The sequence below is a fragment of the Rhodovulum tesquicola genome (genome assembly GCF_024128855.1).
Taxonomy (GTDB): domain Bacteria; phylum Pseudomonadota; class Alphaproteobacteria; order Rhodobacterales; family Rhodobacteraceae; genus Rhodovulum; species Rhodovulum tesquicola.
Map to the genome: position 1 here is coordinate 56451 of NZ_JAMYDV010000009.1, position 55613 is coordinate 112063.

General features: G+C 68.0%; 55 protein-coding genes (2 of these 55 cut by a window edge). 25 read left to right on the top strand and 30 right to left on the bottom strand.

Features of this window, described 5'->3' with window-relative positions; all coding sequences use genetic code 11:
* The 6 genes from acsA to NHN26_RS09715 all read right to left on the bottom strand — a co-directional run.
* On the bottom strand, nt 1-1244 hold the 5' portion of the coding sequence (acsA, locus tag NHN26_RS09690; RefSeq protein ID WP_253089279.1) for an acetate--CoA ligase. The gene continues 496 nt to the left of window position 1, outside the view; the window shows 1244 of its 1740 coding nt (coding positions 1-1244); it begins with the start codon at nt 1242-1244; its stop codon lies beyond the left edge, outside the window.
* 27 nt (nt 1245-1271) lie between these two features.
* Nucleotides 1272-3644, bottom strand: a complete 2373-nt coding sequence (gene ppsA, locus NHN26_RS09695) for a phosphoenolpyruvate synthase (RefSeq protein ID WP_253089280.1) — start codon at nt 3642-3644, stop codon at nt 1272-1274.
* Between the two features lie 114 nt (nt 3645-3758).
* Nucleotides 3759-4949: an acetate/propionate family kinase gene (locus NHN26_RS09700; RefSeq protein WP_253089281.1), complete on the bottom strand. Its 1191-nt coding sequence runs from the start codon at nt 4947-4949 to the stop codon at nt 3759-3761.
* A 3-nt stretch (nt 4950-4952) separates the two neighbouring features.
* Nucleotides 4953-6377 carry a bifunctional enoyl-CoA hydratase/phosphate acetyltransferase gene (locus tag NHN26_RS09705; protein ID WP_253089282.1) on the bottom strand — a complete coding sequence of 475 codons (1425 nt, stop codon included), beginning with the start codon at nt 6375-6377 and terminating at the stop codon, nt 4953-4955.
* Nucleotides 6378-6384: 7 nt separating this feature from the next.
* Nucleotides 6385-8256: a DUF3141 domain-containing protein gene (locus NHN26_RS09710; RefSeq protein ID WP_253089283.1), complete on the bottom strand. Its 1872-nt coding sequence runs from the start codon at nt 8254-8256 to the stop codon at nt 6385-6387.
* Nucleotides 8257-8447: 191 nt separating this feature from the next.
* Nucleotides 8448-8927, bottom strand: a complete 480-nt coding sequence (locus NHN26_RS09715) for an autoinducer binding domain-containing protein (RefSeq protein ID WP_253089284.1) — start codon at nt 8925-8927, stop codon at nt 8448-8450.
* A 115-nt stretch (nt 8928-9042) separates the two neighbouring features.
* On the opposite strand from NHN26_RS09715, the gene NHN26_RS09720 reads away from it, so the two are divergent.
* The 7 genes from NHN26_RS09720 (at nt 9043) to NHN26_RS09750 (ending at nt 16254) form a co-directional block, all read left to right on the top strand.
* The gene (locus NHN26_RS09720; protein ID WP_253089285.1) at nt 9043-9654 is read left to right on the top strand and encodes a helix-turn-helix transcriptional regulator; all 612 of its coding nucleotides are present in this window, start codon (nt 9043-9045) and stop codon (nt 9652-9654) included.
* Nucleotides 9655-9809: 155 nt separating this feature from the next.
* Entirely contained in the window at nt 9810-11306 is a 1497-nt protein-coding gene (locus NHN26_RS09725) for a phosphomannomutase/phosphoglucomutase (RefSeq protein WP_253089286.1), read from the top strand.
* Nucleotides 11307-11531: 225 nt separating this feature from the next.
* Nucleotides 11532-11843 (top strand): H-NS histone family protein, encoded by a 312-nt coding sequence (locus tag NHN26_RS09730; protein ID WP_253089287.1) that lies wholly within the window; start codon nt 11532-11534, stop codon nt 11841-11843.
* A 246-nt stretch (nt 11844-12089) separates the two neighbouring features.
* Nucleotides 12090-13826, top strand: a complete 1737-nt coding sequence (locus tag NHN26_RS09735) for a hypothetical protein (protein WP_253089288.1) — start codon at nt 12090-12092, stop codon at nt 13824-13826.
* A complete protein-coding gene (locus NHN26_RS09740) occupies nt 13823-14842 on the top strand; it encodes a hypothetical protein (protein WP_253089289.1) in 1020 nt (339 codons plus the stop codon). The genes NHN26_RS09735 and NHN26_RS09740 overlap by 4 nt, the downstream gene beginning before the upstream one ends.
* A 348-nt stretch (nt 14843-15190) precedes the next feature.
* A complete protein-coding gene (gene trhA, locus NHN26_RS09745) occupies nt 15191-15838 on the top strand; it encodes a PAQR family membrane homeostasis protein TrhA (protein WP_253089290.1) in 648 nt (215 codons plus the stop codon).
* Between the two features lie 119 nt (nt 15839-15957).
* Nucleotides 15958-16254, top strand: a complete 297-nt coding sequence (locus tag NHN26_RS09750; protein WP_132694896.1) for a hypothetical protein — start codon at nt 15958-15960, stop codon at nt 16252-16254.
* A 104-nt stretch (nt 16255-16358) separates the two neighbouring features.
* Here the strand turns inward: NHN26_RS09750 and NHN26_RS09755 are convergent, their stop codons facing one another.
* Entirely contained in the window at nt 16359-16814 is a 456-nt protein-coding gene (locus tag NHN26_RS09755) for a low molecular weight protein-tyrosine-phosphatase (RefSeq protein ID WP_253089291.1), read from the bottom strand.
* 41 nt (nt 16815-16855) lie between these two features.
* Between NHN26_RS09755 and NHN26_RS09760 the strand changes: the two genes are divergently transcribed.
* Nucleotides 16856-17557 carry an NAD-dependent deacylase gene (locus NHN26_RS09760; protein WP_253089292.1) on the top strand — a complete coding sequence of 234 codons (702 nt, stop codon included), beginning with the start codon at nt 16856-16858 and terminating at the stop codon, nt 17555-17557.
* Here the strand turns inward: NHN26_RS09760 and NHN26_RS09765 are convergent.
* Together NHN26_RS09765 and NHN26_RS09770 are read right to left on the bottom strand one after the other, a co-directional pair.
* The gene (locus NHN26_RS09765) at nt 17551-18075 is read right to left on the bottom strand and encodes a CIA30 family protein (RefSeq protein WP_243642032.1); all 525 of its coding nucleotides are present in this window, start codon (nt 18073-18075) and stop codon (nt 17551-17553) included. The genes NHN26_RS09760 and NHN26_RS09765 overlap by 7 nt on opposite strands.
* Nucleotides 18072-18629, bottom strand: coding sequence for a TlpA family protein disulfide reductase (locus NHN26_RS09770; RefSeq protein WP_253089293.1), 558 nt, complete (start codon nt 18627-18629; stop codon nt 18072-18074). Before NHN26_RS09770 ends, NHN26_RS09765 begins: the two co-directional genes overlap by 4 nt.
* Before the next feature lie 24 nt (nt 18630-18653).
* Here NHN26_RS09770 and argH point away from each other — a divergent pair, with 24 nt between their 5' ends.
* The 5 genes from argH to NHN26_RS09795 all read left to right on the top strand — a co-directional run bounded on the left by argH (nt 18654) and on the right by NHN26_RS09795 (nt 24652).
* Nucleotides 18654-20045 (top strand): argininosuccinate lyase, encoded by a 1392-nt coding sequence (gene argH, locus NHN26_RS09775; protein WP_253089294.1) that lies wholly within the window; start codon nt 18654-18656, stop codon nt 20043-20045.
* Nucleotides 20042-20314 (top strand): hypothetical protein, encoded by a 273-nt coding sequence (locus NHN26_RS09780; protein ID WP_253089295.1) that lies wholly within the window; start codon nt 20042-20044, stop codon nt 20312-20314. The genes argH and NHN26_RS09780 overlap by 4 nt, the downstream gene beginning before the upstream one ends.
* 123 nt (nt 20315-20437) lie before the next feature.
* A complete protein-coding gene (locus tag NHN26_RS09785; protein ID WP_253089296.1) occupies nt 20438-20764 on the top strand; it encodes a DUF2834 domain-containing protein in 327 nt (108 codons plus the stop codon).
* A 7-nt stretch (nt 20765-20771) separates the two neighbouring features.
* A complete protein-coding gene (gene lysA / locus NHN26_RS09790) occupies nt 20772-22037 on the top strand; it encodes a diaminopimelate decarboxylase (RefSeq protein ID WP_253089297.1) in 1266 nt (421 codons plus the stop codon).
* 35 nt (nt 22038-22072) lie between these two features.
* A complete protein-coding gene (locus NHN26_RS09795) occupies nt 22073-24652 on the top strand; it encodes a TIGR02302 family protein (protein WP_253089298.1) in 2580 nt (859 codons plus the stop codon).
* 18 nt (nt 24653-24670) lie between these two features.
* On the opposite strand, the gene NHN26_RS09800 is transcribed toward NHN26_RS09795, so the two are convergent.
* Nucleotides 24671-25405 carry a zinc-ribbon domain-containing protein gene (locus NHN26_RS09800; RefSeq protein ID WP_253089299.1) on the bottom strand — a complete coding sequence of 245 codons (735 nt, stop codon included), beginning with the start codon at nt 25403-25405 and terminating at the stop codon, nt 24671-24673.
* 163 nt (nt 25406-25568) lie between these two features.
* Here NHN26_RS09800 and NHN26_RS09805 point away from each other — a divergent pair, with 163 nt between their 5' ends.
* The 3 genes from NHN26_RS09805 to NHN26_RS09815 are packed head-to-tail and all read left to right on the top strand — an operon-like array spanning nt 25569 to nt 27881.
* Nucleotides 25569-26246: a cell division ATP-binding protein FtsE gene (locus NHN26_RS09805; protein WP_253089300.1), complete on the top strand. Its 678-nt coding sequence runs from the start codon at nt 25569-25571 to the stop codon at nt 26244-26246.
* Between the two features lie 5 nt (nt 26247-26251).
* Nucleotides 26252-27145 carry a cell division protein FtsX gene (locus NHN26_RS09810; RefSeq protein ID WP_253089358.1) on the top strand — a complete coding sequence of 298 codons (894 nt, stop codon included), beginning with the start codon at nt 26252-26254 and terminating at the stop codon, nt 27143-27145.
* Nucleotide 27146: 1 nt separating this feature from the next.
* Entirely contained in the window at nt 27147-27881 is a 735-nt protein-coding gene (locus tag NHN26_RS09815) for a lysophospholipid acyltransferase family protein (RefSeq protein WP_253089301.1), read from the top strand.
* Nucleotides 27882-27887: 6 nt separating this feature from the next.
* Here the strand turns inward: NHN26_RS09815 and NHN26_RS09820 are convergent, their stop codons facing one another.
* The 4 genes from NHN26_RS09820 to NHN26_RS09835 all read right to left on the bottom strand — a co-directional run bounded on the left by NHN26_RS09820 (nt 27888) and on the right by NHN26_RS09835 (nt 31868).
* Complete coding sequence (locus NHN26_RS09820) at nt 27888-28286, bottom strand: hypothetical protein (protein WP_253089302.1); 399 nt, start codon at nt 28284-28286, stop codon at nt 27888-27890.
* A 138-nt stretch (nt 28287-28424) separates the two neighbouring features.
* Nucleotides 28425-29384 (bottom strand): acetyl-CoA carboxylase carboxyltransferase subunit alpha, encoded by a 960-nt coding sequence (locus tag NHN26_RS09825; RefSeq protein ID WP_253089303.1) that lies wholly within the window; start codon nt 29382-29384, stop codon nt 28425-28427.
* A 237-nt stretch (nt 29385-29621) separates the two neighbouring features.
* Nucleotides 29622-30704 carry a cysteine synthase A gene (gene cysK, locus NHN26_RS09830; protein WP_253089304.1) on the bottom strand — a complete coding sequence of 361 codons (1083 nt, stop codon included), beginning with the start codon at nt 30702-30704 and terminating at the stop codon, nt 29622-29624.
* 204 nt (nt 30705-30908) lie between these two features.
* Complete coding sequence (locus NHN26_RS09835; RefSeq protein ID WP_253089305.1) at nt 30909-31868, bottom strand: L-malyl-CoA/beta-methylmalyl-CoA lyase; 960 nt, start codon at nt 31866-31868, stop codon at nt 30909-30911.
* 294 nt (nt 31869-32162) lie between these two features.
* Between NHN26_RS09835 and dgcN the strand changes: the two genes are divergently transcribed.
* The 3 genes from dgcN to NHN26_RS09850 are packed head-to-tail and all read left to right on the top strand — an operon-like array spanning nt 32163 to nt 35032.
* Nucleotides 32163-33164 (top strand): N-acetyltransferase DgcN, encoded by a 1002-nt coding sequence (gene dgcN, locus NHN26_RS09840; protein ID WP_253089306.1) that lies wholly within the window; start codon nt 32163-32165, stop codon nt 33162-33164.
* A 9-nt stretch (nt 33165-33173) separates the two neighbouring features.
* Entirely contained in the window at nt 33174-34139 is a 966-nt protein-coding gene (gene dgcA / locus NHN26_RS09845; protein ID WP_253089307.1) for an N-acetyl-D-Glu racemase DgcA, read from the top strand.
* 32 nt (nt 34140-34171) lie between these two features.
* On the top strand, nt 34172-35032 hold the full coding sequence (locus tag NHN26_RS09850; RefSeq protein ID WP_253089308.1) for a D-amino-acid transaminase: 861 nt from the start codon (nt 34172-34174) through the stop codon (nt 35030-35032).
* 91 nt (nt 35033-35123) lie between these two features.
* On the opposite strand, the gene NHN26_RS09855 is transcribed toward NHN26_RS09850, so the two are convergent.
* The 5 genes from NHN26_RS09855 to NHN26_RS09875 all read right to left on the bottom strand — a co-directional run bounded on the left by NHN26_RS09855 (nt 35124) and on the right by NHN26_RS09875 (nt 39066).
* Entirely contained in the window at nt 35124-36770 is a 1647-nt protein-coding gene (locus NHN26_RS09855; protein WP_253089309.1) for a SulP family inorganic anion transporter, read from the bottom strand.
* A 138-nt stretch (nt 36771-36908) separates the two neighbouring features.
* The gene (locus NHN26_RS09860) at nt 36909-37298 is read right to left on the bottom strand and encodes a hypothetical protein (protein WP_253089310.1); all 390 of its coding nucleotides are present in this window, start codon (nt 37296-37298) and stop codon (nt 36909-36911) included.
* The gene (locus NHN26_RS09865) at nt 37288-37923 is read right to left on the bottom strand and encodes a DUF5671 domain-containing protein (protein WP_253089311.1); all 636 of its coding nucleotides are present in this window, start codon (nt 37921-37923) and stop codon (nt 37288-37290) included. The genes NHN26_RS09860 and NHN26_RS09865 overlap by 11 nt, the downstream gene beginning before the upstream one ends.
* 73 nt (nt 37924-37996) lie before the next feature.
* The gene (locus NHN26_RS09870) at nt 37997-38311 is read right to left on the bottom strand and encodes a DUF1244 domain-containing protein (RefSeq protein WP_253089312.1); all 315 of its coding nucleotides are present in this window, start codon (nt 38309-38311) and stop codon (nt 37997-37999) included.
* Nucleotides 38312-38328: 17 nt separating this feature from the next.
* Entirely contained in the window at nt 38329-39066 is a 738-nt protein-coding gene (locus NHN26_RS09875; RefSeq protein ID WP_253089313.1) for an N-formylglutamate amidohydrolase, read from the bottom strand.
* Between the two features lie 142 nt (nt 39067-39208).
* Between NHN26_RS09875 and pyk the strand changes: the two genes are divergently transcribed.
* Nucleotides 39209-40654 carry a pyruvate kinase gene (pyk, locus tag NHN26_RS09880; RefSeq protein WP_253089314.1) on the top strand — a complete coding sequence of 482 codons (1446 nt, stop codon included), beginning with the start codon at nt 39209-39211 and terminating at the stop codon, nt 40652-40654.
* Nucleotides 40655-40686: 32 nt separating this feature from the next.
* Nucleotides 40687-40911: a hypothetical protein gene (locus NHN26_RS09885; RefSeq protein ID WP_253089315.1), complete on the top strand. Its 225-nt coding sequence runs from the start codon at nt 40687-40689 to the stop codon at nt 40909-40911.
* Between the two features lie 100 nt (nt 40912-41011).
* On the opposite strand, the gene NHN26_RS09890 is transcribed toward NHN26_RS09885, so the two are convergent.
* Complete coding sequence (locus NHN26_RS09890) at nt 41012-41974, bottom strand: NADPH:quinone oxidoreductase family protein (RefSeq protein WP_253089359.1); 963 nt, start codon at nt 41972-41974, stop codon at nt 41012-41014.
* 331 nt (nt 41975-42305) lie between these two features.
* Here NHN26_RS09890 and NHN26_RS09895 point away from each other — a divergent pair, with 331 nt between their 5' ends.
* Together NHN26_RS09895 and NHN26_RS09900 are read left to right on the top strand one after the other, a co-directional pair.
* Nucleotides 42306-42674 carry a helix-turn-helix domain-containing protein gene (locus tag NHN26_RS09895; protein WP_253089316.1) on the top strand — a complete coding sequence of 123 codons (369 nt, stop codon included), beginning with the start codon at nt 42306-42308 and terminating at the stop codon, nt 42672-42674.
* Between the two features lie 89 nt (nt 42675-42763).
* Nucleotides 42764-43564 (top strand): inositol monophosphatase family protein, encoded by an 801-nt coding sequence (locus NHN26_RS09900; RefSeq protein WP_253089317.1) that lies wholly within the window; start codon nt 42764-42766, stop codon nt 43562-43564.
* A gap of 260 nt (nt 43565-43824) precedes the next feature.
* Here NHN26_RS09900 and NHN26_RS09905 read toward each other — a convergent pair whose 3' ends face one another.
* On the bottom strand, nt 43825-44364 hold the full coding sequence (locus tag NHN26_RS09905; RefSeq protein ID WP_253089318.1) for a hypothetical protein: 540 nt from the start codon (nt 44362-44364) through the stop codon (nt 43825-43827).
* A gap of 247 nt (nt 44365-44611) precedes the next feature.
* On the opposite strand from NHN26_RS09905, the gene infC reads away from it, so the two are divergent.
* Together infC and NHN26_RS09915 are read left to right on the top strand one after the other, a co-directional pair.
* On the top strand, nt 44612-45103 hold the full coding sequence (infC, locus tag NHN26_RS09910; protein ID WP_253089319.1) for a translation initiation factor IF-3: 492 nt from the start codon (nt 44612-44614) through the stop codon (nt 45101-45103).
* Nucleotides 45104-45209: 106 nt separating this feature from the next.
* Nucleotides 45210-46634 (top strand): protoglobin domain-containing protein, encoded by a 1425-nt coding sequence (locus NHN26_RS09915; protein ID WP_253089320.1) that lies wholly within the window; start codon nt 45210-45212, stop codon nt 46632-46634.
* Nucleotides 46635-46779: 145 nt separating this feature from the next.
* On the opposite strand, the gene NHN26_RS09920 is transcribed toward NHN26_RS09915, so the two are convergent.
* The 9 genes from NHN26_RS09920 to NHN26_RS09960 all read right to left on the bottom strand — a co-directional run.
* Complete coding sequence (locus NHN26_RS09920; protein WP_253089321.1) at nt 46780-47571, bottom strand: FAD binding domain-containing protein; 792 nt, start codon at nt 47569-47571, stop codon at nt 46780-46782.
* Between the two features lie 12 nt (nt 47572-47583).
* Nucleotides 47584-49950, bottom strand: coding sequence for a xanthine dehydrogenase family protein molybdopterin-binding subunit (locus NHN26_RS09925; protein WP_253089322.1), 2367 nt, complete (start codon nt 49948-49950; stop codon nt 47584-47586).
* A 47-nt stretch (nt 49951-49997) separates the two neighbouring features.
* Nucleotides 49998-50501, bottom strand: coding sequence for a (2Fe-2S)-binding protein (locus tag NHN26_RS09930; RefSeq protein ID WP_253089323.1), 504 nt, complete (start codon nt 50499-50501; stop codon nt 49998-50000).
* Nucleotides 50502-50627: 126 nt separating this feature from the next.
* Nucleotides 50628-51626, bottom strand: coding sequence for a molybdopterin-binding protein (locus tag NHN26_RS09935; RefSeq protein ID WP_253089324.1), 999 nt, complete (start codon nt 51624-51626; stop codon nt 50628-50630).
* Nucleotides 51626-52612, bottom strand: a complete 987-nt coding sequence (locus tag NHN26_RS09940) for an XdhC family protein (RefSeq protein ID WP_253089325.1) — start codon at nt 52610-52612, stop codon at nt 51626-51628. Before NHN26_RS09940 ends, NHN26_RS09935 begins: the two co-directional genes overlap by 1 nt.
* A 126-nt stretch (nt 52613-52738) precedes the next feature.
* Entirely contained in the window at nt 52739-53341 is a 603-nt protein-coding gene (locus NHN26_RS09945) for a DUF6691 family protein (RefSeq protein ID WP_253089326.1), read from the bottom strand.
* A gap of 1 nt (nt 53342) precedes the next feature.
* Nucleotides 53343-53885, bottom strand: coding sequence for a YeeE/YedE thiosulfate transporter family protein (locus NHN26_RS09950; RefSeq protein ID WP_253089327.1), 543 nt, complete (start codon nt 53883-53885; stop codon nt 53343-53345).
* A 301-nt stretch (nt 53886-54186) separates the two neighbouring features.
* Entirely contained in the window at nt 54187-55443 is a 1257-nt protein-coding gene (locus tag NHN26_RS09955; RefSeq protein ID WP_253089328.1) for a vWA domain-containing protein, read from the bottom strand.
* Between the two features lie 97 nt (nt 55444-55540).
* Nucleotides 55541-55613 carry the 3' end of an AAA family ATPase gene (locus NHN26_RS09960; RefSeq protein ID WP_253089329.1) on the bottom strand. It continues 854 nt past the right edge of the window, so only the last 73 of its 927 coding nucleotides appear in the window; its start codon lies beyond the right edge, outside the window; the stop codon is at nt 55541-55543.

Consider the following 55613-nt stretch of genomic DNA (forward strand, 5'->3'; position numbering starts at 1 on the left):
GGGCGCAGCGCCAGTTCGCCGATCTCGCCCTCGCCGAATTCGCGCACGCCGTCGCCGTCCCGTTCGACGATCCCCGCCACCTGCCCCGGCAGCGGCTTGCCCATCGAGCCGGGCTTGATGTCCATCGCTTGCGTGTTGGCGATGACGATGCCGCCCGTCTCGGTCTGCCACCAGTTGTCGTGGAACGGACGGCCGAACACGCGGTTGCCCCAGACCACCGCCTCGGGGTTCAGCGGTTCGCCGACGCTGGCGAGGAAGCGGAGCGCGGAGAAGTCGTAGGGTTTCGCCGCCGCGTCGCCCGCCCGCATCATCATCCGGATCGCGGTGGGCGCGGTGTACCAGACCTCGATCCGCTCGTCCTGAAGGGTCGAATACCACCGGTCGAGGTCGAATTCGCCTTCGTCCATCAGCATGTGCACCCGGTTCACGAGGGGCGCGATGATCCCGTAGGAGGTCCCCGTCACCCAGCCCGGATCGGCGGTGCACCAGTAGCGCGTGCCGGCCCGCATCTCGAGGGCGTAGCGCCCCGTCATCGCGTGCCAGGCGACCGCACCGTGGACATGGACGGCCCCCTTGGGCTGTCCCGTCGTGCCGGAGGTGAAATGGATCAGCGCCGTGTCCTCGGGGTCCATCGGCACGGGGGCGAACGTGTCGGAGGCCGCCGCCATCGCGGGGCCAAGGGCCACGCAGCCCTCGGGGGCGTCGTCGCCGACGATCAGGATCAGCCTGAGGGACGGCAAGTCCCGCCACCATTCCGCAATCTTGCGCTTGTAGATCGCCGCAGTGGTGACCAGCGCGTTCGCCGCGCCGATCTCCATCCGGGTGCGGATCGGTTCCGGCCCGAAGGCCGAGAAAAGCGGCGAGAACACCATCCCCGCCTTCAGCGTGCCCAATGCGGCGACGAAAAGCTCCACCTCGCGGCCCATCAGGCCGAAGACCCGGTCGCCGACACCCAGCCCGTGGGCGCGCAGCACATGGGCAAAGCGCGCGGTCTGGCCCGCGAGATCGGCATAGGTGAACGCGCGCCGCGCCCCGTCCTTGCCGAGCCAGGTCATCGCCGGGTCGGCCCCGTGGCCCGCCGCGACATGGGCGTCCAGCGCCTCGTGCGCGATGTTGAGCTTGCCGCCGGGCAGCCCGGCCAGCATCGCGCGGGCATCGTCCCAGGTGAAGCGCGCACGGATGTCCTCGGTCAGCGCGGCACTTGCGCGGACGTCCTCGGGTTTCGTGATCGTCTCGAACGCCATGTCTCCTCCTCCCATGGCCTTCGTCGCTCAGCCCATGCGCTCGGCCTCGGCCACGTTGCGCTTCACGGCGAGAAAACTGTCGGGCGTGACCGAGATCGTGTCGATGCCGTAGCCCACCAGAAGCCGGGCGAACCCCGGGTCGTTCGAGGGCGCCTGCCCGCAGAAGCCGACCTTGCAGCCCACCGCATGCGCCCGCTCGATCACCGAGCGGATCATCCACTGCACGGCGGCGTTCCTTTCGTCGAAAAGCGCCGCCAGCGCCTCGGAGTCGCGGTCCACCCCCAGCGTCAACTGCGTGAGGTCGTTCGACCCGATTGAAAAGCCGTCGAAGCGGCGCGCGAAGTCCTCGGCCAGAATGACGTTCGACGGCACCTCGCACATCACGTAGACCTGCAACCCCTTTTCCCCGCGTTTCAAGCCATTTGCAGCCATGACTTCAAGAACGCGGTCGGCCTCCTCGGGGGTGCGGCAGAAGGGGATCATGACGATGACGTTGTCGAACCCCATTTCCTCGCGCAGCCGCCTGATCGCCTGACATTCCAGCGCGAAGCCCGGCGCGTAAGCCTCTGAATAGTAGCGTGATGCGCCGCGGAAGCCGATCATCGGGTTCTCTTCCTTCGGCTCGAAGCCCGCGCCGCCCAGCAGTTCGGCATATACATTGGTCTTGAAGTCGCTCATCCGCACGATGACCGGTTCGGGATAGACCGGGGCCGCGTTCCGCGACAGACCCATGGAGAGTTTCTCGATGAAGAACTGACGGTTGTCCTGAAATCCTGACACAAGGTCCGCGACCTTCGCGCGGGTCTCCTCGTCCAGCCGCTCGGGATGGATCAGCGCCATGGGATGCGCCTTGATCGCGTTGTTGACGACGAATTCCATCCGGGCAAGGCCCACCCCCCCGGCGGGCAGCCGCCACCAGCGGATCGCGGCCGAGGGGTTGGCCGTGTTCAGCATCACCCGCGTGCGCGTCTGGGCCACGTCCGAAAGCGCGATGTCCTCGACCGAATAGCGCGCGAGGCCCTCGTAGACATAGCCCGTCTCGCCCTCGGCGCAGGAGACCGTCACCTCCTGCTCGTCGTGCAGCATGTGGGTGGCATTGCCGGTGCCGACGATGGCGGGCAGGCCCAGCTCGCGGCTGACGATGGCGGCGTGGCTGGTGCGGCCCCCGTGGTCGGTCACGATGGCCGCCGCGCGCTTCATGATCGGCACCCAGTCGGGGTCGGTGATCGAGGTGACAAGGATCGCGCCGTCCACGAACCGGTCGATGTCCTTGGCGCAGTCGATCACGCAGACGGGGCCGGTGGCGACGGCAGCCCCCACGGACAACCCGGTCAGCAGCGTCTTGCCCTTGTCGTGCACACTGTAGCTGCGGAAGCCCGCCGCATCGGCGCGGGACTGCACGGTTTCGGGGCGGGCCTGCACGATGAAGAGCTCGCCCGTCTCGCCGTCGCGCGCCCATTCCATGTCCATCGGCATGCCGTAATGCCGCTCGATCGTTACGGCCATGCGCGCGAGGTCGAGGATCTCGGCATCCGACAGAACGAAGCGGCCCCGCTCCGCCTTCGAGGTCGGCACGTTCCGGGTAGTCTGCCCGCCCGTGCCATAGATCATCTTCTTTTCCTTGGCCCCCAGTCCCTTTTCGAGGATTGGCACCACTCCGGGCCGGTCGAGGAAGGGCTTGTAGACCTGGTATTCGTCGGGCGTCACCGCGCCCTGGACCACATTCTCGCCCAGCCCCCAGGCGGCGTTGATCAGCACGAGGTCGGGATAGCCCGTTTCGGTGTCCAGCGAGAACATCACCCCCGCGCCGCCCGTATCGGCGCGCACCATCCGTTGCACGCCGACCGACAGCGCCACCTGCCCATGATCGAATCCTTTCAGCCGACGGTAGGCGATCGCCCGGTCGGTGAACAGCGAGGCAAAGCAGCGCCGACAGGCCGCCAGAAGCGCATCGGCGCCGCGAATGTTCAGGAACGTCTCCTGCTGGCCCGCGAAACTGGCATCGGGCAGATCCTCGGCCGTGGCCGATGAGCGCACCGCGACGGCCACCGCCTCCCGTCCCTCGCGGCGGCAAAGTTCGGCATAAGCCGCGCGGATCTCACCCGCGATGTCCTCGGGCCACTCGCCGTCGCGGATCATCCGGCGGATCCTGTCGCCCGCCTCGGCCAGTTCGATCCGGTGGCCCGCAAGCGCCGCCAGCGTTGCCGCGATGCGCGCCTCGAGATCGTTGTGCCGAAGAAAGGCGCGATAGGCGTCGGCCGTGGTAGCGAAACCGTCCGGCACCTTGATGCCCTGACCGGCCAGCGCCGCCACCATCTCGCCGAGCGAAGAATTCTTGCCGCCCACGCGGGCGACATCGCGACGGCGAAGGTCTTCGAACCAAGCCACATGCTGGGCCATCTTCCGTCCTCCCCTCGGCGTGACGTCCCTTTGACGTCAACCTAGGCAGGCCGAAGCCCCATGCGCGTTGATCGGTATCAAGGCACCGGCCCGGTGGTCCGTGCAAGATCGCCTTCAGCCGATCTGCCCCAGCATGTCGCGCGCCGCCCGTGCGATCACGATTTCCTCGTCGGTAGGGATCACCAGCACACGCACCCGGCTGAGATCGGTGCTGATCACGGTCTCGCCCCTGCGGTTGCGCAGTTCGTCAAGCTCCATCCCGATCCAGCCCATGCCCTCGCAGACCTTTTGCCGGATATGGACCGAGTTCTCGCCAATTCCGCCGCAGAAGACCAGCGCATCCAGCCCCCCCAGCGCGGCCGACAGCCCGCCCAGTTCGCGGCGGATGCGGAAGACGAAATAGCCGATCGCCTGATACGCGGGGTCGGTCCCGGCGGCCTCCAGTTCGCGCATGTCATGCGAGAGCCCCGACACCCCAAGAAGCCCCGAGCGGCGATAAAGCAGGTCCGCGATCTCGTCCGCGCCCATGCCCTCGTGCTGCATTAGGTAGAGCACCACGCCCGGATCGAGCTGGCCGCAGCGCGTGCCCATCGGCAGCCCGTCCAGCGCCGAGAACCCCATCGACGAGGCGATCGAGCGCCCGCCGATCATCCCGCACATCGACGCCCCGTTGCCCAGATGCGCGACGATCACCCGGCCCGCATGCAGGTGCGGCGCAATCTGGGTCAGCCGCCCGGCGATGTAGTCATAGCTGAGCCCGTGAAAGCCGTAGCGCCGCACGCCCTTGTCGTAATAAGCGCGCGGCAGCCCGAACGTGTCGTTCACCCAGGGGTGATGGCGGTGAAAGGCCGTGTCGAAACAGGCGACCTGGACCGCCTGCGGAAAGGCCGCCAGCGCAGCGCGCACACCGGCAAGGTTATGCGGCTGGTGCAAGGGCGCCAGCGGCTCCAGCCGGGCCAGCGCGTCCAGCACTTCCGGGGTCAGCCGGACGGGCACGGCATGGTCCGGCCCGCCATGCACGATGCGATGCCCCACCGCGTCGATTGCCGCCCCGGGTCGGGCGCGCGCGATCAACTCCAGCACGCGTTCCAGCGCGCAGGCGTGATCGGCCGCGTCTTCGGAGGAAAGCGGAGCATCCGACAGCACCGCACCCGCGGCACTGCGCGCCCGCATATGCGGCCCGTTGCCGATCCGGTCGATCTCGCCCAGGATCTGCGCCACGGGCTCCGCCCCGGGATTGTCCAGTTCGAACAGGCCGAATTTCAGCGAAGACGAGCCTGCATTCAGCGTCAGGATATCCGTCATCGCCTATTCCGCCGCCCGCCCGGCCGCCAGTTCGCCCGTTGGCAACCGGCCCGCCAGCCGCGCCTCGTGCAGCGCCGCCACCGCGCAGGAGGCAAGCCGCGCCTTGTCGTCATCCGACCGCGAGTTCAGGATGATCGGCACCCGCGCGCCCATCACCACGCCCGCCCCCTCGGCATGACTGATATAGGCCAGCTGCTTTGCCAGCATGTTGCCGGCATCGATGTTCGGCACCACCAGCACCTCGGCACGCCCTGCGACCTGGCCCTTGATCCCCTTGGTGCGCGCCGCGGCGATGTCGACCGCGTTGTCCATGGCAAGCGGCCCGTCGACAAGGCCACCGGTGATCTGGCCGCGCTCGGCCATCTTGGACAGAAGCGCCGCGTCCAGCGAGGACGGAATGTCGGGGTTCACCGTCTCGACCGCCGACAGCACCCCCACCTTGGGAACCTCGATCCCGATCGAGATCGCAAGGTCGATGGCGTTCTGGACGATGTCCATCTTGGTGCGCAGATCGGGAGCTATGTTGATCGCGGCGTCGGTGACCAGCAGCGGGTGGGCGACGCCGGGGACGTCCATCACGAAGACATGGGTGAAGCGGCGGCCCGAGCGAAGGCCGTTTTCCTTCCGCAGGGCTGCCTTGAGCATGACATCCGTATGCAGATGCCCCTTCATCAGCGCCGCCGCCCGACCCTGCGCCACCAGGTCGACGGCAATATTTGCCGCGGTAAGGTGATCTGCCGCCTCGACGATCTCGATCCCGTCGAGCGAGGCGCCAATTTCGCGCGCGGCCGCCGCGATCTTCGCCGGGTCGCCGATCAGGATCGGGGCGATGATCGTGTGCCGCGCCCCCAGCAGCGCGCCGCCCAGCGATTTCGGTTCCTCGGGCGCGATCACCGCCGTCGGCAGCGGCGGCAGCGGTTCGGCACGCGAAATGATCGCGTCGAAATGGCGGTGGCGCTCTATCAGCAGGCCGGGGATCTCCAGATCGTCGAACCGCATCTTGCGGGCGGGCGCCTGAACCTCGGCCTCGCCGGTCAGGATCGTCGCGCCATCCGAGCGTCGGCTCACCTCGGTCGCCATCACCAGCCCGTCGGGCGGGCGCTTGTCGGTGACGGTGACCCGCGCCACCAGTTCGTCACCCGCATGGGCGCGGCCCTGAAAGCGCAGCGACTGCGCGCGGTAAAGCGTGCCCGCGCCGGGCAGGATGTTGCCGATCACCGCCGAGACCAGCGAGCCCACCCACATCGCCGGCGCCACCGCCTCGGGCATGCCGTCGCCATCGCCGTCATGCCCCGCGAGATGCATGGGATTGTGATTGCCCGAGGCGGAAGCGAAGACGTAGAAGTCGTCTTCTGTGCAGATGCGCACGATCTCGGCGCTGTCGCCTATGGCAATCTCGTCGAAGACGCGGTTTTCCTCGATTTTCATTCGGCCCTCATTCGGCAGCGGTTTCCCTTGTCCGGACCGAGTCGCCCAGCGCCTTGGCGCGGGGGGCTTCGGACGCTTGTTCCTGTACCGCCTTGGGCCACGCAACGGCACCGAAGGCCCGTATCCAGGGCGCGCCCCAAACCGCGTGAAAGCCCGTCTCGACCGCCGCTCTGCGCATCGCCGCGCCCAGATCCAGCCAATTCCCCGCCAGTTCAAACCCCATCCGCTCGACCCAGACAAAGGGATTGTCGGGCGCGGCGGGCTGGCGCGTCTCGCGTATGCGCGCTGCTGCAGTCGACACCGGCCCGAGCCAGGGGTTCCGCGACGAGATCGCAGCATTGCCCAGCCGCAGCGGGTGCAGCGCGCGCGAGGCCTCGGCCATGGGTGGGGCAATGGCGGCCCGCAGGGCGGGCGCCAGCGCCTCGCAGCTTTCAGCCTGCATCCGCAACGCCCGGGCGGCAGCGGCATGGGGGGCGGGATCCGCGTCCGGGACAACCCCGTCCAACGCGTCGAATGCGCAAGGCGCCAGCGACAGCTCGACCCGGCGCGCATCCCCCCGCCCCTCGACGGCTTCCACGCCCATCAGATAAAGCCCCGGGGCCAGCGCCGCGACCGCCTCAAGCGCAGGCAGGCCGTTCACGCGGCCCGCCTGCACAAGCCCCAGCCCCGCCTCGGCATGGCGCAGCACGACCACCCGCTGGCCAGCGGCGCGGATCGCGGTGGCATCGGGATAAACACGCTCCAGCCAGCCCAGCACCTCGGCCGGAGTGGCGACGGGATCGTCGGGGCGAATACAGATCACCACCGGCGCAGCGATCACGCGCAGATCGAGCGGGCGGCCAAGGCCCAGCACCGCCGCATTGCGCGCCAGACGGTCGCCCGGCGGCAGCGCATCGGCGGCCCAGCGCACCTCCTCGCCGGTCATCAGCGCGGGACCGCCGCCCCGGCGCGCAGCCTCGACCACGCGCGGCCCGGCCCGGTCGGCCTCGGACAGAATCCCCGCCAGCGGGCGCAGCCAGGCGCCGCGGGGGTCGTCCAGCGCGGAGGCCAGCGAGGGCGTCGCCCCATCGAACATCCCGCCACCCAGATCGGACAGCATCCCGGCCACGGCCACTAACGGAGCCGCACCAACGGACGACCGCCCCGGCGCCAGCGCCACCATGTCCAGAAGCACCGCGCCCGCAGCCCCGGGATGCGCGGCGGACAGGACCAGCGGCAACCAGCCGCCCGGCCCCTGCCCCAGCACCAGCGGCGCGGGCGCGTCAGGGTGGCGGCGAGCGATCTCGGCGGCAAAGGCGGCCAGCGCGTCGATCACGTCGGCGACAGTCTGGCCCGGCACCGGGCAACGGCCAAACCCGGCCGCATAGACCGGCAGCCCCGCGGCCAATGCCGCGGCCGCCGCACCGGTCAGCCCGTCAGCCCCGCCCATCCGCGGCGCGACCAACAGCACGGGCCGCGCGGTCGGCGCGGGCGCGGCGGCAGGCACCAGCCGGACCAGCCGCGCGTTGCAGGGGCGCGCCAGACCCTCGGCCTCCATCACCGGCTCTTGCGCATGGGGCAGCGCGGGGGGGGTGCCCTCCGCCTCGGCGGCGGCAAGCGCATCGGCACGCTGGCGCAAGATATCGGCGGCCAGTACCGCGCGTTCGGCCGAATCGCGCAGATACGCGCGCCAATGCCCGGCCCAGTCGGCCGCCGTCGCATGCCGCCCGCTCATCCGCGCCGCGCGCATCACGGTCGCTGTCTGCGTGAATACCCCCTGCCAATGCTCGCCCTGGTCGCGCGCGATCGCACCAGCATGACCCAGCGCGACCTCGTTGACCCGCCACGCGCTTCGAACGAGGCCGAACGGGTCCAGCGGGGACACGCCGCGCCCGGTCATAGCCTTGCCCCAATCCGCAAAGCCGCACCGACGTCATTCCCGCTCCAAGATCGTCCCCGCACCGCAACCTCCCTGCGCCGACATCGGAAAAACATATCCGCAGCCGCCCGCCATTGCACGCAGAGCCTAGCCTGGCGCCCGTGACAGGGTCGTGACGTCCGCCGGGCCGCAGCAGCGATCCGGCGGACCGCTCAGCAGCAGGCGAAATCAAGCGCGCGCAGCGCCGTCACCTCCGGACAGTCGGGCGCATTCAGCCCCTCGGTGACCTCGTGCAGCGTCTCGACCAGGCATTTCAGTTGCCCGATCTCATCCTCGGTAAACGGACCGGACGAGCGCGTATGTCCCGTGATCGTGCGCGAATTGCTCGACCCGGTGGCAATCGTGACGCCGTTTCGCAACCCGTACTGGTGCGCCAGCGGAAGCACTCCCGCAGGATCTTGCAGCGTGGGGTCGTCCCACATCAGCACTCCGGTATTGGCGATCCCCCAGTGCACCACCGGATCCGAGATCAGCAGCCCGTTCTCGAAATAGAATTCTCTCCACGCCTGCGAATAGCTCTGATAAAGGAGGAGGGGGCGTGTATAGCGAATACGAATGGCCAGTGAGAAACCCGTATCGCAAAGCCCGTCCAGCGCGGTCAGAAGTTCCGCAACCTTGTTAACTCGATCCATGACCTCGGCGGCACCTCGCGTAAAAGTTGAGTGGCCTTCTGCGATGCCACCTGCTAGGACGGAGCATTACACATTCCGCCACGGAATTTGAACTACAGGACACGAAACGGCCCCGATGAGCCAGATCAAGCGTTATGCAGACCGCCTCGATGAACTTGCCCCAGCGGGATGCTATGTGGCGTTGCGGGTCGGGTTCTCCTATCCGGCAGAGGAACTGAACCGCCTGCCCGAGGCATGGGTCGAGCATTACACCGTCCAGGGCCTCGTCGTGCATGATCCGGTGTTGAAATGGGTCTATACCAATAGCGGCGTCACCTCCTGGGACCGGCTCGGGCTCGACGATCCCCGCGGCGTCCTGCGCGAGGCGCGCGGATACGGCCTGCATCACGGCGCGGTGGCCTGCGTGCTCTGCACCGAGGAAAAGGGGCGGCGCAGCTATGGCAGTTTCGCCCGTCCCGACCGGCCGTTCTCCGGCATCGAGATGCGCGAGCTTCTGTCCCTCCTGACACAGATGCACAGGTCCGGCACGCCGCCCCGGCGGCTGACGCGCGCCGAGACTGAGGCGTTGCGAATGCAGGCCAATGGAATGCGGCTGAAACAGATCTCGGCCGAACTCGACATCTCGATGAGCGCTGTCAAGGCGCGGCTGGCCAATGCCAAGCGCAAGCTCGGCGCACAAACCCCCTCGCAGGCTGCCTCGATCGCACGCAGCCGGGGCGTTCTGTAACACTCGGCTGACCACGATCCGGCACGCGGGTCGGACGACAGGTTCGCCCGGGTAGCGAGGTCCTTCACGACACCTGCCGCGTGCTTGCTCTGGGCAGAACCCGCTCCATCGGCTAGACCGGCTGCGCATTTCCACAGCGCGCCAGGGAGCCGCCGATGACCAGACCCCTTTCCGAGGTTCGTCCGAACACCTGGGATTTCCTGCGTGACCCGATGATCGCGCCCACGGGCTTTCGCGAATACGATGCGCGCTGGCGTTATCCGCAGGAAATCAACCTGCCCGGAATGACCGCCCTGGGGCTTGGCCTTGGCACCCAGATGATGCGCCGGGGCATCCGGCCAGAAATCGCGGTGGGCAATGATTACCGCGACTATTCGCTGGCGATCAAGCAGGCGCTGATTCTGGGGCTGGTGCAGGCGGGCATCACGGTGCGCGACATCGGCCCGGCGCTTTCGCCCATGGCCTATTTCAGCCAGTTCCATCTGGACGCGCCCGCCGTCGCGATGGTGACTGCCAGCCACAATCCGAATGGCTGGACCGGCGTCAAGATGGGGTTCGAACGGCCGCTGACCCATGGCCCCGAGGAAATGGCCGAGCTGCGCGATATCGTGCTTGGCGGGCTGGGCGAGGCCCGGCCCGGCGGCGGTTGGCGGCGCGAGGATGGCGTGCGCGAGGCCTATATCCATGACCTCGTCGCGGATTTCCGCATGTCGCGCCCGCTGAAGGTGGTCTGCGCCACCGGCAATGGAACCGCCTCCGATTTCGCGCCCGAGATCCTCGAAAGGATCGGCGTCGAGGTGGTGCCGCTGCATTGCGACCTAGATTACACCTTCCCCAATTACAACCCCAACCCCGAGGCCATGGAGATGCTGCACGACATGGCGCGGGCGGTTCGCGAAAGCAACGCGGACATGGCGCTGGGCTTCGATGGCGACGGCGACCGCTGCGGCGTGGTGGACGAAGAAGGCGAGGAGATCTTCGCCGACAAGATGGGCGTGATCCTGGCGCGCGACTATGCCAGATTGTATCCTGGTGCAAAATTCGTGGTCGATGTGAAATCGACCGGCCTTTACCACAGCGACCCGGAATTGCGGGCGCTGGGGGCCAGTACCGAATACTGGAAGACCGGCCACAGCCACATGAAGCGGCGGGTGCATGCCACCGGCGCGCTGGCGGGCTTCGAGAAATCGGGCCACTATTTCCTCGCCGCTCCCGTCGGGCGGGGCTATGATTGCGGGATGCGGGTCGCGGTCGAGATCTGCAAGCTGGTGGACCGCAATCCCGGCCGCTCGCTCTCGGACCTGCGCCGTTCATTGCCGCACACCTTTTCCTCGCCCACCATGTCGCCCTTTTGCGCCGATACCGAGAAATACGTCGTGCTCGACCGGGTGGTGGCGAAATTGCAGGCGTTGCAGGCGCGCGGCGGCGCGTTGGGTGGACGAACGATCTCCGATATCGTCACCGTCAATGGTGCGCGGGTGATACTGGAAAATGGCGGCTGGGGCCTGGTGCGTGCCTCGTCAAACACCCCCAACCTGGTGGTGGTCTGCGAAAGCCCTGACAGCGAAGCGGAACTTCGAGCGATCTTCGCCGATCTCGATGCGGTGATCCGAACAGAACCGGCGGTTGGCGCCTACGACCAGAGCCTCTGAGCGGATCGGGCAGCACCCCGCGCCTTTCCGCCGTTTTTCCGCTTTCGGCAATTCCTCGCCGATCGACGCCCCGTCGAGCCTTGCACGGCTTTTCCGTTGCAAGCGCCCTCGCCTTTTGTCACGAACCATGTCTAAAATGACAGGTGGATTTTCCCAAGTGCTGCGCCCAATGAATACGCAGGACACGGAAACCGGCAGAGAAACGCAATGCAGCAGGATACCTGAATGCCAAAGGAACTGGAAAAACTCTCGCTCGCCGAACTCAAGCAGCTCCGCAAGGAGGTGGATACGGCCATCGCGTCGTTCAACGATCGCGAAAAGGCGAAAGCCCGCGCAGCGCTGGAGGAAAAGGCCAAGGAGTTCGGTTTTTCACTGGATGAAATTTTCGGGAAAAAGACCCGACGCAACAAGACGGCCGCGAAATACCGCAATCCCGCCAATGGAGCGGAAACCTGGAGCGGGCGGGGACGACGCCCGAACTGGCTGGAAGAGGCGCTGAAGAAAGGCGCCCAGCTCGAAGACTTCCTGATCCGCTGAAACGCGACGCCGGGTGCCCCGCCTGCGGCGCCCGGCTCTCCGCGCAGGTCGTCGCCTCCCCCCGGGACTCGGCAATGTGGCTTGAATGGTCCCGCGCGCGAACGGACTTGTCTTGCGCCGTCACGTCTCGTCCGAATAGGCTGCGCTTGGGGGTGGAGAACCTGCTTCCGCAAGGCCGGGGGTTACACCATTTAAACATCTGTTCTGCACAGTCGGGCGGAAATGATTGCCGTCTTGTTCCATAGGTTGCGCGCCCTACTCCGCCTTGCGGGGGTCTTTCCGCTCGCGCTCTGGCCAGGCTTCGCCCCGGCAGAACCCGCTGGCCATCCGGGCGCCGTGACGCTCGCCCGGCAGAACGCCCTGGCAAACGAGGACCTCGCCCGCTCGGTGGTCGAGCTTCAGGTCTTTCGCAAACGGCAAGAGGCCCGCGCCGGCGATGGCACGCGGCTTGCCCTGACCGCGCTGAACCCCGGTGCGAACGGCTGGTTCCTGCTCGAGCTGTTTCGCCCCGGCAAGGGGCGCGAAACCTATCACATCGAGAACCCCGCACCGCTTGCCCGCCGGATCGCGCTGACCGGCGGTCCCGATCCCGCGCTTTCGTTTGGCGGGGAGGGGCTCTGCCGTCCCTGGGCAGATACCACACCCGAGCTTGAAGCCGCCCGCGCCACCGGCCTGCCCTTTGCACCGGTCTGCGGCGACCTGCTTTATCTGCGCAACCCGGTTGCGGGCAGCCGCACGAGCCTGGAGCGCACCGCCGAGTTCCTGCGCGACAAGGTCGCCTTCGGCGAAGGTCTCGTCGGCCTTGTGAAAAGCACGCTCTACAAGGATCGCTACCTTGAAAGCGGAGCGCTGGTGACCGATGCCGATCCCGGCCGCGCGGCGGCAGCGTTGGGGCGCGCGCGGTTGGCCGATCATCCGGTGATGTATACCACGATGACCTTCGATCTGGTCGGCGCCAGCCCCACGCGGATGGAGATGGGCGCCTGGTACGCGCTCGACGGTGCCCCCGGCATCTATGCCTCGGCGTTGCAACCGCGGATGATCGCGCCCGCCATCCTGCGCGGCGATCAGCGCGCCAATCCGCTCGATCCGGTCGAGGCAAAGGCCGATGTCTATCTGGTGGGCTTCGATCTGTCGCTCTTCGATCTGGGCTACGAGACCGGCACCGAACATCCCCGGCTCGACTGGTCGCCCCGCCCGCCCGAGGCCGCGCGCAACCGCGCGCTGCCCGGCCCCGACGGCTTTGCCCGCCCCGATCCGCTGGTGCCCACCGGCATGCTGTCCCCGGCCGAGGCGCGCCGCGTCGCCGCCACCTTTACCGGCGGCTTCAAGCGCGAGCATGGCGCCTTTCGCTCGGGGCCGCTGGCCACCACGAACCACGGCCACCATTACGGCTTCGTCGTCCACGGCACGGTGCTCAGCCGGTTGCAGCCCGGGCTGGCCACGCTTTACGTGCTGACCGATGGCCGGGTCGGGATGCGCACATGGGACAGCGCGGACGCCCCGCCGCTGCGCGAGATCCGCTTTGCCCGACAGAACGGCGTCGCGCTGGTCGAGCCTGACCCCGCGACCGGCCAGCCCGTTCCCGGTGCAATGGTGCGCCAATGGCTGCCGGGCAACTGGTCGGGCTCGGACAAGGCCGAACTCAGGACGCTGCGTGCGGGCGCCTGCCTGCGGCCCGGACCGAACGGGCCGTTCCTGGTCTATGCCTGGTTCTCGACGGCGACGCCTTCCGCCATGGCGCGGGTGTTTCAGGCCTATGGCTGCGATTACGCGATGCTTCTGGACATGAACGCGATGGAACACACCTACATGGCGGCCTATGCCGCGGACCCCGGCGGCGGCATCGCACTGCGCCATCTTGTCGCGGGCATGGCCCAGATCGACGCGCGCGCTGCCGATGGCAGCCGGGTGCCGCGCTTTGTCGGTTCTGCCGACAATCGCGACTTCTTCTATCTGCTGCGCAAGGGGGCCGCGAAATGAGATGCCTTGCGATCGTTCTTGCCTGCCTTGTCTGGGCTGTTCCGGCTGCCGCGCAGACGCTGGCCGAGAACAACGCGCGCCTGTTCGACGAGATCGCCGAGGCGCGCGGAGTCAGCCCGGCGCAGCTTGACCGGATCCGGGCGATCTTTGCGGCCTCGCCCGTGCTGGGCCAAGGCAACCCCGCCATCACCCGCCACGCGATGACCCGCGCGGAATGCAACGCCCGCGCGGGCGGCAATGCGCTGGCTGCCCATGTCAACCGCCGCTTCGAACGGATCTGCGGCGCGAAATTCATGGCGCCGCTCTACGACCCCGCCACGCAGCGCCCCGAGGATGCGACCGCCTGCATCGACCAGTTCGAATATCCCAACATCCCCTGCGCCCATCCCGTAGTCTGGGTCAAGGCGCGCGAAGCCGCCCTGATCTGCGCCGCCGAGGGCAAGCGGCTGTGCGATGCGCATGAATGGGAAGGCGCCTGCCAGGGCGCACTCACGCCGCCCGATTACCGCTTCGACCTTGCGCGCGGACTGTCAGCCTCGGCGGCGGTGAACCGGATGCGCGCGGCCCATAACGCGAAACACGAAGGCACGGCCCGCTGGAGCTATGGCCCCGCCTTCCAGACCGGCACCTGCGCCCAGAACAGCGAGAAAAGCCCGACCTGTCCCGGCGGCGGTTGGAAGAATTGCGGCTCGAACACCTATCCGGCGGGCAGTTTCGCGGGCTGCGCCAGCCCGCTCAAGGTCTATGACCTGAACGGCAACGCGGCCGAGCACATGAATCTGCCGCTGGCCCCCGACCAGATGGCCAGCGCGGGCAGCACCACGCTGGGCGTGACCGAGATGAAGGGATCTTGGTTCATCTGGGACAAGTACCGCGCCCATCCCGACTGGTGCCGCTGGCGCGCGCCCTACTGGCATGGCGACCGGGTGATGAGCCCGAGAAGCCACGAGAACTACCATCTGGGCTTCCGCTGCTGCAAGACATCCGGTCAGACGCCCGGCTCGCAAGAATTTTAGGTGGCCCCATTTGGCGGGTGCCGCGATCAGGGACGCGCGTTCACTGAACGACCATCCCTTGAGCGGCACGTTTCATCAGGCGTTCGCGCTGAAGAGCGGTTCGATACGGGTCGATCGACGCTGTCGGATGCGATGCAGTCCTGCAGCATTGCACTTGGTCGGACAACGGGCACTCCGGTATCCGCGACGGGCCCCGCCCGGGAAGGAAAGGGGCACGCATCCTGCGCTTGTGGCGGACGATCTGGTCACGAGGTTGAAACGCTTTGCCCATATGCGTGATTTTGACGCAGGCGGGGCGGCGTGGTAGGCTCGCCCGCGGATGGGCAACGATTTTACGTGGGGGTTGGCATGAGTGAGCGATATCCGTCCTATTCGCGGGCCGAGCGGATCTCGGACGCGGTGGTGCATGTCACGGGGCTGGCCGCGGTGGCGGTGGGGGTTCCGGTGCTGGTGGTGCTGGCCATCGTCTTTCGCGGCGATGGGGCGGCGATCCTGGGGATCACGGTCTATGGCGCCGCGCTGTTCGCGATGATCGGGTTCTCGGCGCTCTATCACATGGTCCAGCACCCGGACTGGACGCCGATCCTGCGGCGGCTGGATCATTCGGCCATCTACTGGAAGATCGCGGGCACCTACACGCCCTTCACGCTGCTCTCGGGCGGGCATGGGGCGGGGCTACTGGCCGGGCTCTGGGCCGCGGCTGCGGCTGGCACGGGGCTGCGGGTGCTGGCCCCCTACAGGTTCCGCGCGGTGAACCTGGCGCTCTATCCGGCGATGGGCTGGGCGGGGGCCGTGGCGGGCTGGGGGCTGTTCGCGACGCTGTCGCCGGTGGTGATGGGGCTGATCGTGGCGGGGGGCGTGCTGTATACGGTGGGGATGGTGTTCTACCTGTGGGAGCGGCTGCCCTATCACAACACGATCTGGCATGTCTTCGTGCTGGTCGCCTCGGTGCTGTTCTTCGCGGCGGTGGCGACGCATGTGATCGACACGGCCTGAACGGCGCGAGCGATTGAATTTTGCGCTTTCCCGGCCTATGATGGGGCCTGGTTTCCGGGTCCGGACAGAGGGTGCGTCAGACGCCCGTAGCGGCCCCCAGCAAGGAACGAGGCAGTCAGATGAGAGCATTTGCGCTTGCGGCGGCGGTCGCCGTATCGTCCACCCCTGCCCTAGCGGGTCCGATCGAGCGGGCCTGTCTGGGATCCGACCGTCCCGGCGTGTCGCGCGGGGTCTGCGGCTGCATCCAGCAGGCCGCCGACATCACGCTGAGTGCCGGCGACCAGCGCGAGGCGGCGAAGTTCTTCCGCGACCCGCACCAGGCCCAGGTCGTGCGCCAGTCGAAACGCGACCGGGATTCGGCCTTCTGGCAGCGCTACAAGCGGTTCGGCGAGATGGCGGCGGCCTATTGCGGCTGAGCCCGTCCGTCCGGCAGAGCGCCTGCGGCGCAGGCCCTTGATTGGCGGCCCGTTCCGGGCCGCCGTTTCGGGTGTTTTCGCCAAGAAGAAGCAGAGGGCGCGGGTCAGCGGCGGGCGATCTCGGCCAGAAGCCCCCGCGCGGCGTCCTCGACCAGATCCAGCACCAGGTCGAAGCCGCCCTCGTAATAGGGGTCGGGCACCTCGTCGCGGGGGCTGTCGGCATAGTCGAGGAACAGCCGGACGGGGGTGGCGTTGCCTGCCGGGCGGATCCGTTCCAGATCGGCGAGGTTGCTGCGGTCCATCGCGAGGATCAGGTCGAAACCGTCGAAATCTGAAGCGCGCACCTGCCGGGCGCGCAGCCGCGAAAGGTCGTAGCCGCGCCGTGCCGCCTCGCGCGTGGCGCGGGGATCGGGCGGATCGCCCGCATGCCAGCCCCCGGTTCCGGCGCTGTCGATCTGGACCGGCAGGCGGGCGGCCTCGGCCATCTGCGCGACGACCCCGTGGGCGGTGGGCGAGCGGCAGATATTGCCGAGGCAGACGAACAGGATGCGGGTGGTCATGGGCCTCTCCTTTCGGCATTGTGATAGCGGAGGGGCGGGCGATGACCAAGATCGTGATTCTGACCGGGGCGGGAATTTCGGCCGAAAGCGGGCTGGGCACGTTCCGCGACAAGGACGGTATCTGGACGCGCTACGATCTGGCCGAGGTGGCGACCCCCGAGGGCTTTGCCCGCGACCCCGCATTGGTGCACGAATTCTACAATGCGCGGCGCCGCAATGCCGCCGAGGCGATCCCGAACGCCGCCCATGCGGCGCTGGCGCGGCTGGAACAGGCCTTGCCGGGCGAGGTGCGGATCGTCACCCAGAATATCGACGATCTGCATGAGCGCGCGGGCAGCCGGGCGGTCTGGCACATGCACGGGCAGATCACCCGCGCCCGTTGTGCCGTCTGCGGCGAGACCTGGACCGCGCCGATGGCAATGCGCGCGGACGATCCCTGCCCGTCCTGTGCCGCCCCGGCGACGCGGCCCGATATCGTGTGGTTCGGCGAGTTTCCCTATCACATGGAGGCGATCTGGGACGCGCTGCGCGCGGCCGAGCTGTTCGTGGCGATCGGCACCTCGGGCAGCGTCTATCCGGCCGCCGCCTTCGTGCAGGATGCGGCGCGGGCGGGCGCGCGGACGCTGGAGCTGAACCTGGAGCCGTCCGAGACCGTGGGCGATTTCGCCGAGGCCCGGCATGGTCCGGCCAGCGAGATCGTGCCCGCCTGGGTCGAGGAAATCCTGCGCAGGCGGGGTCAGTAGAATCCGACCCCGGCCAGCGCGATATCGGCCCGCTGCTCGCGGCCATAGGCGGCGATGCCGAGGCTGTCGACCGCGTCGGGGCGCAGGCGTGCGGCGGCCCCGCCCCGGGGTTGAAAATCGCGCAGCGGGATGCGGATCTCGCGCCAGTCGGGGGTGGTGTCGAACCCGGCCTGATGGAATTGCCAGGGTCGCGTGGCGGCGCTGCGCAGATGGACGAAATAGCGCTGCCCGTCGCCGCGCACGCTGAGCACGATGCCCTGCGCATCGGGCGGCAGCCGCACCGCCCGTCGCATCTGGACGAAGCCGCCGCGATTGGCGGTGCTGACCATGCCGGTCAGGTGCAGGAAGCCCCTGCCCTGTTCCTCGGCATAGGCGGCGGCGCCGGTCGAGACGCCGCCCATCACCCGGTCGGACAGGAAGGACCAGGCGCGCGCGGTTTCGGGGGTGATGGGCTCGATCATCTCAGCCGAAACCGGGGCGGCCAGCACAAGGGCAAGGGCCAGCCATGGCCGGATCATCCCCCATTCATCAGCGCGGCGACGATGGCCCTGGCGCTGTCGCTGTCCCATTCGGCATCGCCCTGCATCCGGGCAATCTCCTGGCCCTCGGGGTTCAGGATCACGGTCACGGGCAGGCCCATCACCCCCATCTGCCGGGCCAGCCCCGAATCCGGGTCGCGCCATTTCGGCAGGGTGGCGATGGACAGATCCGAGAACAGCCGGTCGATGCCCTGGGGCGAATTGCGCCCGGTCGCCACCGTGACCACCGCAAAGCCCGCGCCGCCGAATTCGGCATTCAGCCGGTCGAGCGCGGGCATTTCATGGCGGCAGGGCGGGCACCAGGTGGCCCAGAAATTCAGCACCACCCAGCGGCCGAGATGTTCGTCCAGCGCGCGGGGCGCCTCGGCCTCGTCGATCAGGGCGATTTCGGGCACGGGTTTCGGCGCGGCATGGAAGACGAGCTTCTTCATGTCGCCCTCGCGCAGCCCGTTCAGCGCGGCGGGATCGGCGGCGGCGGCATTTGCACCCAGCGCAAGGGCCGTGTAGAGGACGAGCGACCTGACGAACGACATTTTTCCCTCCGAAGGGCCGTGACGATGACCAACGACCAGTCCAACGCGATGTGGGGCGGGCGGTTCGCCGCCGGGCCGGACGCGATCATGGAGGCGATCAATGCCTCGATCTCGTTCGACCAGCGGCTGGCGGCCCAGGACATCGCCGGTTCCCGCGCCCATGCCGCCATGCTGGCGGCGACGGGCATCCTAAGCGATACGGATTCGCAGGCGATCCGGGAAGGGCTGCTCACGGTCTTGTCAGAGATCGAGGGCGGGCGCTTCGCGTTTTCCACCGCGCTGGAAGACATTCACATGAATGTCGAGGCGCGGCTGAAGGAGGTGATCGGCGAACCGGCGGGGCGGCTGCACACGGCGCGGTCGCGCAATGACCAGGTGGCGACCGATTTCCGGCTCTGGGTGCGCGACCAGATCGACGCGGCACTGGCGGGGCTTGAGGCGCTGATCCGGGCGCTGCTGGCCCAGGCCGAGGCGGGCGCGGACTGGGTGATGCCGGGCTTCACGCATCTGCAAACGGCGCAGCCGGTGACCTGGGGCCATCACATGATGGCCTATGTCGAGATGTTCGCCCGCGACATGGGCCGGTTTGCCGATGCCCGCGCGCGGATGAACGAATGTCCCCTTGGTGCGGCGGCGCTGGCGGGCACGTCCTTTCCCATCGACCGGCAGATGACGGCGGCGGCGCTGGGCTTCGACCGGCCGATGGCCAATTCGCTGGATGCGGTCAGCGACCGCGATTTCGCGCTGGAATTCCTGGGCGCCGCGTCCATCTGCGCGATGCACCTGAGCCGGTTCGCCGAGGAACTGGTGATCTGGTCCTCGGCGCAGTTCCGGTTCGTGGTGCTGTCGGACCGGTTCTCGACCGGCTCCTCGATCATGCCGCAGAAGAAGAACCCCGATGCCGCCGAACTGATCCGGGCCAAGATCGGGCGGATCATGGGGGCGAATGTCGCGCTGATGATGGTGATGAAGGGGCTGCCCTTGGCCTATTCCAAGGACATGCAGGAAGACAAGGAACAGGTCTTCGACGCTGCCGACAACCTGATGCTGGCGCTGGCCGCGATGGAGGGCATGGTGCGCGACATGACCGCGAACCGCCCCGCGCTGGAGGCGGCGGCGGCCAGCGGCTTTTCCACCGCGACCGATCTGGCCGACTGGCTGGTGCGGGCGCTGGGCCTGCCCTTCCGCGAGGCGCATCATGTGACGGGCACGCTGGTCGCATTGGCCGAGCGCAAGGGCTGCGACTTGCCCGAATTGACGCTTTCGGACATGCAGGGCGTGCATCCGGGCATAAGGGCCGAGGTATTCGACGTTCTGGGCGTGCACAATTCGGTCGCGAGTCGGGTAAGCTATGGCGGCACGGCACCCGATCAGGTGCGGGCACAGGTGGCGCGCTGGAAGGAACGGCTGGGATGACGCGGCTTGCCGCCCTCGGCTTGCTTGCACTGGCGGGCTGCGCCGCACCCTCGGGGCAGGTTGCGGTCACGCCGGACGGGCAGGCATCGGGGCGGGTGGCCAGCGGGCCAGTGACGGTCTCGGGCGGCCCCGGGGCCTCGGTCCGGGTGGTGCAGACGGGGACAAGTGCGGTGCGGGTGGGCACGGATGGCGCGGCGGTGTCGGTGCGGCCCGCCGGATTGCCGGTGCGGATCGGCGCGGGGACTGGAGGGGTGAGCCTTGGCTTCTAGATGGATATGGGCCGCCGTGCTGGTGCTGGCCGGTTGCGGGGTCGACGGACCGCCGGAACCGCCAGATAGCGGCGTGACGGTCGGCGGCACGGTCGAATTTGGCGTTACGGGAGGAAACCGGCCATGACGCCCCTGCGGATGATCTTTCTGGCGCTTGCGATCTGGGGCGCCATTCACCCGATGTATTATTTCCTGAGCTGGTATTTCGCCAACGGCCAGGATTTCCTGGGCATGATCGACGCCTGGTATGTCAATGACAGCACCACGGGTCTGGTCTGGGATCTGACGATCGCCGCCATCGCGCTGGCGATCTGGATCGTCGCCGACAGCATCGCGCGCCGCGACTGGCTGGGGCCGGTGGCGGTGCTGGCCATCGGCATCGGTGTGTCCTGCGCGCTGCCGCTTTACCTGTTCCTGCGCTCGCGCCCGCGCGACGCCAAGACGGCCTGAGCCCGGAATGGATCATTTCCTCTATCGCGACGGCGTGCTGCATGCCGAGGACGTCCCCCTGCCCGAGATCGCGGCGCAGGTCGGAACGCCGTTCTACTGCTATTCGGTCGCCACGCTGACCCGGCATTTCCGCCTGTTCCAGGAGGCGCTGGCGGGCATGGATCACCTGATCTGCTATGCGGTAAAGGCCAATTCCAATCAGGCCGTGCTGAAGCTGATGGGCGATCTGGGGGCGGGCGTCGATGTCGTCTCGGGCGGGGAATACCGCCGCGCACGGGCGGCGGGCATTCCGGGCGACCGGATCGTGTTCTCGGGCGTCGGCAAGACGCGCGAGGAGATGCGGCTGGCGCTGGAGGGCGGCATCCGGCAGTTCAACGTCGAATCCGAACCCGAGATGGCGGCGCTGAACGAGGTGGCGCTGGGCCTGGGCGTCGTGGCCCCCATCGCGGTGCGGGTGAATCCCGACGTCGATGCCCAGACGCATGAGAAGATCGCGACCGGCAAGGCCGAGAACAAGTTCGGCATCCCGATCGCCAGGGCGCGCGCCGTCTATGCCCATGCCGCCAGCCTGCCGGGGCTGCAGGTGGTCGGCATCGACGTGCATATCGGCAGCCAGTTGACCGCGCTCGAACCCTTCGAGGCGGCCTATGCCAAGATCGCCGACCTGACCCGCGCGCTGCGGGAGGACGGGCACGAGATCATCCGGCTGGATCTGGGCGGGGGGCTTGGCATCCCCTATGAACGCTCGAACGCCGCGCCCCCCCTGCCGCTGGAATATGGCGCGATGATCCGGCGTGTGGTCGGCGATCTGGGCTGCGAGATCGAGATCGAGCCGGGCCGCCTGATCGCGGGCAATGCCGGGATCCTGGTCGCGCAGGCGATCTATGTGAAGGAGGGCGAGGGGCGGAATTTCCTGATCCTCGATGCCGCGATGAACGACCTGGTGCGGCCCGCGATGTATTCGGCCCATCACGACATCGTGCCGGTGATCGAACCTGCGCCCGGCGCCGAACAGGCGCCCATCGACATCGTGGGGCCGGTCTGCGAGACGGGCGATACCTTTGCGAAAAGCCGGATGATGCCGCCCGTTGCCCCCGGCGATCTGGTCGCCTTTCGCTCGGCGGGCGCCTATGGCGCGGTGATGGCCTCGGAATACAACACCCGCCCGCTGGTGCCCGAAGTGCTGGTCATGGGGGATCACTTGGCCGTCATTCGGAACAGGCCATCCTTTGACGAGATCATAAACCGAGATACCATCCCCGAGTGGCTTTGACCGGCAACCCCGCCGGGATGCCGCGGGATGGGAGCATGACCGAGCCGAAAACGCCCCAAGGCGATGCCCTGAACGCGCTGCGCTGGCCGCTGCGTCTGACGCGGGCGGGCATGGTGGCCGAACGGCTGACCCGAGCCTTCTGGCCGCTCGCGAGCCTTTTGCTGGCGCTGGCGGCGGTGCTGTCCTTCGGCCTGCACGACATGGTCTCGCGCGGCTGGGCGCTGGTCGTGCTGGCGCTGGCGGCTGTCGCGATGGTGGTGGCCTTCGGCCTTGGTGTGCGCAGCTTTCGCTGGCCCTCGCGCGCCGAGGCGCTGGACCGGCTGGACCGCACATTGCCGGGCCGCCCGATCACGGCGCTGCGCGACCATCAGGCGGTGGGCGCGGGCGATGCGGCCTCCGAAGCCGTCTGGCGCGCCCATGTCGCGCGCATGGCAGACCGCGCGCGGGCGGCGCGGGCGGTTTCACCCGACCTTCGCGTGGCATCGCGCGATCCCTATGCGCTGCGCTATGTGGCGCTGACGGCGTTTGTGGTGGCGCTGGCCTTCGGCTCGCTCTGGCGGGTGGCAAGCGTGGGCGATCTGGCCAGCGATGGCGGCGCGGCATTGGCGGCCGGGCCGACCTGGGAAGGCTGGATCGAACCGCCCGCCCATACCGCCAAGCCCAGCCTTTACCTGAACGAGATCCGCGCCGAGACGCTGAGCGTGCCGCATGGCAGCCGAGTGATGCTGCGGCTTTATGGCGAGGTCGGCGCGCTGACGCTGCGCGAAACCGTCTCGGCCCGGCCGGTCGAGGGCAGCGCGCCCCAGGGCGCGGATGCGATGGCGCAAAGCTTCGAGATGGTCCGCCCCGGCGAGGTCGCGATCGAGGGGCCGGGCGGGCGAAGCTGGCAGATCGTGCTGACCCCCGACACCCCCCCCGCGATCGAGGCGGACGGCCCGCCCGAGGTGCAGGCCAACGGGCAGATGGCGCAGGGTTTCACGGCGCGCGACGATTACGGCGTGGTGGCGGGACGCGCGGTGGTGAGGCTGGATGCGGGGGCCGTGGACCGCCGCTATGGCCTGCTGCCCGAGCCCGACCCGCGCGAACCGCTGGTGCTGGATCTGCCGATGACGATCACCGGCGACCGGCGCGACTTTTCCGAAACGCTGATCGAGAACCTGTCGCAGCACCCCTGGGCCGGGCTGCCGGTTCAGATGGTGCTGATCGCGCAGGATGCGCTGGGTCAGGAAGGAACCAGCCCGCCCGTGGCGATGATGCTGCCCGGGCGGCGCTTCTTCGATCCGCTGGCGCGCGCGGTGGTGGAACAGCGGCGCGACCTGCTCTGGACGCGCACGAATGGCGCACAGGTGGCGCGGATGCTGCGCGCGGTCAGCCATGAACCGGACGGGCTGTTTCGCACCGAACGGGCCTATCTGATGCTGCGCGTGGCGATAAGGCGACTGGAGGCCGGGGTTGCCGCCGGTCTGAGTGCCGAGATCCAGGACGAGATCGCCGCCGCGCTGTGGGATATCGCCGTGCTGATCGAGGAGGGCGACCTGTCGGATGCGGCCGAACGGCTGCGCCGGGCGCAGGAACGCCTGTCCGAGGCGATGCGCGAGGGCGCGAGCAACGAGGAAATCGCCGAACTGATGCGCGAATTGCGCGAGGCGATGCAGGATTACATGCGCCAGCTTGCCCAGCAGCAATCCCAGGACGGCCAGCAACAGGCGCAGAACCAGCAGGACATGCAGGAGATCACCGGCGACCAGTTGGAACAGATGCTGGAGCGGTTGCAGCAACTGATGGAAGAAGGCCGGATGGACGAGGCGCAGCAGCTTCTGGAAATGCTGCGCCAGATGATGGAGAACATGCAGATCACCCAAGGTCAGGGCGGCCAGCAAAGCCCCGGCCAGCAGGCGATGGAGGGTCTGGCCGAGACCCTGCGCCAGCAACAGGGCCTGAGCGACGAGTCGTTCCGGGGGCTTCAGGACCAGTTCAACCCCGGCCAGCAGGGTCAGCAGGGCGACGGCCAGCAGGGGCAGGGGCAGGACGGCCAGGGGCAGCAATTCGGCGAGGGTCAGGGGCAAGGCCAGGGTCAGGGCCAGCAGCCCGGCGCAGGCGGGGACGGGGGCGATCTGGGCCAGCAGCTTGCCGACCGCCAGCGCGCGCTGCAACGCGAACTGGACCGCCAGCGCGAGGGGTTGCCGGGCTTGGGCGGCTCGCCCGAGGGCGAGGCGGCGCGCGAGGCGCTGGACCGCGCAGGCCGGGCGATGGGCGAGGCCGAGGATGCGCTGCGCGGCGACGATCTGGCCGGCGCGCTGGACAGCCAGGCCGAGGCGATGGAGGCGCTGCGCGAGGGCATGCGCAATCTGGGCGAGGCGCTGGCGCAGAACCAGCAGCCGGGCCAGCAGGGCGAGGGAATGGGCCAGGCGCAGGCCGGTGGCGACCGCCGCGACCCGCTGGGCCGCGACCAGAGCACGATGGGCCGGGTCGGCACGGAACAGGAGATGCTGCGCGGCGAGGATGTGCAGGGGCGCGCGCGGGAATTGCTGGACGAGATCCGCCGCCGCTCGGGCGAACAGGAACGGCCCGAGATCGAACTGGACTATCTGCGGCGGCTGCTGGACCGGTTCTGATTCCGCCCGGTCGCGGCGTCAGCCATCTACCGATCGCGGTAGCAGGGCACGCAGCCAGAGCCGAAGACCGTCGATGGCCCCCACATAGCCTGCCATCGGCGCGTCCAGCGCGGGATGCAGTTCGGCGATCTGGGGCGCCAGGAGATAGGCCCCCACCGCCAGCGCCGCGACCAGCACGACAAGCGCAAAGCCCAGCCGGAATCCGCTGCGCCGGGCGGTCTCCTCGGCCTCGGCGGTGATGATGCTGTCGGCGCCACGGTCGGAACTGGCGTCGAGACTGGCATTGATCTCGGCCAGATCGGGCAACTGGTCGCGGCGGGTTGCGGGTTCGGGTTCCGGCGTGGGCCGGGCGGGGGCGGCGGGTTCTGCAACGGGCGAGGGGCTGCGCGGCGGGGCGCTGTCGAGGCCCAGATCGGGCTGGGCGGCGAAGGTGTCGGCCGCGGCCTCCTGCGCGCGCGCGCGCTGTTCGCGCGCGGCCTCTTCCTGCAGGATGTCGAGCACCGAGGCGTCCAGCGCGCGGCGCGCGGCGGAAGCCGGGGCCGGTTCGGACTCGGGCAGCGGCGGCGGGGCCGTGGTCTCGCCATGCCAGCCGATATCCTCGGCCTCGGGCACGCGCCTTGCGGCATCCGCTCCGGCCGGACGCTGGAACCAGGTATGGCCGCAATTCGAGCATTGCACATCGCGCCCCTCGTCGGGGATCACGGCGGCATCGACCTCGTACTGGGCGTTGCAGTTCGGGCAAATCAGTCGCATTCCGCACCCTGCCTCGACCCGTCCATGGGACGGACCCTGCCTGTCGTTTTGCGGCATGTTGTATCAGCCCCGGTGGAAATTCAAAGCCTTTGCGGGCACAGGCGATTGAAACCGGGCCGGGGCTCGGGCAATAGGGTGGCCGGATGAGCGGCGGAGCGGACCCGTGATCGAGCTGGAAGACGTGTCCCACAGCTATTGCGGAGCCCAGCTCCTGTCGGGCATATCGCTGCGGTTGCAGCCCGGATCCTTCCATTTCCTGACCGGCCCCTCGGGCGCGGGCAAGACGACGCTGCTGAAACTGTGCTATGCCGAATTGCGGCCCACACGCGGAAGGGTGCGCCTTTTTGGCGCAGAGCTCGCCGGGATGGACCGCGACGCGGTGGCGCGCACGCGGCGCCGGATCGGGGTGGTGCATCAGGATTGCCAGTTTCTGGACCACCTGCCGCTGGCCGAGAATGTCAGCCTGCCGTTGCTGGTGGCCGGGCGCGACGTGGCGGCCGAGGCGGAGAACCTGCGCGAATTGCTGGCCTGGGTCGGCCTGCAGGCGCAGACCGACGCGCTGCCGCCGCAACTCTCGGGTGGCGAGCGTCAGCGCGCGGCGCTTGCCCGCGCGGTCATCATGGATCCCGACGTGATCCTGGCCGACGAGCCAACCGGCAATGTCGACTGGGAAATGTCCTTGCGCATCCTGCAATTGCTGGTCGAACTGAACCGCATGGGCAAGGCGATCCTGGTGGCGACGCATGATCTGAACCTGATCCGCGCGGCCAAGGCGCAGGTCGCGGCGCGCGTGTTGCGGATCAAGGAGCAGCAATTGCAGCAGGCGGGGGCGGAACTGTGAGGCGGCTGGCCCCACTGGCCGCGCTGCTGGCCGGCGACGCGCGCGCCGACCGGGTGGTGCCGCCTTCGGGCTTCACCGCACAACTGACCCGCTTCACGGCCGGGGCCATGGCCTTCCTGACCGTTTTTGCGCTGGCATTGTCGCTGGCGGCGGGACGTCTGGCGGACCATTGGGACGAGGCGCTGGCACGCACGGCGACCGTGCGGCTGTCCGCAGCCGAGGGCCAGATGGCCGCCCAGACCGAGGCCATACTGGAGGTGCTGCGCACCACGCCAGGTGTCGCCGCAGCCCGGGCGATCACCGACGAGGAACAGCGCGCCCTGCTGGAGCCCTGGTTCGGCCCCGACCTGCCGGTGGATACCCTGCCCCTGCCCCGGCTGATCGAGGTGACCGAGACCGAGGCGGGCATGGATGCGGAGGCGCTGCGGTTCCGGCTGGCGGGCGAGGCGCCGGGTGCGGTGCTGGACGATCACAGCCGCTGGCGGCGCCCGCTGATCGAGGCGGCGGGGCGGCTGCGGCTCCTGGGCTGGCTGGCGATCGGACTGATCGGGGCGGCGATGGCGGCGATGATCGCGCTGTCTGCCCATGCCGCCCTCGCCGCCAATGCCCGGGTGATCGCGGTGCTGCGGCTGGTGGGTGCCCGTGACGCCTTCATCGCGCGCGCCTTCGTACGCCGCTTCACCCGCCGGGCGCTGGAGGGGGCCGCCGCCGGAATGGCGCTGGGGATGCTCGCGGTGGCGCTGCTGCCGCGGGCCGATGCGGCGGCGGGGGTGCTGGCGGGTCTCGGCTTCCGCGGCACCGACTGGCTGGTGCCGCTGCTTTTGCCGCCCATCTCCGCCGCCGTGGCCCTCGCCGCCACGCGCATAACGGCGATGCGGGTTCTGAAAGGGATCACCTAGGATGCGCCATTCCGTGCAATATCTGCGCTCGCTGGTCTTTGTCGGGCAGATGTATCTGGCGATGCCGGTATTTGGGCTGATCTACATGTTGCCAACGCTGGTCTCGCGCAGATTTGCCTTTCACGCGATCCACCATTATGCCCGCTGGGTGCGCTGGACCGCGCGCTGGATGGTCGGCCTGCGGTCCGAGGTGCGCGGCAAGGTGCCGGTGGACGAGGTGCTGATCGCCTCCAAGCACCAGTCGTTTTTCGACATCCTGCTGCTGGTCAGCGCGGTGCCGCGGCCGCGCTTCATCATGAAGCAATCGCTGAAATGGGCGCCGATCCTGGGATGGTACGCGATGCGCATCGGCTGCGTGCCGGTCGACCGGGGCAAGCGCGGCCAGGCGATCGCCCAGATGGTCGAGGCTGTGGCGAACGGGCGGCACGCGCCCGGCCAGCTCATCATCTATCCGCAGGGCACCCGGGTCGCGCCGGGCGTGAATCGCCCCTACAAGGTGGGGGCCGGAGTGCTGTATCAGCAGTTCGGCCATGATTGCGTGCCCGCCGCGACGAATGTCGGCGTGTTCTGGCCGCGCACCGGCATCTACCGCAAGCCCGGCCTGGCCGTGGTTGAGTTCCTGCCGCGGATCCCGGCGGGCAAGCCGGTGGATATCTTCATGGCCGAGTTGCAGAGCTCGGTCGAGACCGCCTCGGACCGACTGATGCACGAGGCGGGGTTCCGACCGGAGGACTGATCCCCGCTATTCGGCGGCGGTGGCATGCGCCGGCATCGGGTCGAGCACCGGGCGCAGCTTGCGCACATTGCGCGGGCTGCCGGCGGTGCTGACCCGGCGCGGCTGCACCGTGATCTCCATCGGGTCGTCATAGCGCGGCGCGCCGCGCTCGGAAGCCGCCATCCGGTCGAGCCGGGAGTCGCGGGCGCGGCGGAACACCAGCACATGGCGGTCGGCACGGCGGGAAAGGGGCCAGCGCCCGACCCGACAGGGCACCGTCTCGGCGCCCGCGAAATCCCAGCCGCCCGCGCCCATCTCGTTCATGATCTCGGTCAGCGCCGCGGAAAACGCTTGGTCCCCGCGCAACGCACCGCTGCGGCCCACCCGGCCCGGCGCCGGCAATACGGCGAACTCGAATTGCTGCATGGCAAATACCCCCTTCTACAGGGGCGATGTGACCCGAACGAGGTCAGGGCCGCAAGCCGCATGACGGCAACGTGGCGGCAAAACTGTGTCCACAATATGGCAACCACCGCCACAATTGCGGCGACAGCGCAGCGCGCCTCAGGCGGCAAGCCCCTTCGAACCCATGTCGAGGAACTTTCGCCGCCGCTCTGAAATCAGCGCGGCACGGTCCAGACCGTCGAGCTCCTTGAGCATCACGCGCAGGTTGCGCCCGACCGCCTCGATCGTCTGCTCGCGCCCGCGCTGGGCGCCACCCAGGGGTTCGGCGATGATCCGGTCGATCACGCCCAGCTTCAGCAGATCCTGCGCGGTCAGGCGCAGCGCCTCGGCCGCCTCACGCATCTTCTCGGCATCCTTCCACAGGATCGAGGCGCAGCCCTCGGGCGAGATCACCGAATAGACCGAATGTTCCAGCATCGCGACGCGATTGGCCGTGGCGAACGCGACCGCGCCGCCCGATCCGCCCTCGCCGATGATGACGCTGAGAAGCGGCACGCCGATCTGCAGGCATTTCTCGGTCGCCCGCGCGATCGCCTCGGACTGGCCGCGCTCCTCGGCGCCCTTGCCGGGATAGGCGCCGGGCGTGTCCACCAGCGTGATCACCGGCATGCGGAAACGGTCGGCCATGTCCATCAGGCGGACCGCCTTGCGATAGCCCTCCGGCCGGGCCATGCCGAAATTGCGCTCGAGCCGGGTCTTGGTGTCGAACCCCTTCTCATGCCCGATCACCACCACAGGGCGGTCGTCGAACCGCGCGATGCCGCCCATCACCGCATTGTCCTCGGCAAAGTTCCGGTCGCCCGCCAGCGGCGTGTATTCGGCGAACAGCGCCTCGATATAGTCCCTGCAATGCGGCCGATCCGGGTGGCGCGCCACCTGGCATTTCCGCCAGGGCGTCAGGTTCTTGTAAAGGTCCTGCAACAGCGTGGCGGCCTTGCGGTCGAGCGCAGCCGCCTCCTGCTCGACATCCATCTCTGCATTGGCCCGGGCCATCGCCCGCAATTCCTCGGCCTTGCCCTCGATCTCGGCCAGCGGCTTTTCGAATTCGAGATAGTTCATCGACGGCCCCTCTTGTCGCTGGCGGCTATATGACCGTCGCCAGCGGCATTTGCAACATGACAGCAGGCCGCTCCGGCCGCCACCCTGCCCCGGCCCTTCTGTTTCTTCTTGGCCAAAATACCCATGCCGCCCCCTCCACCCCCTCCCCCCGGTCCGGGGCGGGGAAAGGCAGGGGGTCCGGGGGGCGGCAGCCCCCCGGCGGGGCGGCTTGCGCAAGCAAGCCGAAACCGGAAAGCCTCAGCCCAGCCGGAAGCCCGGCGTCGAGGCGGAAATCGCGCGTTCCTCCTCGTCCATCTCCTCGGAGATCGTCTCGAACAGCGGCGTCGACAGGTAGCGCTCGCCGGTATCGGGCAGCATCGCCAGGATCACCGATCCCGGTTCCGCGCCTTCGGCCACCTCCAGGGCGACCGCGAAACTCGCTCCGCCCGAGATGCCGGTCAGGATGCCTTCCTTGCGCGCAAGCTCCTGCGCCCGGCGGATGGCGTCCGGCCCGGTCACCGGCACCAGCTCGTCGTAGAACCCCTTGTCGATGGCCTCCTGCAGCACCAGCGGGATGAAATCGGGCGTCCAGCCCTGGATCGGATGCGGCTCGAAGGCGGGGTGACTGGCCTCGGGCTCGCCTTCCGCGTTGCGCGCCTGCCCCTGCCCCGAGCCGATCAGCCCGGCATTGGCGGGCTCGCTCAGGATGATCCGGGTCTCGGGCCGTTCGCGGCGCAGCACCCGGCCCAGCCCCGTCACCGTGCCGCCCGTGCCATAGCCCGTGACGACGTAATCCAGCCGCTGCCCGGCGAAATCGGCCAGGATCTCGCGCGCGGTCGTCGCCTCGTGGATATCGGCATTGGCCCCGGTCTCGAACTGGTGGGCCAGGAACCAGCCATTCGCCGCGGCCAGTTCCTGCGCCTTGCGGACCATGCCCATCGCCTTGTCGGCCCGGGGCGTCAGCACCACCTTGGCGCCCAGCATCCGCATCAGCCGGCGGCGTTCGACCGAAAAGCTTTCGGCCATGGTGATGACCAGCGGATAGCCCTTGGCCGCGCAGACCATGGCCAGCCCGATGCCGGTATTTCCGCTGGTCGCCTCGACCACCGTCTGGCCGGGTTTCAGCGCGCCGGACCGCTCGGCCGCCTCGATGATGTTCACCGCCAGCCGGTCCTTGACCGAGGCGCCGGGGTTGAACGCCTCGGCCTTGACGTAGATCGTCACGTCCTTCGGACCCAGATTGTTGATGCGGATCGCGGGCGTGTCCCCGATCGTGTCGAGCACGCTGTCGAACAGCCGCCCGCGCCCTGCGGTGGTCCGGATGTCGGCATGATCGGCCATTGGTCTCTCCCTGTCTGGTGTCGCGGATCGGCGCGACCATAGCAGAACGGGCGGCGGGCGCACGGGGGGCGGGCCATGCGGGCGGCAAAAGGGAGGCTGTCGGCCCCTGCCCCGCGCGGGCCGGACGGCGTTCCGCCGGGGCCGGGGCGGACAGGAAAACGGGGCCTTGCGGCCCCGTCTCGTGGTCCCGGCGTTCGCGCGGCGTTACGTTCCGGCGATCATCTCGGCCTGCTTGACGATCACCTCGGCCTGCTTGATCGAGGCGATATCGACCAGGCGGCCCTTGTAGACGGTCGCGCCCGCGCCTTCGACCTTGGCCTTTTCCATCGCGGCCAGAATCTCGCGCGCCTCGGTCACGGCCGCCTCGGACGGCGTGAACACCTCGTTGGCCAGCGCCACCTGCTTGGGATGGATCGCCCATTTGCCGACCATGCCCAGCGTGGCCGAGCGCCGCGCCTGGGCATAGAACCCCTCGTCATCCGAGAAATCGCCGAACGGCCCGTCGACCGGCAGCACGCCATGGGTGCGGCAGGCGGCGACGATGCTGGCCTGCGCCCAGTGCCAGGGATCGGACCAGTATTTCGCCCCCGCATGGTGCATGTAATAGTTTTCCTGCGTGCCGCCGATGCCGGTGGTCTGCATCCCCATCGAGGCGGCGAAATCGGCGGCGCCCAGCGACATCGCCTGAAGCCGGGGGCTGGCGGCGGCGATTTCCTCGACATGGGAAATCCCGGCGGCCGATTCGATGATGACCTCGAAGCCCAGCGGCTTGGTGCGGCCCATCGCCCGCTCGACCGAGGTCACCAGCGCATCGACGGCATAGATATCGGCCGCGCAGCCCGCCTTGGGGATCATGATGAGATCCAGCCGGTCGGAGGCCTGTTCCAGCAGGTCGACCACATCGCGATACCAGTAGCCCGAATCGAGCCCGTTGATCCGCACGCTCAGCGTCTTGTTGCCCCAGTCGATATCGCCGATGGCCTGGATCACGTTCTTGCGGGCCTGCGCCTTGTCGTCGGGGGCGACCGAATCCTCCAGATCGAGGTTGATCACATCCGCGGCGCTGGCCGCCATCTTCTCGAACAGCTGGGGCCGCGAACCGGGGCCGAAAAGCTGGCAGCGGTTCGGGCGCGCGACGGGGGTGGGCTGGATGCGGAAGCTCATGGTCGGGTCTCCTTGAAAGGATCTGTCCGGTCGTTCGGGTTCGGGGATAGAAAATTGCGCCCGGCTGGGCAAGCGGTTTCGCCGCGCCGCAGCGTCGGCACCCGCGATTCTGATGATGGGACCACCGGAACGGGGGAAGGTTCGCATATTTCTGCGATTGAACGACGTTTCTTGCGTCATCTTGTCGTTTTGAACACGATCCTTCATGCCGCGGGCGCATTCCCGGCACAGATCGGCAGGACATCCCTGCGCGCCTTGCTAGGCTCTGGCCGACAAACGCAAGGGAGCCCCGCGATGATCCAGACCCCCTATCTGCTGTTCCTGGGCGATGCGCCCGATCCGCTGGCCGCCAAGGTCGCGCAGGGCATCCGCGACTGGCGGCCCGGCAACGCCGTCGCGCAATTCCGGATGGAGGGCTGCAAGGCCGATCTGCGCCTGCCCGACATGACGCTGACCGAGGCGCGCGCGGCGGGCGCGAAGACGCTGGTGGTCGGCGTCGCGAACCGCGGCGGGGTCATCAGCCCGGCCTGGAAAAAGGTACTGGTGGCCGCGCTGGAAGAAGGCTTCGATCTGGCCAGCGGCCTGCACAACCTGCTGCGCGACGAACCCGATCTGGCCGCGGTCGCCGCCGCCTGCGGGCGGCACTTGCATGACGTGCGGGTGCCCCCGGTCGCCTATCCCATCGCCAACGGGCTGCGCCGGTCGGGTCGGCGCTGTCTGGCGGTGGGCACCGATTGTTCGGTCGGCAAGATGTATACCGCGCTTGCCATGGATCGCGAGATGCAGGCGCGCGGGATGAAGGCCACGTTCCGCCCGACCGGGCAGACCGGCATCCTGATTACCGGGGACGGCGTGCCGCTGGATGCGGTGGTGGCCGATTTCATGGCGGGTGCCGTGGAATGGCTGACCCCCGACAACGACCCCGACCATTGGGATCTGATCGAGGGTCAGGGCAGCCTGTTCCACCCCTCCTATTCCGGGGTCACGCTGGCGCTGATCCATGGCGGGCAGCCCGATGCGCTGATCCTCAGCCACGAGCCCACGCGCGCCCATATGCGCGGGCTGCCGCACTTTGCCCTGCCCAAGCTGGAGGCGCTGCGCGACCTGTCGCTGCAGCTGGCGCAGGTGGTCAATCCGGGCTGCAAGGTGGTCGGCATCTCGATCAACACCGCCGCCATGGGCGAGGACGAGGCTCTGGCGCATCTGGAGAGTGTCGAGCGGCGAATGGGGCTGCCCACGGTCGATCCGTTCCGGCAGGGCGCGGGGCGTCTGGTGGACGCGCTGGCGGCGCTGTAGGCTGCGCCCATGCAGATCGTCGTCACACCCGAAAGCTTCGCGCTGAAAGAACCCTTTGCCATCTCGCGCGGCAGCAGGACCGCGGCCGAGGTGCTGACCGTGCGGATCGCCGCCAATGGCGCGATGGTCTGGGGCGAATGCGTGCCCTATGCCCGCTACGGCGAATCGCCTGAAAGCGTCGCCGCCCAGATCGCGGGTCTGCCCGAACGGTTCGACCGCGCGGCCTTGCAGGAACTGTTGCCGCCGGGCGCGGCGCGCAACGCCGTCGATTGCGCGCTGTGGGATCTGGCCGCCAAGCGGGCCGACCGGCGCGTGTGGCAACTGGCGGGCCTGCCTGCGCCAAAGCCCGTGATCACGGCCTACACCCTGTCGCTGGGCACGCCCGAGACCATGCGCGCGGCGGCCGAGCGGAACGCGCAACGCCCGCTTCTGAAGGTCAAGCTGGGCACCGAAGACGACATGGCCCGGATCGAGGCGGTGCGCGCGGGCGCGCCCAAATCGCGCATCATCGTCGATGCGAACGAGGGCTGGACGCCCGACATCTACACCGAGCTTGCGCCGCATCTGGTGCGGCTGGGCGTCGAGATGGTGGAGCAGCCCCTGCCCGCGGGCGCCGACGACATGCTGGCCGAGATCGCCCGCCCCCTGCCCGTCTGCGCGGACGAAAGCTGCCATGACCGCGCCTCGCTGCCCGGGCTCAAGGGCAAGTATGACATGGTCAACATCAAGCTCGACAAGACCGGCGGGCTGACCGAGGCGCTGGCGCTGAAAAAGGTCGCCCGCGCCCAGGGATTCGGGATCATGGTGGGCTGCATGGTCGGCACGAGCCTTGCCATGGCGCCCGCCGTGGTGCTGGCCCAGGGCGCGGCGGTGACGGATCTTGACGGCCCGCTGCTTCTGGCCGAAGACCGCCCCAATGCGCTGCACTACGACGCGAAGGGCGTGCATCCGCCCGATGCGTTCCTGTGGGGCTGACGCCGGGCCGCAAGAGCGAAAGGACCAGAGCGATGAGCCGGATCGTCTATGTCAATGGGGAATACCTGCCCGAGGATCAGGCGAAGGTCTCGGTCTTCGACCGCGGCTTCCTGTTCGCCGATGGCGTCTACGAGGTGACCAGCGTCATCGACGGCAAGCTGGTCGATTTCCCCGGCCATGCCGCGCGGCTGGAACGCTCGCTGACCGAACTGGACATGCCCTCGCCGCTGACATCCGGCGAATTGCTGTCGATCCATCGCGAACTGGTGGCGCGCAACAACGTGACCGAGGGAATGGTCTATCTTCAGATCACCCGCGGCGCGCCCGAAGACCGCGATTTCGTCTTTCCCGATCCGGCCTTGACGCCGCAGACCGTGGTGCTGTTCACCCAGTCCAAGGGGCTGGTCGACAGCCCCGCGGCGCAGACCGGGCTGAAGGTGATCTCGATCCCCGATATCCGCTGGGGGCGGCGCGACATCAAGACCGTCCAACTGCTGTATCCGTCGGTCGGCAAGATGATGGCCAGGCGCGCGCGAGCGGATGATGCCTGGATGGTCGAGGACGGTTTCGTGACCGAAGGGACATCGAACAACGCCTATATCGTCAAGGATGGCAAGATCATCACTCGGCAGCTTGGTACCGAGATCCTGCACGGGATCACCCGCGCCGCCGTGCTGGCCTTCGCCCGCGAGGCGCAGATGAAAATCGAGGAACGCCCCTTCACCATCGACGAGGCACAGGCCGCGGACGAGGCGTTCATCACCTCGGCCTCGACCTTCGTGATGCCGGTGGTTTCGGTCGACGGGGCCGTGCTGGGCGACGGCACGCCGGGCCCGGTCGCGCGGCGGTTGCGCGAGATCTATATCGAGCAAAGTCGCAAGGCGGCGGTCTGAGGCGGCACCGGCGCTGGGGGGCGCTGCCCCCCGTCCTTGCGGACTCCCCCCGGGATATTTGCGGCCAGAAGAAGTACAGGTCGGCCCCGGATCAGTCGGTGATCCGGGCGCGTGCGGTCCTTGTGTCGGGGGCGGTGGCGGCGTGGTCCGGCAGGCCTGCGGCACGCAGCAGGTCCATATGCTGGGGATGAGGCCCGGCCAGCGTCACCTCCATCCCCTGATCGAGCGCCTTCCGGATGAAACCCGACAGCGAATGCGCCCCGGTCATGTCGAGCACCGGCACATCGGCAAGATCGAGGATCAGGTGGCGGGGCCGCGCCACGATGCGGTCCAGCACGCTTTCGATCACCGGGGCCGAGCCGAAGAAATAGGCCCCCGTAAGGCGCAGCACGACCGTCTGGCGGGTTTCGCCGCGATCCTCGGGGCGGGATTCGGTGTCGGTCTCGTCCATGGTGGCATCAACCCCGCTCATCTGCGCCATGCGGTGCAGGAAGACCAGCGCGCCGAGCGCGAGCCCGAGGATGATCGCCTCAGTCAGGTCGCGCAGGACGGTGGTCACCAGAGTTGCCAGCAGCACCACCGCCTCGGCGCGCGAGGTGCGGGCAAGCGTCGCGATGGCCTTGACGTCGATCATGTGCAGCGAGACCGAGATCAGCACGCCTGCAAGCGCCGCGATGGGGATTGCACTGGCAAGCGGGGCCAGCAGCAGCACAACGGCCAGCAGCGCAAGCGCGTGGATCATGCCCGCGATGGGGCCATGGGCACCAGCACGCACATTGGTCGCGGTGCGCGCGATGGTGCCGGTGACGCAGAGCCCGCCGAAACAGGCCGCGCCCATATTGGCGAAGCCCTGCCCGATCAGTTCCACATTCGAGCGATGCCGCCGCCCGGTCATCGAATCCGCCACCACCGCGGACAGAAGCGACTCGATCGCCCCCAGTAGTGTGAAGGCCAGCGCATCGGGCAGAACGGCCAGCACCTTGTCCCATGTGAAACCGGGCAGCGCGGGCATGGGCAGGCTCTGCGCGATGCCGCCAAAGGCCGAGCCGATGGTCGGCACATCAAGCTTCAGCAGCCAGACCGTCAGTCCCGCCAGCGCGATCGCCGCCAGCATGCCCGGAAAGCGCGGCGCATGGCGGCGCTGCACCAGGATCAAGGCGAAAGTGCCGATCCCCAGCAAAAGGTTCAGCGGGCTCAGCGTGGGCAGCGCATTCCACAGCACCGGCAGCTTGTCGAGGAAGGGGCCGGGTTCCGGGCCGTCAAGCGTCAGCCCCAGGAAGGGGCGCATCTGGCTGGCAAGGATGATCAGGCCGATTCCCGCGGTGAACCCCACCGTCACCGGGTAGGGGATGAACTTGACGAAGCCGCCCAGCCGGAACGCGCCCAGCGCGGTCAGCATCAGCCCCGACAGGAAGGTGGCCAGCATCAGCCCGTCAAGCCCGTGGCGCTGCACGGTCGCAAGCACCAGCACGATGAAGGCGCCCGCCGGCCCGCCGATCTGGTAGCGGCTGCCGCCGAGGAAGGAGACGAGGAAGCCGCCCACGATGGCCGTGACCAGACCGCGGTCGGGCGGCACGCCAGACGCGATGGCGATGGCCAGCGACAGCGGCAGCGCCACCACCGCCACGGTCAGCCCCGCGATCAGGTCGGCGCGGAACTGGCGCAGCCCATACCCCTCGGCCAGGACCGAAACGAGTTTCGGCGTGAACTGGAGAAAGGGCGAACTGTGCGGGGCCATGGCGCTCCTCGGCATCGGGATGTCCCGGATCCGGAAACGCCGCCCCCTGCCTTGCGGTCGGGGCGGCGCGCTCGGGCCGAGTCGGGGTCAGTCTATCGCGAAAACCGCATCGCGGAAGGGGGCGGCCCAGGGCCCCTTTCAGGGCCGTGGAGGAAATACCAGACAGCCCGTGGCGGGATCGAGATCGCCGCGGCGGGTGCCACGCAACCACTCGGCGTCCTCGAACCCCGCACACAGCCGGAACGCGCCCCCGGCAAGCCTTTCGTAGCGATAGGGCGTGCCGGTAAAGGGATCGGCAAGGCGGATCTCGCGCGGGCAGGCATCACCCGGCACAAGGGCTGCGGGCAGGTCCCCGGTCCCGGCCAGACAATAGGCCAGGTCGGCCAGCGCCTGTAGATCGGTCAGCCGGGTGACGTCACGCTTTTCCATCCGTCCCTTGCCCGGTCCGCCCGTGGCCAGCAGGCCAAGCCCCACCAGCCCTACGACAAGGATGGCAAGCAGCGTGCGGGCAAGCGTCTCAGGCCGCATCGTCGGGGTCCGCCATCTCGCCGCGGAAATAGACCAGCACAATGCCCGCCGTCACCGCGACCAGCCCCGCCTTGGCAAGGAAGCGCAGGGTCAGGTCACCGCCCAGCGCCGCGTAGATCACCGCGATCAGGTCGCCCAGCAGTGCCAGCGTGGCCAGAAACAGCGTCAGATGCCCGAACCAGCGCCGTACCGCCGACGGCCGAAGCCCCTGATCGCGCCGCGCCGCCCGGGTCGTGCGTTGGTTCAGGACCAGGAACAGCGGAAAGAACACCACGAGCGAGGCGATCGACCAGCGGATCGCATCGGCCGAATAATAGGTCGCAGGATCGGTCAGCGACGGAATCCAGCGGTCGACCAGACGGAAACCCAGCGCGGTGACATGCCAGGTGGTCATGGCAAGCGCGAGGAACATCAACCCGTAGACAAAGGCCTCGCGCGCCGAAAGATAGGGGCGCGGGCGCGGCACCGGGGGCAGGAAATCGCCCTCGGCCCAGGCGCCCAGCGCCTCGGCTTTCTCGGTCTCGGTCCAGCCGGCCGCGCGCAGGGCCGCGGCGATCTCGGCGCGGCTGCGCCCGGCGGCCAGCGCCTCGGCCACGAATTGCGACAATTGCTCGGCGGGACGCATGGGCAGGCTCCGGGTCAGGCGCGGCCAGTCTGGCAGAACCGGGATGGCATACCTTGATGCAGGTCAGCCCGGATCAGTCGCGCGGACCTACATTCTCGGCAAAGGCCCTGACAAAGGCGTCCTGTTTCTCGGGGCTCGCCTCGGTCTGGTGCGCGGCCTTCCAGTCATCATAGGGCATGCCGTAGAAATCCGCGCGCGCCTCGGCCTGGGTCATCGCGATGCCGTGCTCGGCGGCCGCCTCCTGCACCCAGCGCGACAGGCAGTTGCGGCAGAAGCCCGCCAGGTTCATCAGGTCGATATTCTGCACATCGGGCCGATCCTCCATCAGGTGCCGGCGCAGCCTGCGGAAAGCGGCGGCCTCGATCTCGGTGCGGGTGGCGTCGTCCATGGTTCGTCCTCCTCCTGTCAAAGCCCGGTTTCGGCCAGCACCCCGGTCAGGATCGGCGCCAGCCTCTCGGCCCAGCCGATCTGGTCGGTCTCGGTCGCGATCACGTCGTTGCGCAGCTCGATCAGCACATTGGGCAATCCGTTCGCGATGGCATGCCGGTCGATCGCATCGCCCGGCAGATGGCCGCCATAGGGCTCGTTCTCGCCCACGCACAGACCGGGCTCGCGCCGCAGCCGGTCGATCAGCGGCCGCGCCAGCCGGTCGTCGGCGGCATGCAGGATGCCGATCTGCCAGGGCCGCGGATCGCGCCCGGCAAGGCGCGGCGTGAAACTGTGGACCGAGACGAAGACCGTGCCCGGACGCCGCGCCAGCCGCGCCAGTTCCCCATCATAGGGCCGCCAGAACGCCGCCAGACGCCGCAGGGTCTCGGTCTCGTCCACGGCGCGGTTCGCGGGGATCACGGTGCCATCGTAAAGCCGCATCACCAGCGTGGGATCGTCCTCGCCCCGGTTCGGGTCGATCACCAGCCGCGAAAACCGAGTCGCCACATAGGGCGCCCCCAGCAATTCGGCCAGGTGCCGCGCCACACCCGCCGCGCCCGGATCCCAGGCGATATGACGGGCCATGTCCGCCGCCGCGATCCCCAGGTCGCCCCCGTTCACCGAAGGCGGCACGATATTGGTGGCATGATCGCACGTCACCAGCCAGCGGGACATGCGCCCCGCCTCGATCGTCTCGAACGGCCGATAGGTCATGTGCGTGTCATCTTTCACGGTGACAAACCTATAGGACAGCCGCGGCAGAAGCACCAGTTGTCACTGGACCGGGTTTTGTCCTAGAGAGTGTGTGTACCGGGGCATACACCCGCGCCGGGCTTCAGCCAAACGATGGGGCAGGATGAGACGTCTACGCAACCTCAAGGTCGTGGCCACGCTTGGGCCGGCCTCCGACGATTACGACATGATCCGCAACCTGTTCGAGGCGGGGGCCGATGTGTTCCGCCTGAACATGAGCCATGGCGCGCATGAGGAAATCGCGCGCCGCCACGCGATCATCCGCCAGATCGAACAGGATACCGGACGGCCCATCGCGATCCTGGCCGATCTTCAGGGGCCGAAACTGCGCTGCGGGGTCTTTGCAAGCGGCGCGGCGGAACTGGAGGACGGACAGGATTTCCGGCTCGATCTCGACCCTGCACCGGGCGAGGCGCATCGGGTGCAACTGCCCCATCCCGAGATCTTCGCCGCCCTCGAACCGGGATCGACGCTGCTGGTCAATGACGGCAAGATCCGGTTGCGGGTAAAGGCATGCGGTCCCGACTTCGCGGATTGCGAGGTGGTCGTGGGCGGCACGATCTCGAACCGCAAGGGCGTGAACGTGCCCGACGTGGTGCTTCCGCTGGCCGCGCTGTCCGACAAGGACCGGCGCGATCTGGATTTCGTGCTGGAACTCGGTGTCGACTGGATCGCGCTGAGTTTCGTGCAGCGCCCCGAGGACGTGACCGAGGCGCGTGCCATCATCGGCGAGCGCGCCGCGATCCTGTCCAAGATCGAGAAGCCCGCCGCGGTGAAATGCTTCGACGAGATCCTGGCCGTGTCGGACGGGATCATGGTGGCGCGCGGCGATCTGGGGGTGGAAATCCCGGTCCAGAACGTGCCGCCGATCCAGAAGCGGCTGGTGCGCGCCTGCCGGGCCGCGGCCAAGCCCGTGATCGTCGCCACCCAGATGCTTGAAAGCATGATCGAAAGCCCGATGCCCACCCGTGCCGAGGTCTCGGACGTCGCCACCGCGATCTATGAAGGCGCGGACGCCGTGATGCTCTCTGCCGAATCCGCAGCCGGCCAATACCCGATCGAGGCGGTGACCACGATGAACAACGTGGCGATCGAGGTCGAAAGCGACCCGACCTATCGCACCATCATCGAATCGAGCCGCCAGGCCAGCCGCACGACCGTGGCCGATGGCATCGTCGCCGCCGCGCGCGAGATCGCCGAGACCACCGACATCAAGGCGATCTGCTGCTTCACCGAAAGCGGCACCACCGCGCTCAAGACCGCGCGCGAACGCCCGCGCGTGCCGATCCTGGCGCTGACGCCCTATGCCGCCACGGCGCGCAGGCTCTGCCTGTCCTGGGGCATCAACTGCTTCTTCAACGACAAGGTCGAACGCTTCAAGATGGCGGTGGTCAGCGCCGCGCGCGCAGCCCGCGCGGGCGGCTATGGCGATGGCGAGGACCGGATCATCGTGATCGCGGGCCTGCCCTTCAACATCCCCGGCTCGACCAACATCCTGCGCGTGGCGCCCTGCGAGGAACGGTTGATCTTCAACGTGGAACCGGAATAATCGGCGCAGCGCAATCAGGCCGGAACAGCGCCATGCAGGCGGACCTCTATCTGGTGATCGGATGCATCGTCGGCCTGCTGGCAGTGCCCGCATTGCTGTCGGCCTTCGCCCATGGCCACGCGCCCCGGGCGGGGGCGATCATGGTGCTGATCTCGGGCGGGCTGATCGCGCTGGCGGTGATGCAGAACCCCAAGGGCTATACGGTCGAGCAACTGCCCGCCGTCTTCGCCCGGGTGATCGAGCGCTACATCAACTGACCCCGGCCGTGGCAATGACAGACGACCCTGTCCTTCTTCTGGCCCGAAATATCCCGGGGGGAGTCCGCAAGGACGGGGGGCAGCGCCCCCCTGCCCCGGTTCAGCCCATCGTGACCACGACCTTGCCCGTCGCCTTGCGCTCGCGCAACAGCGCCAGCGCCTCGGCCGCGCGGTCGAGCGGCAGGACATGGCTGACATGCGGGCTCAGCCCGCCCTCGGCATGCCAGCGGAACAGCGTCGCCAGACTGTCGGTCAGCACTTCGGGCCGGAAGGCCAGATAGCCGCCCCAGTAAAGCCCCATCACGCTCAGGTTCTTGACCATCAGGTGATTGGCCTTGATCTGCGGCACGTCGCCCGAGGCAAAGCCGATCACCAGGATCCGCCCCTCGGGCTTGCAGGCCCGCATTGCCGCGGTGAACAGATCGCCGCCGACCGGATCGTAGACCACATCGGCACCGCCCAACGCCAGGACCGCCTCGCGAAGATCGCCCGCATCGCTGTCGATCAGGTGATCGGCCCCGGCCGCGCGGGCAACCTCCAGCCGCTCGGCCCCGCGGGCGCAGGCGATCACGCGCGCGCTCATCCGCTTGCCGATCTCGACCGCGGTCAGCCCCACGCCGCCCGCCGCCCCCAGCACCAGCAGTGTCTCGCCCGGGGCCAGCCGCGCCTTGTGGTCCAGCGCGACATGGCTGGTGCCATAGGCGACCTGGAACGCCGCCGCCGCCTCGAAGGTCATGCCTTCGGGAAGCGGGACGCAGCGACTGGCCGGAAAGCAGCCCGCCTCGGCCAGCCCGCCCGATCCGGCAAAAACCGCGACGCGACGGCCTAAAAGCCCCGGATCGACGTCCGGGCCCAGCGCCTCGACCGTGCCGGCAAGCTCCATGCCCAGCGTCACGGGCAGCGGCGGGCGTTCCTGATAGCGGCCCTCGATCATCAGCAGATCGGCAAAGTTCAGCCCGCAGGCCGCGATCCGCACGCGCAACTCGCCCGGTCCGGGTGCGGGCAGGGCGACCTCCTCGATGCGGGGGGCGGTGCCGAACTCGGCGATCCGGAAGGCGCGCATCATGTCCGTCTCCTCTCGGCAGGTGATTCCCCGCGGAGGGTAGCGGCGACTGCGACCATGGACCAGCGGACCCGTATTTCGCATTATGCAAAGGTCACTCGGGTGAAACCTCTTGCAATTTGCAAAGCCGTCGGCGGATTCTCGCGTTACGCAACCTCTGCGCGAGCATGAGTCGGCCGACTTTACCCACGATAGGCTCGCCACAGCGCCTTCTGCAAAAATAAATTTCTTTCGTCCACAACGCCTTGATGCCATCATGCACGCATTGGTTGCCGTAGCAAACACTTTGGCACGCAACTTGCTTTATTATGGGTGTTAGAGGAGTTCGCTTATGAAACACCCCGTAGACGTCCATGTTGGAAAACGCATAAGACACAGACGCTGGATGGTGGGCATGACCCAGCAGCAGCTGGCCGAGAAGGTCGGGATCAAGTTCCAGCAGATCCAGAAATACGAGACTGGCATGAACCGTGTCAGCGCGTCGCGCCTTTGGGACATCGCCGATGCGCTTGACGTGGCGGTCAGCTTCTTCTTCGAGGGGCTGGACGGCAAGATGGCAGAGGGCGAGGGGCAAGGCATGCCCGACGACATCCTGTCAGACAAGGAGGCGCTGGAGCTGGTGCGTTCCTACTACGCGATCCCGGAAAACCAACGGCGCCGACTGTTCGAACTGGCGCGGGTGCTGAGCGACGTCGCCTGACGCGCGTGCTTGACGGAACCCGGCCGGGCGGATAGCGCCCGGACTAAGGGGCGCTTCGTCCCCGTTCCGCAGGCCAGCCTGGAGGCAGAATGCCCCGTTTCGACCCCGACGACCTGATCGCCACCGCCCACGCGCTGGCGGATGCCGCGCGTGCAGCGACGCTTGTCCATTTCCGGGGCGCGGCGCTCGGCGTCGAGAGCAAGTCCCAGGCCGGGTTCGATCCGGTCACCTGTGCCGACCGCGAGGCCGAAGCGGCGATGCGCGCCGTTCTGGCCGAACGGCGGCCGGATGACGCGATTCTCGGCGAGGAACTTGCCGGGGTCACGGGCAGCACCGGGTTGACCTGGGTGCTGGACCCGGTGGATGGCACCCGCAGTTTCATGTGCGGCACGCCCACCTGGGGGGTGCTGATCGCGGTGGCGGACGAGACCGGGCCATTCTTCGGCCTGATCGACCAGCCCTATATCGGCGAGCGTTTCATCGGCGGGCTGGGTCTGGCCGAATTGCAGGCCCGGGCGGGGCACCGCAAGCTGAAAACGTCCATGCCGAGACCGCTGGCCGAGGCATCGCTGTTCACCACCTTCCCCGAGATCGGCAGCGCCGATGAGGCCCGCGCCTTTGCCGAACTGGCCGCGCAGGTTCGGCTGACCCGCTACGGGCTGGACTGCTACGCCTATGCCCTTCTGGCACTGGGCCAGATCGACCTCGTGGTCGAGGCCGGGTTGCAGGCCTATGACGTCCAGGCCCCCATCGCGGTGATCGAAGCGGCGGGCGGCATCGTCACCGACTGGCGCGGTGGGTCGGCGCATCAGGGCGGGCGGGTGATCGCGGCGGCCAACAGCGCGGTGCATGCCGAGGCGCTGGAGATACTGTCGCGGACTCCGGTCTAGCTACTATCCGTTTTAAGCGGAGTTCAGTGCCGCGCGAGGTCTGTTTCAGAGCCGAAACCGCGGGCGCGCGCGATGGACGAGCGATGTACGCGCGGGTCAGTCGGCGTCCCCCGGACCGTCGCGCGCAGGGCTGCCTGATCGGGTGCGCGCTTGGAGCAGGCCACCAAAAAAAGAGCCCGCAAGACACTGGTCTTGCGGGTTCATTTTTAGGTGTCGGGTGCCGAGACACGCGCCGTAATAGGGACGCGCGCGCGTGGCTCTTACATGCCCAGTGCGGTCCGCACCTGGTCGAGCACGCCACCCAACATCTCGGGCACGTTGCGCGCAGTCTCGACAGTCGCCTTCAGGGCGCCTTTCTCGGCATCGTCCAGCGACGAGTCGTCGATCATAGCGATGACGGCATCGGCATCGAATCCCTCGGGGCTCAGCACGTCGGCAGGCGGCGTTGTCACGGCCTCCTCGACCGCTTCAGCCGCGTCCGTCACCGTTTCCTCGACGGCGTCCGCAGCATCCTCGGCGATATCGGCGGCCTCTTCAGCGGCGCTGTCGACCGCCTCCGTCGCGTCTTCTACAGCCTCTTCCACTGCCTCGTCGGCGGCTTCCGCGGCCTCTTCCACCGCCTCTTCGGCGGCTTCCGCGGCCTCTTCGGCCTCCTCGATCACCTCCTCGACGGCCTCGTCGGGCGACTCGACCGCAACCTCGGGCGCCGCTTCATCCTCGGCCATGTTGCCGATATACCAGACATAGCCGCCGACCCCGACGGCGGCGAGGATGACGATCGTGATCAGGGCTTTCTTCATGGTTGTTTCCTCATCTCGCGTGCACGCGCAGTTCTTGCGCTGCCTGCTTGTTGCACAAAACGACGCACAGACAAACCGGAACGAACGCCGCAGCGGCGTTTCTCTGCCGAAACGGCCGCGGGAAAACCGCCTTGAAGCAAGACGTTCCCACGAGTAATTTGATCGTCAGCATTCACGGTAGAAAAGGAACCATACCATAGCCCGCAGACCCCACAACGCGCCTCCCACGCGAGACACCGGTCCCCGCGTGAACGAGCGTATTCGTGCCCCCGAGATCCGCCTCATCGGCGCGGAAGGCGAGAACATCGGTGTCGTGACCCCCGAACGGGGAATGGCCCTGGCCGAGGAAGCGGGACTCGATCTCGTCGAAATTTCGCCGACCGCCACGCCTCCGGTCTGCAAGATCATGGATTTCGGCAAGTTCAAGTATGAAAGCCAGAAACGCGAGTCCGAAGCTCGCAAGAAGCAGAAGATCATCGAGATCAAGGAGGTCAAGTTCCGCCCGAACACCGACACCCATGACTACGAGGTCAAGATGCGCAGCGTCATGCGCTTCCTCGAGAATGGCGACAAGGTGAAGGTGACGCTGCGTTTCCGCGGTCGCGAGATGGCTCACCAGAATCTCGGGCGCGAGTTGCTGGAGCGGGTGGCCGAGGACGTAAAGGAACTCGGCAAGGTCGAGAACATGCCCAAGATGGAAGGGCGTCAGATGGTGATGATGATCGGGCCGCTGAAGTAGCCGCCCTGGCCATGGCCGGATCTGTAGGGGGCCGTCCGTGGGGACGGCCCTTTCTCTTTGGGTAACGCTTCCGCCAAATATCGGGCAATGCCTTAAATTCGCCTCGGTGACGGTAACGCGCGGTCAACATCTTGCTGCTTTGTTGGAGGAAGACAGTTGCCAATCCTCCCAAAAAAGGGCCGGCCCCATCATGCAGAAACGTGAACCCACCCGCCTGTGGGCCTACGGCCTTGACCGTACGGCCCGGGACTCGCTCAAGGACGCCGGCAAGATCATCATCCCGCATCTCGACGAGATGCTCGACGATTTCTACACCGATGTCGACAACGCGCCCGAATGGTCCGACTTCTTCAAGAAGCCGGGGCTTCGCCTTCATGCCAAGACCAAGCAGAAGGAGCATTGGATCAGGCTGTTCACCAACGATTTCACGCCGGACTATTTCAAGGCCGCTGACACGATCGGCCGGGTTCACTTCCGAATCGGTCTGCCATTCCGTCACTATGTCGCCTCTTACGCGCGTGTTTCGGCGCGGCTTCAAAAGATGCTGGCCGCAGAAACCCGCAGCATCCTGCCCTTCCTGGGCCAGAGCAGGAACAACGATCTGGTCGACGCGCTCAGCCGCGCACTCCTGCTCGACATCGAACTGGCGATCACCGGCTTCCAGGACGCCCAGACCGAAGCGTTCGAAGGCCGGATCCATGCCCTCGGCGAAAGCTTTGAGGCAGAGGTCGGTCGGGTCGTCGATGTGCTGCACGCGTCGATGAGCCAGTTGCACAGCGCTGCCAACGGCCTCGATACGGAGATCATGGGCGCCCGGCAAGGGGCGGGGTCGGTTTCGGCCAATGCGGGCCAGATCGTGACCAGCACCCAGTCCGTCGCCGCCGCGATCGAACAGTTGTCAGCCTCGATCTCCTCGATCACTCAGGATGTCGTCGCGGCCGCCTCGGCCTCTGTCAACGCTGCAGCCGAGGCCGAGGCGTCGACGGATCAGGTGGTTGCGCTTCAGACCGCGGTCGAGGAAATCGGCGAGGTGGTCAGCCTGATTTCCTCGATCGCACGCCAGACCAACCTGCTGGCCGTCAACGCCACCGTCGAGGCCGCCCGCGCTGGCGACGCGGGCAAGGGCTTCGCCGTCGTCGCCTTCGAGGTCAAGGCGCTTGCCCAGCGCATCAGCGAGGCGACCGCATCGATCACCGACCGCATCGGCCGGATCCAGACCGAAAGCGGCACGATGGCGGCACGGATGTCGGAGATCGGCGAAAGCGTCCGGCGGGTGAAGGGCTTCACAGAAAGCATCCGGACCGCGGTGGACGAACAGAAGCAGGCGGCGCAACACATCGCCTCGCATGCCGAATCGACCGCGGCCAGCAGCAACGAAATGGCAGGCATGATCCATGACGTCTCGACGCGGGTCGAGCGTACCGGCACCACCTCCGGTACGCTGAAGGACGCCGTGGCCACCGTCTCGGGCGAAACGGTGACATTGTCGGAACGGGTGCGAATCTTCCTCGGATCGCTGCGCGCGGCCTGACAACCGCTCCGCGGGGCGTTGGCTGCGTCGGTGCGTCCAATGTTCCTTGCGCTGGCGAGCCATGAAGCCCTGCCACCGTCCAGGGACAAGAACGCCCCCGCCGGTCCAACCGGCGGAGGCTCGATTTGATTGCGCGTCGCGCTGCTCAGCCCGCGGCGGTGACGGCCCGGCCGGTCAGCACCTTGACCAGATGCGCGCGGTATTCGGGCGAGCCGTGCAGGTCGCCGATCATCATGTCGGCATCCAGCGACAGCCCCGCGATGGCGCCCGCGCTGAAATCGCCGGAAAGCGCCGCCTCGGCCTCGGCCCAGCGGAACACACCCCCTTCCGAGGCGCCGGTCACCGCGACGCGTACGCCGTCGTCGTATTTCGCCACGAACACCCCCACCAGCGCAAAGCGTGAGGCCGGTTGCTCGAACTTCTGATAGGCCGCGCGTTCGGGCACCGGGAAACGGACCTCGGTGATGATCTCGCCATCCTCGAGGGCGGTGGTGAACATGCCCTGGAAGAAGTCGTCCGCCGCGATGTCGCGGTTGACCGTGCGGATCGTCGCGCCAGAGCCCAGCGCCGCGGCCGGATAGCAGGCCGAGGGGTCGTTATTGGCCAGCGACCCGCCGATGGTGCCGCGATTGCGCACCGCCGGATCGCCGATATTGCCCGCAAGGGCCGCCAACGCCGGGTAATGCGCCGCCGCCTCGGCCGCGACCACCGCATGCGGGGTCGCGCCTCCCACGCAGACCGCGCCATCATCGGCGATGCAGACCCCCTTGAGTTCCGCAAGCCCGCTCAGGCAGACCAGTTTCGCAGGCGCCGCCAGCCGCTGCTTGAGCGTGGGGATCAGCGTCTGCCCCCCGCCCAGCGCCTGCGCCTCTTCGGCACCCAGCGCCGTTACCGCCTCGTCCAGCGTCGCCGGGCGCACGAGTTCGAAAGCATACATGCGTGATCCTCCTCAGCCCTGCATCGCCGCCCAGACGCGCGAGGGCGTCAGCGGCATGTCGATATGGGTGATATGGCTGTGCCCTGCCCGTTGCAGCGCATCCACCACCGCGTTCACAACGGCAGGCGGGCTGCCGATGGCACCGGCCTCGCCGCAGCCCTTGACCCCCAGCGGGTTGTGGGTGCAGGGCGTCTGGCAGGAATGGTCGACCGCATAGAACGGCACGTCCGAGGCCCGCGGCATGGCGTAATCCATGTAAGATCCCGACAGAAGCTGGCCGTATTCGTCATAGGTCGTGGTTTCCAGCAGCGCCTGCCCGATCCCCTGCGCGATGCCGCCATGGACCTGGCCATCGACGATCATCGGGTTGACGATATTGCCGAAATCGTCCGCCGCGGCAAAGCGTTCGACCGTCACCTTGCCGGTTTCGGGGTCAACCTCGACCTCGCAGGCATAGGCGCCTGCCGGGTAGGTGAAGTTGTTCGGATCGTAGAACGCGGTTTCCTCCAGCCCCGGCTCGATCTCGTCGAGGGGATAGTTGTGCGGCACATAGGCCGCCAGCGTCACATCCCCCCAGGCCACCGACTTGTCGGTGCCCGCAACGGTGAACCTGCCGTCCTTGAGTTCGATATCCTCGGGACTGGCCTCCATCAGGTGGGCCGCGATCTTCCTGGCCTTGGCAATGATCTTGTTCGTCGCCTTGACCATCGCGCTGCCCCCCACGGCCAGAGAGCGCGAACCATAGGTGCCCATGCCCATCGGCGTGTTGGCCGTGTCGCCATGCACGATCTCGACCATGTTGTCGGGGATGCCGATCATGTCGGCCACCACCTGGGCGAACGAGGTTTCGTGCCCCTGCCCGTGGGAATGGCTGCCGGTCATCACCACCAGACCGCCGGTTGCGTTCACCCGCACCGTGGCGCTTTCGTAAAGCCCCGCGCGGGCACCAAGCTGGCCGACCAGATGGCTGGGCGCGATCCCGCAGGCCTCGATATAACAGTTGACGCCAAGGCCGCGCAGCTTGCCGCGCGCCTTCGACTCCGCCAACCGCGCCTCGAAGCCCGCCACGTCGGCGATCTCCAACAGCTTGTCCATCGTCGCGTTGTAGTCGCCGGTGTCGTATTCCACCGCGACGGGCGTGGCATAGGGGAACTGGGTGATGAAGTTCTTGCGCCGGAGCTCGACCGGGTCCATCCCCATCTCGCGCGCCGCCTTGTCGATCACGCGTTCCAGCTGGAACGTCGCCTCGGGCCGCCCTGCGCCGCGATAAGCATCCACCGGCACAGTGTTGGTGAACACCGCCTTGACGTTCACATAGATCAGCGGCGTGCGGTAGTTCCCCGCCATCAGCGTGCCATGCAGCCAGGTCGGGATCGAGGGCGCGAAGGTCGAGAGGTAAGCCCCCATATTGGCATAGGTCTCGGTGCGGATCGCCTGGAAATGGCCCTCGGCATCCAGGGCCAGTTCGATCCGCGTGACGTGGTCGCGGCCCTGGGCGTCGGTGACGAAGCTTTCCGACCGGGTGCAGGTCCACTTGACCGGCCGGCGCAAATGCCGGGCAGCGAAGGTGACGGCCGCCTCCTCGGCATAGTGGAAGATCTTCGACCCGAACCCGCCGCCCACATCGGGCGCCACCACGCGCAGCTTGTGCTCGGGGATGCCCAGCACGAAGGCGCCCATCAACAGCCGGATCACGTGCGGGTTCTGGCTGGTGGTGTAGAGCGTCGAGTCGTCGGTGGCGAAATCGTAGTCGCCGATGGCCACCCGCGGCTCCATCGCGTTGGGCACCAGCCGCTGGTTCACCAGATCCAGCGTGGTGACGTGATGGGCGGTCTCGAAGGCCTTGTTCACCGCTTCGCGGTTCTCCTCGACGAAGCCCCAGTCATAGCAGAGGTTCGAGGTCAGCTCGTCATGCACCTTGGGCGCGCCCTCGGCCAGCGCCGCCTTCATGTCGAGAACGGGTTCGAGTTCCTCGATATCGACCACGACCGCCTCGGCCGCGTCGCGGGCCTGGTCATAGGTCTCTGCCACGACCAGCGCGATCGGATCGCCCACATGGCGCACCTTGCCCGTGGCCAGCACAGGGTGACCGGGTTCCTGCATCACCGCGCCGAACCGGTCGGTCACCTGCCAGCCGCAGGGCAGCCCGCCGACCCTCTCGAAATCGCCCGCGGTGAAGACGCGGATGACGCCGGGCATCCCGGCGGCGGCGTCGGTGTTCACCCCGTTCAGCCGGCCATGCGCCACCTGGCTGCGCACGAAACAGGCATGGGCCTGTCCTGGCAGGTTGATGTCGTCGGTATAGCGGCCCCGTCCCGTCAGGAACCGCACATCCTCGCGCCGCTTGGTGCTGGCGCCGATGCCGTGATCTTTCGGCATGATATCCTCCCTGGATAATCCGTCTGCTGCGCGCCCTCGCCGGACGCCTATTCCGCGGCCACCGCGTCCCCGTGGCCCAGATGGCTGACATCCTGTCCCGAGGCTGCCAGTATCGCCTTGACGATGTTGTGATATCCCGTACAGCGGCAGATATTGCCCTCGAGGTAATGCCGGATCTCGGCCTCGCTGGGCGTCGGGTTCTTGGCCAGCAACGCCGAGGCCGTCATCACCATGCCCGGCGTGCAGAAGCCGCATTGCAGCCCGTGATGATCCTGGAACGCCTGCTGGATCGTCGAGAGCGAGCCATCGGGATTGGCCATCCCCTCGATGGTGCGGACCTCGGCGCCCTCGCATTCCAATGCGAAGGTGGTGCAGGATTTCACGTCCTGCCCATTCACATGCACCACGCAGGCACCGCACTGGCTGGTGTCGCAACCGATATGGGTGCCGGTCAGGCCAAGCCCCTCGCGCAGGAACTGGGACAGCAGGGTGCGTCCCTCCACCTCTCCGGAAACGGCCTTGCCGTTCACGGTCATCGTGACCCTGGTCATCGATATCCTCCCTTTATCCGGGGCGAGTAAAGCATGGGGAACAGGGTTTGAGAACCGTTGATTTGCGCATGCTCTGGTCTGGCCTTCGCGTCGAATGAGGCGGACGAAGCGAGGCGATTCCGGGCCTCAGCCCTCGCGCGGTTGCGGCCGCGACGGGATCTCCTTCAGAAGCCCCCCCACCCCCATCGCGGCAATCTCGTCCGGGCCGATGCCCAGCCCGCAGGCGATCCGTTCCAGCACCCAGTCCGCCCCGTTCAGGGCAGGGCTGCGGGCACATCCCGGCAGGCCGATCACCGGCCGCCCGCCCTGTTCGCCCAGGAACAGCAGGTTGCCCGGATCGACCGGCATGCCGAAGCGCGTGACCGTGCCGCCCGCCGCGCGCACCGACGCCGGACCGGTATCCTGCACATCCGAAGTGGCCGAGCCGGTCAGGATCAGCGCGATCTCGCCCGGCAACGCGCTCAGCGCCGCGGCCATAGCGGCGGTCTCGTGCGGCACGGCGGCAGCCGCGGCAAGCGTGATGTCCAGCGCCCTCAGGCGGGTCTCTACCGCCGCGCGGCCCTTTTCGCTCACTCCCGGTTTCTGGCCCGCCACCTCGGACAGGATCAGCCCGGCGGTTCGGCGCGTCACCGGATGCACGCGGATCGCACCCGGCGCGGCGGCACAGGCTGCGGCAAGGGCTGCGCCGGGCACCGCATAGGGGATGATCTTGACCGTGCCCACCAGAAGCCCCGGCATGACCCGGGTCAGGGGCGCAAGCGTGGCAAGCGTCACGCTGGGGTCGATCCGGTTCAGCGCGTGGATCGCGTCAGCATCCAGCCCGACCACCCCCGCGCAATCCGCATGCAGGTTGACCCGCCCGCGCGCCGCCGCCCCGATCCGCAGCCCCGCCCCCGCCGGGTCGGGCGCCAGCGCGCGGGCAAGGCGCGCCGCGGCCGCGTCCTCGGCCACATCACCGGGATCCGGCCGGGCGACGGTGATCCGCGTGATGCCCGCCGCGGTCAGCGCGGCGATCTCGGCCCTCCCGAGCACGAGGCCCTTCTTCAGCATCCGCCCGCCGACGCGCAGCGAATGGGCCAGAATGGCCCCCTCGGCCTCGTCAGGCGCCAAAGGGCCGAAGCGCATCAGCCCGTCCTCAGCGTCGCGACGATCTGGGCCATGATCGAAACCGCGATCTCGGCCGGGCTGCGCGCGCCGATATCCAGGCCGACCGGCGCATGGATGCGAGCGATCCGCTCAGCCGGGATGCCCGCCGCCTCAAGCCGCTCGACCCGTTTCGCATGGGTCCGGGGCGAGCCGAGGCAGCCCAGATAGAAGACGTCCGAGCCCAGCGCGGCCAGGATCGCGGGATCGTCCAGCTTGGGGTCATGGGTCAGCGTCACGACCGCCGTGCGCGCATCGAGCCCATGAACAGCAAGCCCGGCATCGGGCCAGTCGTCAAGGATGGTCTCGCCCGGGAACCGCTCGGCCGAGCCAAACGCGGGACGCGGGTCGATCAGTGTCGGCGCAAAGCCTGCAAGCCGCGCCATTGCGACCAGCGGTTGCGCGATATGGACCGCACCGATGACGGCCAGCCGCAAGGGCGGGTTATGGATCGCGACGAAGCACACCCCCTCGAAGCCCGAGCGGTCGGAGCGCATGCGCTCGGCGATCTGCGGACCGAGGGCGGTATCCTCCGGCCCCGCCAGCCGCCTTTCCCAGCTTTCGGTATCGACGAGATAGGCCAGGGCACGGCGCGCGGCGCGGGCGGCGACCAGATCGGCCAGCAGCGCCTCGGGCATGGCCGCGCCCACGGGCTCTACCAGCACCCGGATGCGCCCGCCACAGGCCAACCCCACGGCAAAGGCATCGTCATCGCTGACCCCGAAATCCAGCAGGCGCGGACGCCCGTCGCCCAACGCCTCCAGCGCCTCGGCGATCACCGCGCCCTCGACACAGCCGCCCGAGACGGACCCCGCCATGCCGCCCTCGCCCGAGATCGCCAAAAGGCTGCCCACCGGGCGCGGCGCGCTGCCCCAGGTCTCGATCACGGTGGCCAGGACCGCGCCCTGACCTGCCCGGTGCCAGTCCAGCGCGGTTTCCGGAATCGCGTCGAAATCGCCTGTCTGCATGCGCGCCCCTCCTCCCTCGCGGGATAATGGGCGCGGCGGGGCGGCTTCGCCAGAGGGAATCTGCGCAGAAAGAAAAGGGCGCCGCGGGATGTCCCGCGGCGCCCCTCGTCCCTTGTCAGGGTGGACTCACTCGGCCGGTTCGGCCTTCGTGTCAGTCACAGGCGCGGCCTTGCCGACCAACCGCCGCGGCAGCAGGATCGCGATCAGGATGAAGGCGATTCCGATGCCGATGCCGAGCATGTCGCCCGTGATCGGCAGATCGGGCAGCGCCGCGGGATAGCTGGCCCCCGGAATCTCGCCGATGGTCCATTTCTCGCCGTTGAGGAAACCGATCTCCTCCCAGAACGGATAGCTGAGCGCATAGGCCCCCGCGCCGATCAGGCCGCCCGCGATGAAGAACAGCGCGTCAAGCCGCCCGGTCGCCGCCGCACAGACGCCTGTGCCCGGGCAATACCCGGCAATGGCCCAGCCGATGCCGAGAATTGCGCCGCCCAGCAGCACGCCCACATGGATCTCCTTGACCGACATGTGGCCGACCTCGACCACACCCAGCATCTGGCCGCCGAACATCAGGATCGAAGCAGTGCCGATTGCAACGAAGATGGTCTTCATCAGATGGGTATTGGTCAGGTTCAGCATCCGGCCGATCCAGTTCGGGTCGGTCGCGCCGATACGCTCCAGCATGATGCCGAACAGCCCGCCAAGCCCGATTGCGAGTGCGATCTCCATCTCAGGCCTCCTTCTTCAGCAACATGCGGGCGGTGGGAAAGGCGGTCAGGAAGGCCCCGAAGGCAAAGAGATAGCCCGAGACCGCGGTCTGCATCATCCCCGACATCATGTGCCCCGAGGTGCAGCCTCCCGCCATCCGCGCGCCGTAAAGCACGATCACCCCGCCGAGGAAGGACAGAACCCAGCGCCCGATCCAGCCAGTGCGGAAATTGGCGCTCCACAGCGCCGGGCTGAACCGTTCGCGCAGCGGGATGCGCCCGAAGGCAACCGCCGAGAGTAACGCGCCGCCCATCATCGCGGCGACGAAGATCACGCTGTAGTTGACCGGATTGGCGATGTCCTTGGCGTATTTCGCGAAATAGGGATAGGTCGAGGTCCAGCCGCCATTCGGCCCCTGCGTGATGAGACCCGGTGCGTTCCTTTCCCAAAGAACGCCGTCGATGACCACGAATTGCGTCGACACGCCGATCGGCTGGACCAGCAGCACCGCAAGGAAAAACACGACGCCCAACAGCGGGCCGCCGATCTTCCAGTTCAGAACCATGGAGTTGTCCCCCTCATGACATTCGTTATTTCGAATGCAACTCTGGCACGGTGGACCGCACCGATCCAGATCAATGATGCCGCGCCAAAGAAAAACGCCGTGGGAGGGAGGGCCCACGGCGTTTCTGTGAGTCGGCACCGAGGGAGGGAGGGCCCTCTGGCGCCAGGGAACCTGCGTTGGGAGAACACAGGGACCGTCTGCGGGTTTCAGGACAGGCACCGGGAACTTGCGCCCATCGCCGCAAACGATGAATGCTGGATGCAGGTTATGCTGCGCCGCGGCCTTGATCTGGATCAACCGGTCAGGAATGTCGCACCTGCAGCATAATCCGGTCGCGCTCTCCGGCATCGCCGACATCCGTGATCGCCCGGGCCAGATCCTCGAGCGAGCGGATCGAATGGCCCGCCCGGAAACAATCGACATGCGGCAGCATCGCCCTTATTCCGCGGGCTTTCGGCGTGAAACCGTCCCAGCGCAGCAGCGGGTTTATCCAGATCAGGCGGCGGGCCGACAGGTGCAGCCGCTGCATCTCCTGCGACAGGGTGTCCACCTCGTCCCGGTCCAGCCCGTCGGTGATCAGCAGCACCACCGCCCCCTGCCCCAGCACCCGCCGCGACCAGTCGCGGTTGAATGCATGCAACGCAGAGGCGATTCGCGTGCCGCCCGCCCAGTCCTGCGCCTCGGCGCCCGCGGCAGCCAGCGCGGCATCCACGTCGCGGGTGGCCAGGTGGCGGGTGATGTTGGTCAGCCTGGTGCCGAAGGTAAAGGCATGCACCTTTGCCCAGCCCGCCCCCTTTTCATTGGCGACCGCGTGCAGGAAATGCAGCACCATGCGCGAATATTGCGACATCGAGCCCGAGATGTCGCACAGCACCACCAGATTCGGCCAGCGGCTGCGCCGGTTCTTGAGCGCGACCTCGCGCAGTTCGCCGCCACGGCGCAGGGCATTGCGCATCGTCGCGCGCCAGTCGGGCATCCGGCCATGCCGGTCTGCGCGGGTGCGGCGCGAAACCAGCGGCTTCACCGGCAGGCTGAGCCGGGCCAGCATGCGCTTTGCCTGCGCGATCTCGGCGGTGCTCATCTGTTCGAAATCCAGCGTCTTCAGCCGCTCGCGGCCCGAATGGGTCTGGCTGGCGTCGATCTCGACCTCGTCGGCTGGCGCGTCCCGCGGTTCGGGAAGGTCACGCTCGACCCCGTCGAGCAGGGCCTCGGCGGCGCGTTTCTCGGCAGCCTTCGCGGTCCGTTCCTCGGCCACGCCGCGCAGCGAGGGCAGCATCAGGCTCATCATGTGTTCGAGAAAGCGCGGATCGCGCCAGTAAAGCCGGAACACCTGGTCGTAGACCTGCCGGTGCTCGGGGCGCGAGAGAAAGCAGGCGGCGAGGGTGTGGTAGAAATCCGCGCGCTGCGAGAACCCCGCCGCCTCGACCGCGCGGATCGCGTCGATCACCCGGCCGGGACCGACGGGAAGCCCGGCCTTGCGCAGGGCGCGCGCGAAATGGAGGATGTTGTGCGACAGCTTGCCATCTTCGGGGATGTCGAGCGTTTGCAGGTCTGCCATTCTCGGCCTCGGGCTCTGTTGGAGAGGCCGGGGGGCCGTCTGCCCCCCGGACCCCCCGAGGATATTTCAGGCCAGAAGAAGATCGGGCCGGATCGGGTCAGGCGGGCGCCAGTTCCGCGCGGACCTGATCGAGCAGGCGTTTCGCCTCGGAGCCCTCGATCTTCTGGATG

Bases quoted from the DNA above. Each gene is read 5' to 3' on its own strand.
- NHN26_RS09715 (WP_253089284.1), bottom strand. From the start codon at position 8,927: ATGGATCGAGTTAACAAGGTTGCGGAACTTCTGACCGCGCTGGACGGG.
- NHN26_RS09925 (WP_253089322.1), bottom strand. From the start codon at position 49,950: ATGCCGAAAGATCACGGCATCGGCGCCAGCACCAAGCGGCGCGAGGAT.
- NHN26_RS09780 (WP_253089295.1), top strand. From the start codon at position 20,042: ATGACGCGGCTTGCCGCCCTCGGCTTGCTTGCACTGGCGGGCTGCGCC.
- NHN26_RS09900 (WP_253089317.1), top strand. From the start codon at position 42,764: ATGCCCCGTTTCGACCCCGACGACCTGATCGCCACCGCCCACGCGCTG.
- NHN26_RS09740 (WP_253089289.1), top strand. From the start codon at position 13,823: ATGAGATGCCTTGCGATCGTTCTTGCCTGCCTTGTCTGGGCTGTTCCG.
- NHN26_RS09820 (WP_253089302.1), bottom strand. From the start codon at position 28,286: ATGCAGCAATTCGAGTTCGCCGTATTGCCGGCGCCGGGCCGGGTGGGC.
- NHN26_RS09785 (WP_253089296.1), top strand. From the start codon at position 20,438: ATGACGCCCCTGCGGATGATCTTTCTGGCGCTTGCGATCTGGGGCGCC.
- NHN26_RS09945 (WP_253089326.1), bottom strand. From the start codon at position 53,341: ATGGAGATCGCACTCGCAATCGGGCTTGGCGGGCTGTTCGGCATCATG.
- NHN26_RS09895 (WP_253089316.1), top strand. From the start codon at position 42,306: ATGAAACACCCCGTAGACGTCCATGTTGGAAAACGCATAAGACACAGA.
- NHN26_RS09730 (WP_253089287.1), top strand. From the start codon at position 11,532: ATGCCAAAGGAACTGGAAAAACTCTCGCTCGCCGAACTCAAGCAGCTC.
- NHN26_RS09835 (WP_253089305.1), bottom strand. From the start codon at position 31,868: ATGAGCTTCCGCATCCAGCCCACCCCCGTCGCGCGCCCGAACCGCTGC.
- NHN26_RS09720 (WP_253089285.1), top strand. From the start codon at position 9,043: ATGAGCCAGATCAAGCGTTATGCAGACCGCCTCGATGAACTTGCCCCA.
- NHN26_RS09700 (WP_253089281.1), bottom strand. From the start codon at position 4,949: ATGACGGATATCCTGACGCTGAATGCAGGCTCGTCTTCGCTGAAATTC.
- NHN26_RS09755 (WP_253089291.1), bottom strand. From the start codon at position 16,814: ATGACCACCCGCATCCTGTTCGTCTGCCTCGGCAATATCTGCCGCTCG.
- NHN26_RS09770 (WP_253089293.1), bottom strand. From the start codon at position 18,629: ATGTCGTTCGTCAGGTCGCTCGTCCTCTACACGGCCCTTGCGCTGGGT.
- ppsA (WP_253089280.1), bottom strand. From the start codon at position 3,644: ATGGCCCAGCATGTGGCTTGGTTCGAAGACCTTCGCCGTCGCGATGTC.
- NHN26_RS09725 (WP_253089286.1), top strand. From the start codon at position 9,810: ATGACCAGACCCCTTTCCGAGGTTCGTCCGAACACCTGGGATTTCCTG.
- NHN26_RS09815 (WP_253089301.1), top strand. From the start codon at position 27,147: ATGCGCCATTCCGTGCAATATCTGCGCTCGCTGGTCTTTGTCGGGCAG.
- NHN26_RS09890 (WP_253089359.1), bottom strand. From the start codon at position 41,974: ATGCGCGCCTTCCGGATCGCCGAGTTCGGCACCGCCCCCCGCATCGAG.
- NHN26_RS09750 (WP_132694896.1), top strand. From the start codon at position 15,958: ATGAGAGCATTTGCGCTTGCGGCGGCGGTCGCCGTATCGTCCACCCCT.
- NHN26_RS09950 (WP_253089327.1), bottom strand. From the start codon at position 53,885: ATGGTTCTGAACTGGAAGATCGGCGGCCCGCTGTTGGGCGTCGTGTTT.
- NHN26_RS09920 (WP_253089321.1), bottom strand. From the start codon at position 47,571: ATGTATGCTTTCGAACTCGTGCGCCCGGCGACGCTGGACGAGGCGGTA.
- NHN26_RS09705 (WP_253089282.1), bottom strand. From the start codon at position 6,377: ATGAAAATCGAGGAAAACCGCGTCTTCGACGAGATTGCCATAGGCGAC.
- cysK (WP_253089304.1), bottom strand. From the start codon at position 30,704: ATGGCCGATCATGCCGACATCCGGACCACCGCAGGGCGCGGGCGGCTG.
- NHN26_RS09940 (WP_253089325.1), bottom strand. From the start codon at position 52,612: ATGCAGACAGGCGATTTCGACGCGATTCCGGAAACCGCGCTGGACTGG.
- NHN26_RS09935 (WP_253089324.1), bottom strand. From the start codon at position 51,626: ATGCGCTTCGGCCCTTTGGCGCCTGACGAGGCCGAGGGGGCCATTCTG.
- NHN26_RS09825 (WP_253089303.1), bottom strand. From the start codon at position 29,384: ATGAACTATCTCGAATTCGAAAAGCCGCTGGCCGAGATCGAGGGCAAG.
- NHN26_RS09930 (WP_253089323.1), bottom strand. From the start codon at position 50,501: ATGACCAGGGTCACGATGACCGTGAACGGCAAGGCCGTTTCCGGAGAG.
- pyk (WP_253089314.1), top strand. From the start codon at position 39,209: ATGAGACGTCTACGCAACCTCAAGGTCGTGGCCACGCTTGGGCCGGCC.
- trhA (WP_253089290.1), top strand. From the start codon at position 15,191: ATGAGTGAGCGATATCCGTCCTATTCGCGGGCCGAGCGGATCTCGGAC.
- lysA (WP_253089297.1), top strand. From the start codon at position 20,772: ATGGATCATTTCCTCTATCGCGACGGCGTGCTGCATGCCGAGGACGTC.
- NHN26_RS09870 (WP_253089312.1), bottom strand. From the start codon at position 38,311: ATGGACGACGCCACCCGCACCGAGATCGAGGCCGCCGCTTTCCGCAGG.
- NHN26_RS09855 (WP_253089309.1), bottom strand. From the start codon at position 36,770: ATGGCCCCGCACAGTTCGCCCTTTCTCCAGTTCACGCCGAAACTCGTT.
- NHN26_RS09905 (WP_253089318.1), bottom strand. From the start codon at position 44,364: ATGAAGAAAGCCCTGATCACGATCGTCATCCTCGCCGCCGTCGGGGTC.
- NHN26_RS09760 (WP_253089292.1), top strand. From the start codon at position 16,856: ATGACCAAGATCGTGATTCTGACCGGGGCGGGAATTTCGGCCGAAAGC.
- NHN26_RS09875 (WP_253089313.1), bottom strand. From the start codon at position 39,066: ATGACCTATCGGCCGTTCGAGACGATCGAGGCGGGGCGCATGTCCCGC.
- NHN26_RS09710 (WP_253089283.1), bottom strand. From the start codon at position 8,256: ATGACCGGGCGCGGCGTGTCCCCGCTGGACCCGTTCGGCCTCGTTCGA.
- NHN26_RS09850 (WP_253089308.1), top strand. From the start codon at position 34,172: ATGAGCCGGATCGTCTATGTCAATGGGGAATACCTGCCCGAGGATCAG.
- argH (WP_253089294.1), top strand. From the start codon at position 18,654: ATGACCAACGACCAGTCCAACGCGATGTGGGGCGGGCGGTTCGCCGCC.
- NHN26_RS09765 (WP_243642032.1), bottom strand. From the start codon at position 18,075: ATGATCCGGCCATGGCTGGCCCTTGCCCTTGTGCTGGCCGCCCCGGTT.
- NHN26_RS09885 (WP_253089315.1), top strand. From the start codon at position 40,687: ATGCAGGCGGACCTCTATCTGGTGATCGGATGCATCGTCGGCCTGCTG.
- dgcA (WP_253089307.1), top strand. From the start codon at position 33,174: ATGCAGATCGTCGTCACACCCGAAAGCTTCGCGCTGAAAGAACCCTTT.
- dgcN (WP_253089306.1), top strand. From the start codon at position 32,163: ATGATCCAGACCCCCTATCTGCTGTTCCTGGGCGATGCGCCCGATCCG.
- NHN26_RS09795 (WP_253089298.1), top strand. From the start codon at position 22,073: ATGACCGAGCCGAAAACGCCCCAAGGCGATGCCCTGAACGCGCTGCGC.
- NHN26_RS09865 (WP_253089311.1), bottom strand. From the start codon at position 37,923: ATGCGTCCCGCCGAGCAATTGTCGCAATTCGTGGCCGAGGCGCTGGCC.
- NHN26_RS09955 (WP_253089328.1), bottom strand. From the start codon at position 55,443: ATGGCAGACCTGCAAACGCTCGACATCCCCGAAGATGGCAAGCTGTCG.
- NHN26_RS09860 (WP_253089310.1), bottom strand. From the start codon at position 37,298: ATGCGGCCTGAGACGCTTGCCCGCACGCTGCTTGCCATCCTTGTCGTA.
- NHN26_RS09800 (WP_253089299.1), bottom strand. From the start codon at position 25,405: ATGCGACTGATTTGCCCGAACTGCAACGCCCAGTACGAGGTCGATGCC.